Below are 57,473 nucleotides of genomic sequence, written 5' to 3' on the forward strand. Positions count from 1 at the left end.
CCCGTGGTTTCACTGTCACCCACAATCGCCATCGGTGCCTGAGGCACGCCATGTACGTAGGTTTGTTCCCAGATCTTGCCACTGCGGCGAACGGTCAGCACCAGTTCTTCCGACAGGGCGTTTACCACCGAAACGCCTACACCGTGCAAACCGCCGGAGACTTTATAGGAGTTATCGTCGAACTTACCGCCAGCGTGGAGCACGGTCATGATGACCTCTGCCGCCGAAACGCCTTCCTCTTTGTGCACATCAACCGGGATACCGCGACCGTTGTCGCGCACAGTGATGGATTCATCCGGGTGGATGATGATGCTGATGTCGTCGCAGTGACCGGCCAGCGCTTCGTCGATGGAGTTGTCGACCACCTCGAACACCATGTGGTGCAGACCGCTACCATCATCGGTGTCGCCGATGTACATACCAGGACGTTTGCGTACGGCATCCAAACCTTTCAGCACTTTGATGCTGGTCGAGTCGTACGTGTTTTCTTCGCTCATGCCTTCACTCCCGATGGTCGTGGGTCTGGGTGATACGGCCCTGTTCCACGTGGAACAAAGCGACTGGCGTTTCCGTCTGCCAGCCTTCCCTCAATAATTCGTGGTCTACACAGGTGATGAACACCTGGCAGCGTAAGTCTTCCAACAAGCGGCATAACGATCGGCGGTGTTGCTCGTCGAGTTCAGACGGCAAGTCATCCACCAGATAAATACATTGACCGCGCCGGGCTTGGCTAACCAAGTGGCCCTGGGCGATACGCAAAGCGCACACCACCAACTTCTGCTGGCCACGGGACAAGATATCCGCAGCATTGTGTGCGCCCAATCTAAGACGCAAATCAGCACGTTGAGGGCCAGCCTGTGTATGGCCAATTTGCTGATCTCGCTGCAAGGACGTGGCGAGTACTGCACTCAGTTCACGCTCTTTGTCCCAACCACGGTAGTAACTCAGCGTCAGCCCCTCGAGATCCAACAACTCACTCAAGGTCTGCTCAAAGACTGGTTTCAAGGCTTTGATGTAGGCGCGGCGGTATTCATCTATTTCGTCGCTGGCCAGGCACAGTTCACGGTCCCAGGCCGCTTGCGAAGCGGCGTCAAGTGTACCATGCCGCAGCCATGAGTTCCGCTGCCGCAGGGCCTTCTGTAGGCGCTGCCAAGTGGCCATGAACCGCGGTTCCACGTGGAACACTCCCCAATCGAGGAATTGCCTGCGGATTTTGGGCGCGCCTTCCAACAATCGAAAACTGTCGGGGTTGATCAACTGCAGCGGCAGGATTTCCGCCAATTGCGCCGCGCTGCGAGCATTTTGCCCATCAATACGAATCTGAAACTCTCCGCCGCGATCACGCGATATCCCCAGGTTGCTGTGCCCACCTTCAGCCAGTTCGACTTGGCCAAATACCGTGCACGCTAATTGTTCGTACTGGATGACCGGTAACAGGCGAGCACTGCGAAAGGAACGGGCAAGCCCCAGCAAATGAATGGCTTCCAGCACGCTGGTTTTGCCACTGCCGTTGGCGCCGTGGAGGATGTTGATGCGGGGGGAGGGGGAGAAGGTCACCGGGTGCAAATTGCGCACCGCGGTGACCGAGACGCGACTGAGGGACATCTAGCTTCTGCTGAGCATGATTACAGGCGCATCGGCATGACAACGTAAGCCGAGTCGTCGTTATCGGATTCTTGCACCAAGGCGCTGCTGTTGGAGTCCGACAGGATCAGACGAACCTGTTCGGTGGTCATTACACCCAGCACATCCAGCAGGTAGCTCACGTTGAAACCGATTTCCAGCGAGCCACCGTTGTAGTCGACGCCCACTTCTTCTTCCGCTTCTTCCTGCTCCGGGTTGTTGGCCTGGATCTTCAACTGACCGTTGGCCAGTTGCAGACGGATACCGCGGTACTTCTCGTTCGACAGGATCGCCGTACGGCTAAACGCTTCACGCAGGGCCTGACGGTCCCCCAGTACCAGCTTGTCACCACCTTTAGGCAGCACGCGCTCGTAATCCGGGAACTTACCGTCGACCAGCTTGGACGTGAAGGTGAACTCGCCAGTCGTTGCGCGGATGTGGTGCTGGCCCAGGACAATGCTGACATTGCCATCCGGCTCAGTGAGCAGGCGCGCCAGCTCGAGGATACCCTTGCGCGGCACGATGACTTGGTGACGATCAGGCTGGCCAATATCGGCCCGCATCGAGCACATTGCCAGACGGTGACCGTCAGTCGCCACCGCGCGGATAATGCCTTCCGACACTTCCAGCAGCATGCCGTTCAGGTAGTAACGCACGTCCTGCTGGGCCATGGCGAAGCTAGTGCGCTCGATCAAACGGCGCAGCTTGCTCTGTTCCAGGCTGCAAGTCAGCGAGCCAGGGCCCTCTTCCACAGTCGGGAAATCATTGGCTGGCAAGGTGGACAAGGTGAAGCGGCTGCGACCGGCTTTGACCACCAACTTGGCTTCATCGACCTTGATGTCGATCAGCGCGTCGTTCGGCAGGCTTTTGCAGATGTCCATCAGCTTACGCGCCGGTACGGTGATCTCGCCAGGTTCGGCGGGCTCTTCCAGCTGTACACGACCAACCAGCTCGACTTCAAGGTCGGTACCGGTCAGGGACAATTGCTGGCCTTCGACTACCAGCAATACGTTGGAAAGCACCGGCAAGGTCTGTCGGCGCTCGACGACGCCTGCGACCAGTTGCAGGGGTTTCAACAGGGCTTCGCGTTGAATGGTGAAATGCATGGTCTAGTCCCTTGCCTTAATAAGCTGCGCTGGTGTCATCAAGTTGTCAGTGTACGCAGCAGGTTCTTGTAGTCCTCGCGAATATCCGCGTCGGATTCCTTAAGTTCGTTGATCTTGCGGCACGCGTGCAAGACCGTGGTGTGGTCGCGGCCGCCAAACACATCACCGATTTCCGGCAGGCTGTGGTTGGTCAGCTCCTTGGAGAGCGCCATGGCCACCTGACGGGGACGTGCCACCGAGCGCGAGCGGCGCTTGGACAGCAAGTCGGAAATCTTGATCTTGTAGTACTCGGCCACGGTGCGCTGGATGTTATCCACACTCACCAGTTTGTCTTGCAGTGCCAGCAAGTCTTTCAGGGATTCGCGAATCAGCTCGATGGTGATATCGCGGCCCATGAAGTGCGAGTGTGCGATGACCCGCTTGAGCGCACCTTCCAGCTCACGCACGTTGGAGCGGATGCGCTGGGCAATAAAGAACGCAGCGTCGTGAGGCAGATCGACCTTGGCCTGGTCGGCCTTTTTCATCAGGATCGCGACGCGGGTTTCCAGCTCCGGCGGCTCTACCGCAACGGTCAAGCCCCAGCCGAAGCGCGACTTCAGGCGTTCTTCCAGGCCTTCGATTTCTTTCGGGTAACGGTCACTGGTCAAGATGACCTGCTGGCCACCTTCGAGCAGGGCGTTGAAGGTATGGAAAAACTCTTCCTGGGAACGCTCTTTGCGGGCAAAGAATTGAATATCGTCGATCAGCAACGCATCAACCGAGCGGTAGAACCGCTTGAATTCGTTGATGGCGTTGAGCTGCAGGGCCTTGACCATGTCAGCCACGAAGCGCTCCGAGTGCAGGTACACAACCTTGGCATTCGGATTCTTCTTTAATAGGTGATTACCCACAGCGTGCATCAAGTGAGTCTTACCCAAGCCAACGCCACCATAAAGGAAGAGTGGGTTGTAACCATGCTTGGGGTTGTCGGCTACCTGCCAGGCGGCAGCACGAGCCAGCTGGTTGGATTTACCTTCGACGAAGTTCTCAAACGTGAACGTGCGGTTCAGGTAGCTCGTGTGCTTGAGCGCACCTTCGACCTGCACTGTGCGCTGTTCGGCACGGACCGGCGCTTGCTGCGAGCTGGCACCCGCCATTGGGTCGAAGCTGTCGCGAGACGGTTCTTCATGCTCAGGCGCGTTTTTTTGCGCAGAGGATTTGGACGGTACCGGTGCGGGTGTAGCTGCAACCGGTACCGCCGCAGCCTGGGCTTGCGAAGCCGCAGCAGCCAGCGGTGCGTTCGGCGCAGCGCGAGGTGCAGAGCTACGTTTGCTGCCTATTAATAAAGAAAGCGCAGGTGCGAGGCCGTTGCCATGCTCATCGAGTAATTCGAGGACACGGCTCAGGTACTTCTCATTGACCCAGTCGAGAACAAAACGATTCGGCGCGTAGACACGCAACTCGTCGCCTTCGGCTTCGACCTGTAGCGGACGGATCCAGGTGTTGAATTGCTGGGCAGGCAGCTCATCGCGCAAAAGCTCCACGCACTGCTGCCAAAGTTCCACTGACACGGATATCCCCTAAGTTGAAAGCCGGTGAGGCAAAAACAGCCGCCATTGTAGCGGCCAGTCGCTCACTTATCCACATGTAGGTTGCCCACAGGGCACCCAAAATCAATGCGTTAACCGCGAAAAAGTAGACCAATGGTCTGTGCATAAGCTCTGTGGATAAACGCACTTAAGCTCGTTGTACAAGTGGGGTCGAAAGTCTGTGGGTAACTGGCCTGTGGATAACAACCCATTCCACACACAGCTTATCCGACAGCGCAGCACAGGGAGAGCACCGTTTTCCCCCGTAGTTGTCATTCTCTGTACATCAGGCAGAACCTGGGCTCAAGGTAGTTATCCACAGATGAACCGCTACCTAGCTTTTATAAGCTTTACAGAAAAGCTTTAAATACCTTCCTTCTTTATTTTTATATCTATGCCACTCGAGGCGGAAGCCCGATGGGGAGAAAAGCACCCTTTGACCTGTAGAGATCTAAATAAAGGAAAAGCTGGTTGGAAATTGACCTAGAGGCTTGCTTTCTCTAGAATCGCCGGTCTCTTAAAACGGGGGCCATTCCGGCCCGTTGTGGACGAACCAGGTAACAACGCCATGAAACGTACTTTCCAACCAAGCACCATCAAACGCGCCCGCACTCACGGTTTCCGTGCTCGCATGGCTACCAAGAACGGCCGTGCTGTCCTGTCGCGTCGCCGCGCCAAAGGTCGTGCGCGTCTGGCAGTTTGATAATCCGGTACTGGTGGTGAGTCAGGACTTCAGTCGGGAAAAGCGTCTGCTAACACCCCGGCATTTCAAGGCAGTCTTTGACTCCCCCACCGGCAAGGTTCCGGGGAAAAATCTCCTGCTCCTTGCGCGTAACAACGATCTGGATCACCCCCGCCTCGGCTTGGTGATCGGCAAGAAGAGCGTAAAGCTCTCCGTTGAGCGCAATCGCCTCAAGCGTCTGATGCGCGAATCGTTTCGCCTCCACCAGGACACTCTGGTTGGTTGGGATATTGTTATCGTCGCGCGCAAAGGCTTGGGGGATGTAGAAAACCCCGAATTGATTCAGCATTTCGGCAAGCTCTGGAAACGTCTGGCGCGTACCAACAAGCCAACACCAACAGTCAGCACCGAAACTGTAGGGGTAGACAGCACCCATGCGTAAACTGGCCCTCGTTCCGATCCAGTTTTATCGCTATGCCATTAGTCCTCTGATGGCCAACCACTGTCGTTTCTACCCCAGTTGTTCCTGCTACGCGTTAGAGGCCATAGAAAATCATGGTCTTCTGCGCGGTGGCTGGCTGACCTTTCGTCGTTTAGGTCGCTGTCATCCGTGGAATCCCGGTGGTTATGACCCGGTTCCACCTATCCCTACCTCCCGTTCTTCTTCGATGGCCGAGTAATCATGGATATTAAACGCACAATCCTGATCGTCGCCCTGGCAATTGTGTCCTACGTCATGGTCCTCAAGTGGAACCAAGACTACGGCCAGGCTGCCCTGCCGACTCAGAATGTTGCTACCAACCAGGCTGCGCCGGCTATTCCGGACACCCCGTTGGGTAACAATGCGTCCGCGAGTGCCGATGTTCCCAGCGCGAATGGCGAGACAAGCGCCCCTTTAGAAACGCCAGTGGTCACTAACAAAGACCTCATCCACGTAAAAACGGATGTGCTCGACCTGGCTATCGACCCACAAGGTGGTGATATCGCGCAGTTGAAACTGCCGCTGTATCCACGTCGTCAAGACCATCCGGATGTTCCGTTCCAACTGTTCGATAACGGTGGTGAACGTACTTATCTGGCGCAAAGCGGCCTGACCGGCACCAATGGTCCGGATGCGCGTGCTACCGGTCGTCCGATTTACTCGACCGAACAGAAGACTTATCAACTGGCTGATGGCCAGAACCAGTTGAACGTCGACCTGAAATTCAGCCTCGACGGCGTCAATTACATCAAGCGTTTCAGCTTCACCCGTGGTTTGTACGACTTGAAGGTCACTTACCTGATCGACAACGAAAGCGACAAAGCATGGACCGGCAACCTGTTTGCCCAGCTCAAGCGTGACAACAGCGCCGATCCTTCTTCCAGCACCGCCACCGGCACCGCGACTTACTTGGGCGCAGCCCTGTGGACAAGTAGCGAGCCGTACAAAAAAGTGTCGATGAAAGATATCGACAAGGGCGCGCTTAAAGAAACCGTCCAGGGCGGCTGGGTTGCCTGGTTGCAACACTACTTCGTGACCGCTTGGATCCCGAACAAGGGTGAAGCCAACCTGGTTCAAACCCGCAAAGACAGCCAAGGCAACTACATCATTGGTTTCACTGGCCCGGCGTTGACCGTTGCGCCAGGCGCCAAGGCTGAAACCAGTGCCACTCTGTACGCCGGCCCGAAAAGCCAAGCCGTGTTGAAAGAGTTGTCCCCAGGTCTGGAACTGACTGTGGACTACGGCATTCTGTGGTTCATTGCCCAGCCGATCTTCTGGCTGCTGCAACATATCCACAGCATCGTCGGTAACTGGGGCTTCTCGATCATCTTCTTGACCATGCTGATCAAAGGGATCTTCTTCCCTCTGTCGGCAGCTAGCTACAAGTCGATGGCCCGCATGCGTGCCGTTGCACCGAAACTGGCCGCGTTGAAAGAACAGCATGGCGATGACCGTCAGAAAATGTCGCAAGCCATGATGGAGCTGTACAAGAAAGAGAAGATCAACCCACTGGGTGGATGCTTGCCGATTCTCGTGCAGATGCCGGTGTTCCTGTCGCTGTACTGGGTACTCCTGGAAAGCGTGGAAATGCGCCAGGCTCCATTCATGCTGTGGATAACTGACCTGTCGATCAAAGACCCGTTCTTTATCCTGCCGATCATCATGGGCGCGACCATGTTTATCCAGCAGCGTCTGAACCCGACTCCACCGGACCCGATGCAGGCCAAGGTAATGAAAATGATGCCAATCATCTTCACCTTCTTCTTCCTGTGGTTCCCGGCTGGTCTGGTTCTGTACTGGGTAGTCAACAACGTGTTGTCGATTTCCCAACAGTGGTACATCACTCGTAAAATCGAAGCGGCTACCAAAAAAGCTGCGGCGTAACTTACTCTGTGGATAACCACTCAAGACGCCCCCTAGTGGGGCGTTTTGCTTTCCGTCACTTTTGTTCTGGAACCTGCTGATGAGCGCTCCTCGTGAAACCATCGCTGCTGTCGCTACCGCTCAAGGTCGCGGCGGTGTCGGTATCGTTCGAATTTCCGGGCCACTTGCGGGCGTAGCGGCGCGGGCCATCAGCGGTCGAGAGTTGAAACCGCGCTATGCCCATTACGGCCAGTTCCTGGACGCTGACAAAAGTGTGTTGGATGAAGGCCTGGCCATCTACTTTCCGGGGCCGAATTCCTTTACCGGTGAAGATGTCCTGGAATTGCAGGGCCATGGTGGTCCGGTCGTACTGGATATGTTGCTGCAGCGCTGCCTGCAATTGGGTTGCCGACTGGCGCGACCAGGGGAATTCAGTGAGCGGGCATTCCTCAATGACAAGCTCGACCTGGCCCAGGCGGAAGCCATAGCCGACTTGATCGAGGCGAGTTCCGCGCAGGCTGCGCGTAATGCATTGCGCTCGCTCCAAGGTGCATTTTCCCTGCGTGTGCATAACCTGACCGAGCAACTGATCAGCCTGCGCATCTACGTCGAGGCCGCGATTGATTTTCCAGAAGAGGAAATCGACTTTCTCGCCGATGGCCATGTCTTGGCAATGCTCGATAAAGTCCGTGATGAGTTATCCACCGTGCTACGTGAGGCAGGGCAGGGAGCACTATTGCGCGACGGTATGACGGTTGTGATTGCCGGCAGGCCCAATGCGGGCAAATCCAGCCTGCTGAACGCACTGGCTGGCCGTGAAGCCGCGATCGTGACCGAGATTGCCGGCACCACCCGGGATATCTTGCGTGAACATATCCACATCGATGGCATGCCGTTGCATGTGGTCGACACTGCCGGTCTGCGCGATACCGATGACCAGGTTGAAAAAATCGGTGTGGAACGCGCGCTTAAAGCCATCAGTGAAGCAGACCGCGTGTTGTTGGTGGTGGATGCAACCGCACCCGAAGCGGCGGACCCTTTTGCCTTATGGCCAGAGTTTCTCGAGCAGCGACCGAACCCGGCCAAAGTGACCTTGATTCGCAACAAGGCCGACCTGACGGGCGAAGCCATTAACGTGGAAACCTGTGAGGATGGCCACGTCACCATCAGCCTGAGTGCGAAGTCGGCTGGCGAGGGGCTGGAGTTGCTGAGGGACCATCTCAAGGCCTGTATGGGCTATGAGCAGACTTCGGAGAGCAGCTTCAGCGCACGTCGTAGGCACTTAGAGGCGCTGCGGCACGCCAGCGCGGCACTGGAGCACGGCCGGGCTCAATTGACCTTGGCGGGCGCAGGAGAATTGTTGGCCGAAGACTTGCGACAGGCACAGCAGCTTTTAGGTGAAATCACGGGTGCATTCAGCTCCGATGACCTGCTGGGCCGGATCTTTTCCAGCTTCTGTATCGGTAAATAGACTCCCGTTGTTCACAGACAGGCCATCAGTGCCTGTCTGTTCTTCCTGATTCAACCCACTGACTGAGAGATCACCAAGACATTGGAGGCTTTCGCGTGGCCGCAATTTGGCTGGATTCACGAATTTCTGTGGATTAAGCCCTGTGAATAACCGCAGCTGTGCCCAGTTGATAACAGGGCCTGAAACCTGAGTAAAAACCCATCTGTGGATAAGCACCTGTTTAATCCACAGGCTTAAAGCACTTATCCAAGGGACTCATTGGCACATGACCACAGGGTTTTGAATCGCTGTACACAACGTAATTTAAAGCTTACAGAACGTTATCCACAGAAAGGTTGCTCAGTAGAAATAAACATAAAAACAAAGATTTAATAAATATCTCTCTTTTAATTTCTATTGTCTGTGATTCATCCACAGCTGGTTAAATTTTGTGCAAAGGGTTCTTTAGGAAGGGCTAAGTCCCTATACTTGCCGCTATAGCTCTAAAACTCTTTCAACAAACAATTCCTGATTACCTACATAAGCAGGCACGAGGTGCGTGGTGGATTTCCCTTCCCGTTTTGAAGTGATCGTCATCGGCGGCGGTCATGCCGGTACCGAGGCAGCACTGGCGTCAGCACGCATGGGCGTAAAAACCCTGTTGTTGACGCATAACGTGGAAACCCTCGGCGCCATGAGTTGCAACCCTGCCATTGGTGGGATCGGCAAAAGCCATTTGGTCAAAGAAATCGACGCCCTTGGCGGCGTAATGGCCATGGCTACCGATAAGGGTGGTATTCAATTTCGCGTGCTCAACAGCCGCAAAGGCCCGGCCGTACGTGCTACACGGGCTCAAGCCGACCGCATCCTGTACAAGGCAGCGGTACGTGAAACCCTGGAAAACCAGCCGAACCTGTGGATATTTCAACAAGCCGCGGATGACCTGATCGTCGAGCAGGACCAGGTACGTGGTGTTGTCACTCAAATGGGCCTGCGTTTCTTCGCAGAATCCGTGGTGTTGACCACCGGTACGTTCCTCGGCGGACTTATCCACATCGGCATGCAGAACTATTCTGGTGGTCGCGCCGGTGATCCGCCGTCGATTGCCTTGGCAAAACGCCTGCGTGAATTGCCGCTGCGTGTAGGCCGCCTGAAAACCGGGACCCCGCCGCGTATCGACGGGCGTTCTGTGGATTTCTCGGTGATGACCGAACAAGCCGGTGACACGCCAATCCCAGTGATGTCGTTCATGGGGTCCAAAGAACAGCACCCGAAACAGGTCAGTTGCTGGATTACCCACACCAACGCCCGCACCCACGAAATCATTGCCGCGAACCTCGACCGTTCGCCGATGTATTCCGGTGTAATCGAAGGTATCGGCCCACGTTATTGCCCATCGATCGAAGACAAGATCCACCGCTTTGCCGACAAGGAGAGCCACCAGGTCTTCATCGAACCGGAAGGTTTGACCACTCACGAGCTGTACCCGAACGGAATTTCCACTTCGTTGCCGTTCGACGTGCAAATCCAGATCGTGCAATCGATTCGTGGTATGGAAAACGCACACATCGTGCGGCCGGGCTACGCCATCGAATACGACTATTTCGACCCGCGCGACCTGAAGTACAGCCTGGAAACCAAAGTGATCGGCGGTCTGTTCTTCGCTGGCCAAATCAACGGCACCACCGGTTACGAAGAGGCCGGCGCCCAAGGTTTGTTGGCCGGGACCAACGCAGCATTGCGTGCACAGGGCAAAGACAGCTGGTGCCCGCGTCGCGATGAAGCGTATATCGGTGTACTGGTTGACGATCTGATTACCCTGGGTACCCAGGAACCGTACCGGATGTTTACCTCCCGGGCGGAATACCGTCTGATCCTGCGTGAAGACAACGCTGACCTGCGCCTGACCGAAAAAGGCCGCGAGCTGGGCTTGGTCGATGACGTGCGTTGGGCTGCATTCTGCAAAAAGCGCGAAAGCATCGTGCTGGAAGAGCAGCGTCTGAAAAGTACTTGGGTTCGCCCGGGCACCGAGCAGGGCGACGCCATCGCTGAAAAATTTGGCACGCCGCTGACCCATGAATACAACTTGCTGAACCTGCTGTCCCGTCCGGAAATCGACTACGCTGGTCTGGTCGAGGTGACAGGTCAGGGCGCAGAAGACCCACAGGTTGCGGAGCAGGTCGAAATCAAGACCAAATACGCCGGTTACATCGACCGCCAGCAGGACGAGATCGCTCGTCTGCGCGCCAGTGAAGATACTAAGTTGCCTGCGGATATCGATTACACCGGGATTTCCGGCCTGTCGAAAGAAATCCAAAGCAAACTGGGGATAACTCGCCCGGAAACCCTGGGCCAGGCTTCACGTATCCCCGGCGTCACCCCGGCAGCGATTTCGCTGTTGATGATTCATTTGAAAAAACGCGGCGCGGGCCGTCAGTTGGAGCAAAGCGCTTGAGTTCGTTGGTCACCTCGCAACACGCCGAAGAGTTATCCACAGGTGCACGCCAGTTGGGCGTCGACCTGACCCCGGCCCAGCACGAATTGCTGTTGGGCTACCTGGCCCTGTTGATCAAATGGAACAAGGCCTACAACCTGACCGCTGTACGTGATCCGGACGAAATGGTCTCGCGTCATCTGCTCGACAGTTTGAGTGTGATGCCGTTTATCGAAAACGGTCGTTGGCTCGACGTCGGCAGTGGTGGCGGCATGCCTGGCATCCCGCTGGCCATCCTGTTTCCAGAGTCGCAAGTGACCTGCCTGGACAGCAACGGCAAGAAAACCCGCTTCCTGACCCAGGTCAAACTCGAACTCAAGCTGGATAACCTGCAAGTTATCCACAGTCGCGTCGAAGCCTTCACGCCTGAACAGCCTTTCAACGGAATTGTGTCCCGGGCGTTCAGCAGCATGGAGAATTTCAGCAACTGGACTCGCCACCTTGGCGACCGCGACACCCGCTGGCTGGCAATGAAGGGCGTCCATCCAAGCGATGAGCTGTTAGCATTGCCGGCAGACTTCCACCTCGATAGCGAACACGCCTTGGCCGTACCCGGTTGCCAAGGCCAACGCCATCTGCTGATACTGCGCCGCACGGCATGATTGGGAACACAAGCAAGAATGGCTAAGGTATTCGCGATAGCGAACCAGAAAGGTGGCGTGGGCAAAACCACCACCTGCATCAACCTCGCAGCATCGCTGGTTGCCACCAAGCGCCGGGTGCTGTTGATCGATCTCGATCCACAGGGCAACGCCACCATGGGTAGCGGTGTGGATAAACACGGCCTGGAAAACTCGGTTTACGACTTGCTGATCGGCGAGTGCGACCTGGCCCAGGCCATGCACTATTCCGAACACGGTGGTTACCAACTGCTGCCGGCCAACCGCGATTTGACCGCGGCGGAAGTGGTGCTGCTGGAAATGCAGATGAAAGAAAGCCGTCTGCGCAGCGCCTTGGCGCCGATTCGCGAGAACTACGACTACATTTTGATCGACTGCCCACCGTCTCTGTCGATGTTGACGTTGAACGCGCTGGTGGCTGCCGACGGGGTCATTATCCCCATGCAGTGCGAGTACTACGCGCTGGAAGGGTTGAGCGATCTTGTGGATAACATCAAGCGGATCGCCGAATTGTTGAATCCGAACCTGCAGATCGAAGGTCTGTTGCGCACAATGTTCGACCCGCGGCTGAGCCTGATGAACGATGTATCGGCACAGCTCAAGGAACACTTCGGCGATCAGTTGTACGACACCGTGATCCCACGCAACATCCGTTTGGCCGAAGCGCCAAGCTATGGCATGCCCGCGCTGGCGTATGACAAATCCTCGCGTGGCGCGATTGCCTATCTGGCACTGGCTGGCGAGATGGTTCGCCGTCAACGCCGCAACTCACGCACCGCTGCAGCCCAGCCAACTTAAGGAATCCCCATGGCCGTCAAGAAACGAGGTCTCGGACGTGGACTGGATGCACTGTTGAGTGGTCCGACCGTCACAGCGCTTGAAGAACAAGCGGTGCAGGCCGACGAACGCGAGCTGCAGCACTTGCCGCTGGACCTGATCCAGCGCGGCAAATACCAGCCTCGCCGGGACATGGACCCCCAGGCGTTGGAAGAACTGGCCAACTCGATCAAGGCCCAGGGCGTGATGCAGCCGATCGTGGTGCGCCCCATCGGTGGTGGCCGTTTTGAAATCATTGCCGGTGAACGCCGCTGGCGCGCCAGTCAGCAGGCTGGCAAGGACACCATCCCGGCGATGGTGCGCGATGTGCCGGATGAAACCGCCATTGCCATGGCGTTGATCGAAAATATCCAGCGCGAAGATCTCAACCCGATCGAAGAAGCGATCGCCTTGCAGCGTTTGCAGCAGGAATTCCAGCTGACCCAGCAACAGGTGGCCGAGGCGGTGGGTAAATCCCGCGTCACGGTTTCCAACTTGCTGCGCCTGATCGCGCTGCCGGAAGTCATCAAGACCATGTTGTCCCACGGTGACCTGGAGATGGGTCACGCCCGTGCCTTGCTCGGATTGCCGGAAAATCAACAGGTTGAAGGGGCGCGACACGTTGTCGCACGGGGTCTCACCGTTCGTCAGACCGAGGCGCTGGTTCGTCAGTGGCTCAGCGGCAAACCTGCACCGGTCGAAACAGCCAAACCTGATCCGGATATTGCGCGCCTCGAGCAGCGCCTGGCCGAGCGCCTGGGCTCTGCGGTGCAAATTCGCCACGGCAAGAAAGGCAAAGGGCAATTGGTCATCGGATATAACTCACTTGATGAGCTTCAGGGCGTCCTTGCCCACATCCGTTGAAACATTTGCTTATGTAGCGTGCGATCGGAAAACACTACCCGACAGTTGAATAGGGGCAGAACCGCCCCTATACTCTGCGCGCATTTTGTCGGCACAAATTATGCCAAGTTATTGATTCTCGGCAGCCGACCATTGAGGAGCAAGAGTGATGGAAACCCGCACGCCAAACACGTTGCCGTTCCATCGCTTGGCCGTTTTTCCGGTTTTATTGGCTCAATTTGTCATTTTGCTGATCGCCGCATTGGCGCTTTGGTATTGGCATGGAGTCGTTGCCGGATATTCAGGACTCTGCGGAGGCCTGATAGCCTTGCTGCCCAATATGTACTTTGCTCACAGGGCCTTTCGGTTTTCCGGCGCCCGAGCAGCCCAGGCTATCGTCCGGTCATTTTATGCCGGCGAGGCGGGGAAACTGATTTTGACGGCAGTGCTGTTCGCACTGACCTTTGCAGGTGTGAAGCCATTGGCGCCGCTGGCTGTATTCGGCGTCTTCGTGTTGACCCAACTGGTCAGCTGGTTCGCTCCCCTGCTAATGAAAACAAGACTTTCGAAACCTTAGGGCGTTTGAGGCAACCATGGCAGAAACAACCGCTTCGGGCTATATCCAGCACCACTTGCAGAACCTGACCTTCGGTCAGCTTCCCAACGGCGGCTGGGGCTTCGCCCACACCGCAGCAGAAGCCAAAGAGATGGGGTTCTGGGCTTTCCACCTGGATACTCTGGGCTGGTCGGTCGCACTGGGCCTGATCTTTGTCCTGATTTTCCGCATGGCGGCGAAAAAGGCTACTTCCGGTCAGCCAGGTGCTTTGCAGAACTTCGTTGAAGTATTGGTCGAATTCGTCGATGGCAGCGTGAAAGACAGCTTCCATGGCCGTAGCCCGGTGATTGCACCGCTGGCACTGACCATCTTCGTCTGGGTGTTCCTGATGAACGCCGTCGACCTGGTACCGGTCGACTGGATTCCTCAACTGGCCATCCTGATCTCCGGCGATCACCACATCCCATTCCGTGCAGTTTCCACCACGGACCCTAACGCCACCCTGGGCATGGCCCTGTCGGTGTTCGCGTTGATCATTTTCTACAGCATCAAGGTCAAGGGCATCGGCGGCTTCATCGGCGAACTGACCCTGCACCCGTTCGGCAGCAAGAACATCTTCGTTCAAGCCCTGCTGATCCCGGTGAACTTCCTGCTGGAGTTCGTGACCCTGGTTGCCAAGCCGATTTCCCTGGCCCTGCGACTGTTCGGCAACATGTATGCCGGCGAGCTGGTGTTCATTCTGATCGCTGTGATGTTCGGCAGCGGTCTGCTCTGGCTTAGCGGCCTGGGCGTGGTTCTGCAGTGGGCGTGGGCTGTGTTCCACATCCTGATCATCACCCTGCAGGCCTTCATCTTCATGATGCTGACCATCGTCTACCTGTCGATGGCGCACGAAGAGAACCATTAAGACCGGTCTCGACTAGTCTGATGTCCTTCCCGGTAACACGGGAAGGTGGCCCTAGCGGGCTATGAAACGATTTGTTTTACCGCTTTAAAATCTAAAAAACCTAAACCATACGACGTAAAAGTCGGGAGGAAAGATGGAAACTGTAGTTGGTCTAACCGCTATCGCTGTTGCACTGTTGATCGGCCTGGGCGCCCTGGGTACTGCCATTGGTTTCGGCCTGCTGGGCGGCAAATTCCTGGAAGGCGCAGCGCGTCAGCCAGAAATGGTTCCAATGCTGCAAGTTAAAATGTTCATCGTCGCCGGCCTGCTCGACGCCGTGACCATGATCGGCGTTGGTATCGCTCTGTTCTTCACCTTCGCGAACCCTTTCGTTGGTCAACTCGCTGGCTAATCACTCGAATTTTCGAGTGATTAGGGTGATGGACAACGAATGAGCGAGGTGTTGGCGTGAACATTAATGCAACCCTGATTGGCCAATCCGTTGCGTTCTTCATTTTTGTAGTGTTTTGCATGAAGTTCGTGTGGCCTCCGGTCATCGCGGCTTTGCACGAACGTCAGAAGAAGATCGCGGACGGTTTGGACGCTGCCACCCGTGCAGCTCGCGACCTGGAGTTGGCCCAAGAGAAAGCGGGTCATCAACTGCGCGAAGCTAAGGCACAGGCAGCTGAAATCATTGAGCAAGCCAAGAAACGCGGTAACCAGATCGTCGAAGAGGCTGTTGAAAAAGCCCGCGTCGAAGCTGACCGTGTGAAGGCTTCGGCTCATGCCGAGATCGAACAGGAACTGAACGGCGTCAAAGACGCGCTGCGTGCCCAACTGGGTGCTCTGGCGGTCGGCGGTGCTGAGAAGATCCTCGGTGCCACAATCGATCAAAACGCGCACGCGGAGCTGGTTGACAAACTGGCTGCTGAAATTTAAGCGAGGGCGATCATGGCAGAACTGACCACGTTGGCCCGACCTTACGCCAAGGCAGCCTTCGAGCACGCCCAGGCCCACCAGCAACTGGCCTCTTGGTCAGCCATGCTCGGCCTGGCTGCAGCGGTGTCGCAAGACGACACCATGCAGCGCGTGCTCAAGGCCCCGCGCCTGACGAGCGCAGACAAGGCCGCCACTTTTATTGAAGTGTGCGGCGACAAGTTTGATGTGAAGGCACAGAACTTCATCAATGTCGTTGCCGAAAACGACCGTCTCCCGCTTTTGCCGGAGATTTCTGCTCTGTTCGACCTGTACAAGGCCGAGCAAGAGAAGTCGGTAGACGTTGAAGTGACCAGTGCTTTCGCATTGAACCAAGAACAGCAAGACAAACTCGCCAAGGTTCTCAGTGCACGACTCAACCGGGAAGTGCGCCTGCATGCTGCGGAGGATGCATCCCTGATTGGGGGTGTTGTCATTCGCGCCGGCGACCTGGTTATCGATGGCTCGATTCGCGGCAAAATCGCGAAACTTGCCGAAGCATTGAAATCTTGAGTTTGAAGGGGCAGCAGAGCAATGCAGCAACTCAATCCTTCCGAAATAAGTGAAATTATCAAGGGCCGCATCGACAAGCTCGATGTGACCTCCCAAGCCCGTAACGAAGGCACTGTCGTCAGCGTATCTGACGGCATCGTGCGGATTCACGGTCTGGCCGACGTCATGTACGGCGAGATGATCGAGTTTCCGGGCGGCGTCTACGGTATGGCCCTCAACCTGGAGCAAGACTCCGTAGGTGCCGTTGTATTGGGCGCGTACACCAGTCTGGCTGAAGGCATGAGCGCCAAGTGCACAGGCCGCATCCTGGAAGTTCCGGTTGGTAAGGAACTGCTGGGTCGCGTAGTCGACGCACTGGGTAACCCTGTTGACGGTAAAGGTCCACTGGGCAACACCGAGACCGACGCGGTCGAGAAAGTTGCTCCAGGCGTGATCTGGCGTAAGTCGGTAGACCAGCCTGTACAGACTGGCTACAAGGCTGTCGATGCCATGATCCCAGTCGGCCGTGGCCAGCGTGAGCTGATCATCGGTGACCGTCAGATCGGTAAAACCGCTCTGGCGATCGACGCGATCATCAACCAGAAGAACAGCGGCATTTTCTGCGTCTACGTAGCTATCGGTCAGAAACAATCGACCATCGCCAACGTGGTTCGCAAGCTGGAAGAAAACGGCGCCCTGGCCAACACGATCATCGTGGCTGCCAGTGCTTCGGAATCTCCTGCGCTGCAATTCCTGGCACCGTACTCCGGTTGCACCATGGGTGAATTCTTCCGCGACCGCGGTGAAGACGCGCTGATCGTTTATGACGATCTGTCCAAGCAAGCAGTGGCTTACCGCCAGATTTCCCTGCTGCTGCGCCGTCCACCAGGCCGTGAAGCTTACCCAGGCGACGTGTTCTATCTCCACTCCCGTCTGCTGGAGCGCGCATCCCGCGTTTCGGAAGAGTACGTAGAGAAGTTCACCAACGGCGCAGTAACCGGCAAAACCGGTTCCCTGACCGCACTGCCGATCATCGAAACCCAGGCTGGCGACGTTTCCGCGTTCGTTCCGACCAACGTGATTTCCATCACCGACGGTCAGATCTTCCTGGAATCGGCCATGTTCAACTCGGGCATCCGCCCTGCAGTGAACGCCGGTGTTTCGGTATCCCGTGTGGGTGGTGCCGCTCAGACCAAGATCATCAAGAAGCTGTCCGGTGGTATCCGTACCGCCCTGGCTCAGTACCGTGAACTGGCGGCATTCGCCCAGTTCGCTTCTGACCTGGACGAAGCGACCCGTAAGCAACTTGAGCATGGTCAGCGCGTTACCGAGCTGATGAAGCAGAAGCAATACGCCCCAATGTCGATCGCTGACATGGCGTTGTCGCTGTATGCCGCTGAGCGTGGGTTCCTGACCGACGTTGAAATCGCCAAGGTCGGCAGCTTTGAACAAGCGCTGATTGCTTACTTCAACCGCGATCACGCCGAATTGATGGCGAAGATCAACGTGAAGGGTGACTTCAATGACGATATCGACGCTGGCATGAAAGCCGGTATCGAGAAGTTCAAGGCCACCCAAACCTGGTAAGCCGCAGCGGGAGCCGCAAGGCTCCCGCTTGCTAACCTGATAGGTGTTACATGGCAGGCGCAAAAGAGATTCGCAGTAAGATTGCGAGCATCAAAAGCACGCAAAAAATTACCAGCGCCATGGAAAAAGTGGCGGTCAGCAAAATGCGCAAGGCACAAATGCGCATGGCTGCTAGCCGTCCTTATGCGGAGCGTATCCGCCAGGTAATTGGGCATTTGGCCAACGCCAACCCGGAATACCGCCACCCGTTCATGATCGACCGCGAAGTTAAGCGCGTTGGTTATGTGGTTGTGAGCAGTGACCGTGGTTTGTGCGGTGGTTTGAATACCAACCTGTTCAAGGCCCTGGTCAAGGACATGGCGGTAAACCGCGAAAAGGGCGTCGAGATCGATCTGTGTGTTGTTGGTAGCAAGGGTGCGGCCTTTTTCCGTAACTTCGGCGGTAACGTCGTTGCAGCTATCAGCCACCTGGGTGAAGAGCCGTCGATCAATGATTTGATCGGCAGTGTGAAGGTGATGCTGGATGCGTATCTGGAAGGCCGGATTGACCGCCTGTCCGTGGTATCCAACAAGTTCATCAACACCATGACCCAGCAGCCAACCGTGGAGCAATTGATTCCACTGGTGGCGACTCCGGATCAGGAACTCAAGCACCACTGGGACTACCTCTACGAACCAGACGCCAAAGAGCTGCTTGACGGCTTGATGGTGCGCTACGTGGAGTCGCAGGTGTACCAGTCGGTGGTCGAGAACAACGCAGCTGAACAAGCGGCGCGGATGATCGCGATGAAAAACGCTACCGATAACGCCGGTGATCTGATCAGCGATTTGCAGCTGATCTACAACAAGGCGCGTCAGGCTGCGATCACCCAAGAGATCTCGGAAATCGTCGGCGGCGCTGCCGCGGTTTAACGGTTCAAATATTCAGAGGATCCAGCTATGAGTAGCGGACGTATCGTTCAAATCATCGGCGCCGTTATCGACGTGGAATTTCCACGCGACAGCGTACCGAGCATCTACAACGCGCTGAAAGTACAAGGCGCGGAAACCACCCTGGAAGTTCAGCAGCAGCTGGGCGACGGTGTGGTTCGTACCATTGCGATGGGTTCCACCGAAGGCTTGAAGCGCGGTCTGGACGTTGTCGACACTGGCGCTGCCATCTCCGTACCGGTCGGTAAAGCGACCCTGGGCCGGATCATGGACGTACTGGGCAACCCGATCGACGAAGCTGGCCCGATCGACACCGAAGAGCGTTGGGGCATTCACCGCCCAGCACCTTCGTTCGCCGAGCAAGCTGGCGGCAACGACCTGCTGGAAACCGGCATCAAGGTTATCGACCTGGTTTGCCCGTTCGCCAAAGGCGGTAAAGTGGGTCTGTTCGGTGGTGCCGGTGTAGGCAAGACCGTAAACATGATGGAACTGATCCGTAACATCGCCATCGAGCACAGCGGTTATTCCGTGTTCGCCGGTGTGGGTGAGCGTACTCGTGAGGGTAACGACTTCTACCACGAGATGAAGGACTCCAACGTTCTGGACAAAGTGGCACTGGTTTACGGTCAGATGAACGAGCCGCCGGGAAACCGTCTGCGCGTAGCACTGACTGGCTTGACCATGGCCGAGAAGTTCCGTGACGAAGGTAACGACGTTCTGCTGTTCGTCGACAACATCTACCGTTACACCTTGGCCGGTACTGAAGTATCCGCACTGCTGGGCCGTATGCCTTCGGCAGTAGGTTACCAGCCGACCCTGGCTGAAGAGATGGGCGTTCTGCAAGAACGTATCACTTCGACCAAAGAAGGTTCGATCACCTCGATCCAAGCGGTATACGTACCTGCGGATGACTTGACTGACCCGTCGCCTGCGACCACCTTCGCCCACTTGGACGCCACCGTCGTACTGTCCCGTGACATCGCTTCCCTGGGTATCTACCCAGCGGTCGATCCACTCGACTCGACTTCGCGCCAGCTGGACCCGAACGTGATCGGTCAGGAGCACTACGACACCGCTCGCGGCGTTCAGTACGTGCTGCAGCGTTACAAAGAACTGAAGGACATCATTGCGATCCTGGGTATGGACGAGCTGTCGGAAACCGACAAGCAGTTGGTATCCCGCGCTCGTAAGATCCAGCGCTTCTTGTCGCAGCCGTTCTTCGTGGCTGAAGTCTTCACCGGTGCTTCGGGTAAATACGTTTCCCTGAAAGACACCATTGCTGGCTTCAAAGGCATCCTCAACGGTGACTACGACCACCTGCCAGAACAAGCGTTCTACATGGTCGGCGGCATCGAAGAAGCGATCGAGAAAGCCAAGAAACTGTAATCCAGGCGCCCGGCAACGGGCGCTCATCAGGTTGAGGCAATCAGATGGCTATGACAGTCCATTGCGATATCGTCAGCGCGGAAGGGGAAATCTTCTCCGGTCTGGTCGAGATGGTAGTAGCGCACGGCGAACTGGGTGATCTTGGTATCGCTCTGGGTCACGCTCCGCTGATCACCAGCTTGAAGCCAGGTCCGATCACGCTGACCAAGCAAGGCGGGGAACGCGAGGTGTTTTACATCTCCGGTGGTTTCCTGGAAGTTCAGCCGAACATGGTCAAGGTACTTGCCGACACCGTGCAACGCGCTGGCGACCTGGATGAAGCCTCCGCTCAGGAAGCCGTCAAGGCTGCCGAGAAGGCCCTGCACGAAAAAGGCGCGGATTTCGACTACAGCGCTGCTGCTGTACGTCTGGCCGAGGCTGCAGCTCAGCTGCGCACGCTCCAGCAGATCCGCAAGAAGTAAGCGGCCACGCCGCCATGCTTCATGCGTGATTGATTAAAAAGGGTAGCCTCGGCTACCCTTTTTCTTTTTTGCAAAACACTTCTTTGGTCTGAACTCGGACCGCCCAGGATTGGTAGCCATTCATGTCTCTTGAAATCGTCATTCTCGCCGCAGGCCAGGGCACCCGCATGCGTTCGGCGTTGCCAAAGGTGCTGCACCCGGTTGCCGGCAACTCCATGCTGGGTCATGTTATCCACAGCGCCCGGCAACTCGACCCGCAACGCATTCACGTCGTCATTGGCCATGGTGCCGATGTGGTCCGTGAACGCCTTGCCGCGGACGATCTGAATTTCGTATTGCAAGACAAACAACTCGGCACCGGTCACGCCACTGCGCAAGCCGTGCCATTCATCACCGCCGATACCGTATTGATCCTTTACGGTGATGTACCACTGATTGAAGTAGAAACCTTGCAACGCCTGCTCAAGCACGTTGTGCCTGGCCAGATGGGCCTGCTGACGGTTGAACTGGACGACCCCACCGGCTACGGACGCATCGTGCGCAACGCCGACGGCAAGGTCGTAGCCATCGTTGAGCATAAGGATGCCAGTGAAGCCCAGCGCGCCATCACCGAAGGCAACACTGGCATTCTCGCGGTCCCGGCCAATAAGCTCGCCGACTGGATGAGCCGCCTGTCCAACAACAACGCCCAGGGTGAGTACTACCTCACCGACGTGATCGAAATGGCCGTCAGCGATGGCCTGCTGGTCGCCACCGAGCAACCCCACGACCCGATGGAAGTGCAGGGTGCCAACGACCGCAAGCAACTGGCCGAGCTGGAGCGTCACTACCAACTGCGCGAAGGCCTGCGCCTGATGGCCCAGGGTGTGACCCTGCGCGACCCGGCACGCTTCGATGTGCGTGGTGAAGTTACGGTGGGTCGCGACGTGTTGATCGATATCAACGTGATCCTGGAAGGCCGCGTGGTTATTGAAGACGACGTGGTGATTGGTCCGAACTGCGTGATCAAGGACAGCACTTTACGCAAAGGTGTGGTGATCAAAGCCAACAGCCACCTCGATGGCGCCGTGATGGGCGAGGGCAGTGATGCAGGACCGTTTGCGCGTTTGCGCCCTGGCAGCGTGCTGGAGGCCAAGGCCCATGTGGGTAACTTTGTTGAACTGAAAAACGCCCACCTGGGCGAGGGTGCCAAAGCCGGTCATCTGACCTACTTGGGTGATGCGGTCATCGGCGCGCGCACCAACATCGGTGCTGGCACCATTACCTGCAACTACGATGGCGCGAACAAGCACCAAACCGTATTGGGTGAAGACGTGTTTATCGGTTCCAACAATTCGCTGGTTGCGCCAGTAAAGGTAGGCGATGGCGCCACTACGGCGGCGGGTTCCACCATCAATCAGGATGTGGATAACTTGCAGCTCGGTGTAGCTCGCGCCCGCCAGCGCAATATCGACGGTTGGAAACGCCCGGTCAAAATCAAGAAGACCTGAGTTATCCACAATTTATTTGGCTGACGCCTACTCCTGTGGGAGCTGGCTTGCCTGTGATAGCGGTCGACATGCAACAAAGATGTCGCCTGATAACCCGCTATCGCAGGCAAGCCAGCTCCCACATTTAGTGTGTGGTTGCCCAAAAATTTTGCTCGTCCCGCTTGACGATCTTTCGCTAATAGGTTTTGATTGCCTTCGTTATCTTTCGAGACGAAACTTATCATCACCATGTCGAAACGAAATACTCCCCAACGACGCCACAACATCCTGACCTTGCTCAATGAACAGGGCGAAGTCAGCGTGGACGAATTGGCCAAGCATTTCGAAACGTCGGAAGTGACTATCCGCAAGGACCTCGCTGCCCTCGAAAGTAACGGCTTGTTGCTGCGCCGCTACGGGGGCGCAATCACCATGCCCCAGGAACTGGTGGGCGACGCTGCCCAGCCCATTTCGGCCTACAAGCGCGCTATCGCCCGTGCGGCCGTGATGCGCTTGCGTGAACACGCACGCATCATCATCGACAGCGGCAGTACGACGGCCGCGATGATTCCAGAACTGGGCCACCAGCCTGGGTTGGTAGTAATGACCAACTCCCTCAACGTGGCCCGTGCCTTGAGTGAGTTGGAACACGAGCCGGTGCTGTTGATGACCGGTGGCACCTGGGACCCGCATTCGGATTCGTTCCAGGGCCAAGTCGCCGAGCAAGTGCTGCGTTCCTATGATTTTGACCAGTTGTTCATCGGTGCCGACGGCATCGACCTGGAACGTGGCACCACCACCTTCAACGAATTGCTGGGCCTGAGCCGCGTCATGGCCGAGGTCGCCCGTGAAGTGGTGGTAATGGTCGAATCCGACAAGATCGGCCGCAAGATTCCCAACCTGGAACTGCCTTGGAGCAGCGTCCATACCCTCATTACCGATGATCGCCTGCCGCCTGAGGCCCGCGACCAGATCCAAGCCCGCGGCATTACGCTGATATGCGCGGCAGTCATCTAGGAGAAACACCATGTGTGGAATTGTTGGCGCAGTCGCTGAACGCAACGTTACTGCCATCCTGATCGAAGGCCTCAAGCGCCTGGAATACCGCGGCTATGACAGCGCCGGCGTGGCGGTTTTCACCAACGCCGGCAAGCTGGAGCGCATGCGTCGCCCGGGCAAGGTCAGCGAGTTGGACCAAGCATTGGCCGGCGAGCCGCTGGTGGGTCGCCTGGGTATCGCCCACACCCGCTGGGCCACTCACGGTGCGCCGTGCGAACGCAACGCGCACCCGCACTTCTCCGGTGACCTGGCGGTTGTGCACAACGGCATCATCGAAAACCACGAAGTGTTGCGTGAACAGCTCAAGGGCCTGGGTTACGTATTCACCTCGGACACCGACACCGAAGTCATCGCCCACCTGCTGAACCACAAACTCAAGGACCACAGCGACCTGACCACCGCCCTCAAGGCCACGGTCAAGGAACTGCATGGTGCTTATGGCTTGGCCGTGATCAGCGCCAGCCAGCCTGATCGCGTAGTGGCTGCTCGTAGTGGCAGCCCGCTGGTGATCGGCCTGGGCCTGGGTGAAAACTTCCTGGCATCCGACCAACTGGCCCTGCGTCAGGTCACCGACCGCTTCATGTACCTGGAAGAAGGCGATATCGCCGACATTCGCCGTGAAAGCGTGCAGATCTGGGACATCAACGGTCAATCCGTCGAGCGCGAAGCCGTGCAATACCGCGACGGTGCCGAAGCCGCTGATAAGGGCGAGTTCCGCCACTTCATGCTCAAGGAAATTCACGAGCAGCCGTCTGTGGTGCAACGCACCCTGGAAGGTCGCCTGAGCCAGAACCAAGTGCTGGTCAATGCCTTCGGCCCGCAGGCTACCGAGCTGTTCGCCAAAGTGCGCAATGTGCAGATCGTTGCCTGCGGCACCAGCTACCACGCCGGTATGGTTGCCCGTTACTGGCTGGAAGAACTGGCCGGTATCCCGTGCCAAGTCGAAGTCGCCAGTGAGTTCCGCTACCGCAAGGTGGTGGTGCAGCCTGACACTCTGTTTGTGACCATCTCCCAGTCCGGCGAAACTGCCGACACCCTGGCTGCCCTGCGCAATGCCAAGGAACTGGGCTTCCTAGGCAGCCTGGCAATCTGCAACGTCAGCATCAGTTCCCTGGTACGTGAATCCGACCTGACCCTGCTGACCCAAGCCGGTCGCGAAATCGGTGTGGCATCCACCAAAGCCTTCACTACCCAACTGGTTGCCTTGCTGCTGCTGACCCTGTCCCTGGGGCAAGTGCGCGGCACCCTCGCCGAGGGCGTTGAAGCCACCCTGGTGGAAGAACTGCGCCGCCTGCCTACCCGCCTGGGCGAAGCCCTGGCGATGGACGGCACTGTGGAGAAAGTCGCCGAGCTGTTCGCCGATAAGAATCACACCCTGTTCCTCGGCCGTGGTGCGCAGTACCCGGTGGCGATGGAAGGCTCGCTGAAGCTCAAGGAAATCTCCTATATCCACGCCGAAGCCTACCCAGCCGGTGAACTGAAACACGGCCCATTGGCCCTGGTGGATGACGACATGCCCGTCGTTACCGTCGCGCCTAACAACGAACTGTTGGAGAAGCTCAAATCCAACCTGCAGGAAGTGCGCGCCCGTGGCGGCCAGTTGATCGTGTTCGCTGATGAGAAAGCCGGTATGAGCAACGGTGAGGGTACCCACGTCATCAACATGCCGCACATCCACGACACCCTGTCGCCGATCCTCTACACCATCCCGCTGCAGCTGCTGTCGTACTACGTGGCCGTGCTCAAAGGCACCGACGTTGACCAGCCGCGCAACCTGGCGAAGTCGGTGACGGTGGAGTAACCCGCCCAGCGCCTGGAGGTCCAAGACTTCCAGGCGCTTTGCTTGCACTCGACGAAAGGACACGGCATCGATGCAAACTTCTTTTTCCCAGATCAGCGAGCGTTTGAACGATCGCCGGTTTGCAGTCGCAAGTAACTCCCACGGCCTTTCCGGCTCTGGTACGGTCTTTCATTACCTCGTCGAAGGTGATGCCATTTCGAGCACCTACCAAGGTGGCCGAATCTTTATCGGCCAACAAGGCCCCAACACCATTGAACTTCTTTTCCAATGCCTGACCACGGAGAGTGAGCTGCTGTCCGGCTGGTCTCGCGGTACGGTTGGGGTCGATCACGCCGGGCGTACCACGCTCGCCTTTGAGTGGGGATGGTTGTCGGGTGCTACAGGTGGTGGGGAGTCCCGCTACGTCGAGTTGATAGCCGGATAACCACCTCTTGTCGGTTCTGTGGGCCAGTGCCCGACGCGGGCCCACGTTTTACCCCTAGAATGCCTGCCTGTGGATAACTCAGCCAGGGATGCCTTCACCATGAATATAGAACTGCTTATCGCCGGTATCGTCTTGCTGATCATCGTTGTCGGTACGGTGGGCTGGATGGTGGGGGTCTACAACGGGCTGGTGATGCGGCGTAACGATGTGGATAAGGCGTTCGCCAACATCGATGTATTGCTCAAGCAGCGTGCCGATCAGATTCCGGACCTGATGCGTGTAGTGCAAGCCGCCATGAACCATGAGCATGCGCTGTTCACTCGCCTCAGCGACGCGCGCGCGCAATACCTGAACGCCAGCAGCCTGAATGACAAAGTCGACGCCTCCAACCAGCTCAACGCCGCACTCAAGTCGGTGATTGCGGTGGCGGAGAATTATCCGACGCTGATCTCGGGGCCCAATATGGTCGAGCTGCAGCAGGCGATCTCGGCTGTGGAGGAGCGCATTGCCGACCGTCGTGAGTTCTTCAACGAATCGGTCAATCTCTACAACATCGCCATCGCAGTGTTCCCTGATGTGTTCTTCGCGCGGATGCTGAGCTATCAGCGCATTCCACTATTGGCCATCAGCGCCGAAGAAACCCGCTATGAGGGCGTGAAGCTTGAGGTGCCGAGGGTATGAAAACTACCCAGGTGGGCGCCATCGAAAAAAAGCCTCGCTGGAAAACCCTGTTGGTGCTGGTGTTTCTTGTCGGTTTTGTCGGTGCGCTGGCTTACGATCCGGTGTTAGTGGTGCTGTTTTTTCCGGGTTGCCTGCTCATCGGTTTGCTGACCAGTTCCGGCGCCAGTTTCCATAGAGCCGAACAGCGACTGGCCACCAGCCAGATCCGCTCGCTGGCCATGGGGCTGGTGGAAGTGCGCGGCCAGGTGATTGTGGATAAGCCACTGATTTCGCCGGTACATGGCAAGCCTTGCGCCGGTTATGTATGGATCATCGAAGACGGTAAGAAAGACGATGATGGCCACTGGAGTTGGAGCCGCGCCAAGAGCGAGGCGCACTGCAATGACTTTCGTCTGCGGGACGCAACCGGTGAAATCAGCGTGCTTGCCGAAAGCATCGATCTGTTCGGCGACAAGTCGCCTGACGACTATGAATCAATCGGCAGCTCGCAACGCCAGGGTGAAATCCTGCTCAACCAGGACCTTGATGTCATGCTGATCGGCGATGCTTGCGTGCGGGACGGCCAGGCCGTGATCGCCTTGGGCCAATACCCCAAGGCAGTGTTCGGCGTTGCAAAAACCGAGGATGTGGAAAACCGCCGAGTGCTGGCGCCGTTATGGCGAGCTGGCGGTTTCTATGGGGCAGTAGTGGGGATGCTCGGGGTGGGCATCATGACCATGACCCCGGCGCATTTCGCCCAACTGCAATTGCCGGGGCCTGACACTTATCAACAGATGGAGTCCCTGGGGCCGCTGTATCAGCTGTTGGCCTGGTTGTACCGTGAGGGTGGTTTCCCGATTCCCTTCATGGCGGCGTTCGGCTTCATGTTAACGATCTTTATGGTGCTGATATGGGCACGCTTGCTCTTGCCCCAAGGTATGCGCCTGGCGGTGGGACGGGTGCTCGGCGCGTGGGCGGGGTTAGGCATGGTCATCGGCGGCATTGTGACATTGCTGCTGTTTGTCGCTCATGTGGATGTCCTGAAGCAGTTTCTCGTCTGGATGCTGATCCTGCTGGGCACTTTGGTGTTTTCCCTGTTTGAGCAGCGAAAAATGGGTGTCGCCTACCAACATTTTGCCAAGCGCATCAGCAAAGGCAGTCTGGGCGACGAAGACGCATGATCAGGGCACAAACTCCACCCGCAACCCACGGCTGGCACTGCGCCCCTGATCATCACTGACCCGCAACCGATACTCTCCCGATTTGCCCGGCCGCCAGTTCAGCGTGGTTTGCGGCGAGCCTTGGCCAATCAACGTCTGGTTGGCAAACCAATACAGCGTCACCGCATCGCTGGCCGCGTTGGCATTCAATGGGATGCTTTCCTGGGGTTGGGACAGGCGTAGCTGGTAACTCACCTGGGTCAGCGGTGAGCGGATCTGCGGCGCTTCGCTTGAATCGCTGATGCGGTTGGGCTGGCAGTTTTTCATCACATTGGGCGGGGTGCGCCGGGGCAGGCCGGCGGCGCGGTACAGGCGCTGCACGTCGCTGGGCCAGAACTCGAAGACTTCTTCGCGGGTGTACTGCGGATCGAACGGCGGGCACGCGGCCTTGCCGGTGCGGGTGTCGATCAGCACCGGGCGGTGCAGGTTGGAGACGCGAATCGGTGAGACGCCGGGGATGTACCAGGTCTTGCGGGTTTGCGGGCACCAGCGGTTGGGCAACTCGCCGGAGGCCGCACACACGTCGATGCGCACCAACCCGGCGGGCGGTTTGTCGGCTTTTATCACCACGTTGGGTAAGGCCAGCGGCAGGGCGTCGGCGATGCGGAAGAACAGCGGCGCAGCCGTCTTTGCGCCGATAAACGTCGGGTTCGGCCGGCCGTCGAAATTGCCAACCCACACCACCAGCACATACGGGCCGACTAGGCCGGCGCTCCAGGCATCGTGAAAACCCCAGGAGGTGCCGGTTTTCCACGCGGTGCGCCAGTGGCGGCCAGGCAGGCCATCCGGGCGTGGGTTATGGCGCAGCATGTCACGCACCATAAAGGCGGCTTGAGGTGTCAGCAGTGGTTCGCCGGTGGATTGGGGTTGTTCCTGCAGATAGCGCAACGGTCGCAGGTGCCCGTCACCCGCCAGCATGACATACAGGCGTGCCAGCTCTTCGGGCGTCATTTCGCCGCCACCGAGGGCCAGGGCCAGGCCGTAATGGCTTTCGTCGCGTAGCCCTTTGATGCCGGCACGTTGCAGCAGACCGTACAACGAAGGTGATTTGACCTGACTGGCCAGCCAGACCGCCGGGATATTACGGCTACGGATCAACGCATCCCGCGCTGTCAGTGGCCCGACAAAACTGCCGTCGAAGTTTTCCGGCTGGAAGTAGCCGAAGTTACTCGGCAAGTCCTTGAGGATGCTCATGGGATGAATCACACCCTGATCCAGCGCCAGCCCATACAGAAACGGCTTGAGCGTCGATCCCGGCGAACGGCGGGACAACACGCCGTTGACCTGGCCATGGATACTTGTGGATAAGTAATCCGCCGAGCCCACCAGTGCCTTGACGCTCTGGTCACGGCTGTCGATCAGGATAGCCGTGGCATTTTCCACACCGGTGCTGCGCCGCTCGGCGACAAAGCCGGTGATCAGGCGCTCCAGCAGTTGCTGCAAGGGTAGGTTGAGGGTGCTGTTCAGCTCGTTACCGGTTTGGGAGGCCAGCAGTTGTTCGCTCAAGTGCGGTGCCAGAAACGGGATCTGCTGGCGGTTGCGGGCCTCCAGAGGCAAGTCCAGCAAACTGTCGTTGCGTGGGTCTTGTGGATAAGTGTCACGCCAGTCGGCCATCAGCCGAAGCCGCGCGTTTTGCAGTGACGGCCCGAAACGTGCGCGCCGCCCCGGTTGTTGCGGGATCACTGCCAGTGCCAAGGCTTCGGACAACGACAACTGCGCCGCCGATTTGCCGAAATAAATGCGGCTGGCCGCCTCGGCACCTTCGATATTGCCGCCCATGGGCGCCAGATTCAGGTACGCCTCAAGGATGTCGTGCTTGCTGTAACGCGCCTCCAGCCACAGTGCCAAAGCCATTTGCTGCACTTTGCCCGGCACTTGGCGCGTGTTCAGATCCCACAGGCGCCGCGCCAGTTGCATGCTCAAGGTCGAACCGCCCTGGCGCTGCCCGCCGCTGTAGGTGGCCATGGCTGCGCGCAACAACGCCGGGGGGTTGATCCCCGGGTGCCAGTAGAAATTGCGGTCTTCCTTGAGCAGCAAGGCTTCGATCAATGACGGCGACATGCGCTCCAGCGGTAGCCACAGGCGATATTGCCCATCATCCGCCAAGGTCATGCGCAGCAGCGAACCGTCGTCGGCCAATACTACCCGTGACGACGTGACGGCCTGTTCCAGCGAGGTGTGGGGCCACAACCGCAGCCCCACCAGGATCACTGCCGCTGCCAGCAGCGGCGTCAGGCGTTTAAGGCTTGGTAATTTCAAGCTGGCCTACTTTGCCGCGCCCTTGCAGGGTGGTTTCGTACATACCCTCGGCGTAGGCCGGTGGCGTGTTGAAGGTGCCTGCGTTGGTGGCGCGCACACGATAGACGAAGGTACCGACGTCACGCAGGGCAGTGCCGTACAACACCACTCGATCATCCCGCACGTCCACGTATTCCGGCTGCCAGTTGCTCAGCTCGGTCTCGCCGATCGGCGCTTGCCAGGCGTCTGCCTCTTCGTCACCGTCGGCGGTTTCCACATACTCGGAATCATCGCCTTCACTTTCCTCGGTGCTGGCGGCTTCCGGCTCCGGCGGCAAGTTATACACAGGCTCGACACCACCTGGCAGCAGGTCGACCACGGCCACTTGCTGCACCTGGTCACGGTCGGTGGCACGCAGACGCAGACGTACCAGGAACTCATCACCCACGGCGACCTTGCTCACCGGCTCGCCTTTGAGGTCGAGGTATTCGTGGATGATTTCCAGGCCATTGTTGATCGGCTTGAGTTTGGCGCCCTTGTCGAAACCGGCTTCGCTGAGCATGTAGAACGCGGCCGGGCCATCGGTTTTTTCCATCACCAGCTTTTGCGTGGTGCCCGGTACGGCGGCACGCGGTGGCTGGCCGGCCATTTCCAGCAATTGCTGCTGCTTGTCACCCAACCAGGCCGTGGCCTTGAGGGTCATGTCGCTTTGTGCGCGCTGGCCGTAGTTGTCCAGGGCGCGCAGCAGCAGTGCCGCCGACAGTGAGTTGTAGCGCTGCTCGTTCAGGCGTTTGCCGAGTTTATCCAGCAAGGCCGTCGGCACATCGTCCAGCAACTCGGGGAAGTGTCGCGCCAACAGGTGCAGGTGCTCGGCATCGTGCACCAGCGGGTCGTAATACAGGCCGTCGCTGTCCCACTTATCCACCAACGAACGCCATGGGATTTTGCGGAACAGCGTATCGGCCTGGCGATCCTGCTTGAGCAGCTTGTAACTGGCGGCGAGGTAGGCGGCGCCCAGGTCGTTCTGCCAGCTGTCCTTGAAGTAGTTTTCGTAGCGTTCGCGGATATCGCTCAAGGCGCCGCTCACCAGAATCCCCTGACGACTCAGCAGGTAACTGGCGTAGGCCCGGTTGCGCAGTTCCGACAGGCCTTCGCTAGGACCATTGGCCAGCTCTGTCAGGTAAGCGTTAGAGCGCACCAGCAAATCTTCCGGTACAGGCAACCCGCGCTCCTTGGCTTCGATCAGGAAGTCAGTGGCGTATAGGCTGGCATACGGCGCAACGTCCGGGTTGGCGGCCCACAAGCCGAAGCCGCCGGCCGAGTTCTGACGCTGGCGCAGCATGCGCACCGCGCCGCTGAAGGCCTGCTCGGCCTCCGGTGCAGTGCCGCCCCAGATCAACGCCGGCATGGCCTTGGACACCAATTGCTCGGTGCAGGCGTAGCCGTAGTCGTCCAGGTAATGCTTGAGCCCGTTGGCCCACACCAGCGGCGAGGCTGCCACGCCCAGTTGCACATCGCGAAATTGGCTGAACAGCTCACGGGTCGGCTTGAGCTCTTTGCTGGCGCTGTCGAAACGGCCAAGACTCAAGGCGACACGATGCTCGCTCAGTGGCCGGATCGACGTGGTTTCGGCGACTTGGATGCGTTTGCCGTCCGGCAATACCGCCACAAAGCGCAGGTCTGCCGAGCCGAGGGTTTCGCCGACCTTGATCTTGAACTCAGCGGTGCCCTCCTTGCGCGGTTGCAGTGACAACGTACTGCCCTTGTCGCCTTGCACAAGCAGCCCGGCGCTGGTCTGCACTTCAAACTTCACATCCGCTGCGGCGTCGAGGTTGCTGAACACCCCGGCGCTGACATTGAACACATCCCCTGGCGCCACGAAGGCTGGCACGTTCGGCGTAATCACAATCGGGCCGCGTACTTCAGTGTTGGACTCGCTGACGCCGACGCTGTCGCTATCCACGGCCACTGCAAACAGGTGCAACTTGCCGTTGAAGCTGTCTGGGACCTGGTAATGCAGCACGGTTTCACCGGCCGGCAAATCCACCAGCCCGGACCACCACGCCACGGGTGGCTGATGTTTACGCTTGAACGGGTTCAAGTGGTTGGCCAGGGCGCCTTCGGTATCGCCACCGGGCGCTGCCCCACTGAGCAGGCGGCTGAATTCCGGCAGGATCAGGTCAAGAATCTGACTGGTTCCGACCTCCAGCGCACGTTTCTGGAAGAAGAAGCCCAGCGGGTCCGGCGCCTGGTAGCGCGCCACTTGCAGGATGCCTTCGTCCACCGCATACACCACCGCGCGCCCTGGGCGGTCGGCAGTCACTTTGATGTCCAGCGTCTGCCCCGGCTCGATCTTCTCTGGCCCTTCGACCTTCAAGGCCATGCGCCGTGCATCCAGGTTGATGCTGAACGGCACCACACCGTAGGACAGCGGGCTCATGTATACCTCGGCCGACCCCATGTCTCGCACAAACTGCACGTTGACGTAGGCATTGCCTTCAAGCCCTGCTGGTACGCGGATATGTTGCACGCTGTTGGTGCTGTCTGCCTTGAACCACTGCTGGGTGTAGACCTTGTCGCGCTCGATGGTGATCAAGCCGGCACCGGTGTACGGCGCCCGAATGCTGATAGCGATTTCATCACCCGTGGCATAGCTGCGTTTATCCAGGCGCAGTTGCAGTTCGGCGTTGCGCTCCAGGGAGCGCGAGGTGTTGCCACGCCCGGCCACGCTGTAGTCGATCTGGTTGAGCAGGTTACCGTTGGCGTCTTTCAGCTGCAGGGTGAAATCCCCCGGCGTGCCGGTGTTCAAGGCCTGCTTGGCGCCTTCCTTGCTCATCGTCAACGGCGAGGCAGGCTGGCTGATGTTCTTGATGCGCGACTCGTACTTGTAGGTGCCATTGGACTGTTTCACTAGCACCGACACATAGCGGTGCTCGACCACTTCAGTGGTCAGGCCATCCACTGCCAGCGGGGTAAGGTCTGGTGCTACGGCCAGCCATTGCACTTCACGCGGGGCGTCCTTGGCGACGTACGACAGCGAGTCCTGACTTTTCACACCAACCAGGTAAGGCGCAGACGACACCAGCAACGCGTTTTGCGCCGCGACGTTACGCCCACCTTCGGCCTCGAACACCTGGGTCATCACTTGCAGGCGGTAGGTGCTGTTGGCGAAGCGTTGCAGGTTGAGGTCGAGTACAGCCTGGCCGTTGTCGTCGACGGTGGTTTCGGCCAGGTCTTCGGTACTGGCTTCTTCCAGGCCGTTGTTGAGGCGGAAGTGGTAGTCGGGGTAGCGGTCAAACGCCGCGAGCGTCGGGCTCAGGGACATTTTGCCGGTAACACGCCGGCCGGACGCCGGGGCGCCGAACAGGTGCATGGCGGTGACTTTGGCCACCACCTGATCCGGTGGGATCCAGCCCAGCACCGGCGTGTCGTGCAGGCTCAGGCTGACTTTCATTCGGTCCGGCTCGAAGTCGCGGACCTTGAAGTTGACGCTGCCCAGGTCAGTGCGAGTTTGCTTCTGGCCAATCAACTGCAAGGTCGCGGTGTAATCACCGGAGGGGGCGACTTCGCTGCTGGGGAAATCAAAGCTTTCGAATCCGCTGGCTGACAGCTTCAGCGGCTGGCGAATCACTTCCAGGCCACGGGGGTCGGTGATTTGCAGTTCCACCGGCAGGCCCTGCAACGCGCCTTTCCAGTTACTGCTGCGCACAATCATGCCCAGGTGGGCGGTTTCGCCAGGACGATACAGGCCGCGGTCGGTGAACAGATAGGCACTGAGGCGATCAATCGCACCGTCTTCTTGTAAACCACCTACATCGAAGCGCGACAAATCCAACTGTTGGGACTGACGGGCAATCGGCAGGAACGATTGGTCATTGCCGCGAGTGGCCACATACATCAGCGGCGTTTTCTCACGACGCAGTTCATCCAGCTTGGCGAAATGCGCGTGGCCTTCACTGTCGGTATGGCCGCTGGCGACCGGCAATCCGTTGCGACCCATGATGTCGACTTGCACGTCGGATACGGGCGAACCGTTGCTGATGGACTGCACGTACACATCATGGCTGCCGTCGCTGGAGCGCTTGGCGATGATGCCCAGGTCGGTCACCACGATAAAACGCAGGTCGCTGGTACTGTTGCGCTCGTACTCGAAAGTACGCTCGGCCTTGTCATCCTGCGGGCTGAGCTTGAGTACGAAAATACCGCGACGGCCACCGTTGGCGGTGAGGTAGTGGCTCAGGTCGACGTTGTCATAAACGGTTTTCGCCGGGTCATTGGACGACAGCGGAATGTCCAGCGCCTGACGCTCAACCATGCGATCAAAATATTCGTTGCCGAAATTCGGCCGGGCAAAGCTGCCGCTGCTCTGGTCCACCAGGTGTTGCAACTGGTTGGGCAGCAAGCGGGCGATTTCCACGTGGGCGCCGGGCACGCCACGGGCCATGAAGCCCAGGCGTTTTTCGCCATTGAGGCTGAGCAGTGCGCCGTCAGACAGAAACTGCAAGGTGCGTGGGTAGGCCGGCATGCTGATCAACGATGCGGTAGGGTTCTTCGCCAGGTAGCCGCCGATGGCTTCCAGGTTGGCGGGAACCCGCACATACAGCGCGCGACCAGCCGGGGCCTTGAATTTGAAGGCATGCAGCGTGTTCAGCGGTTCGACGCTGGGCACGTGGGTCAGGTTGACCTTGGTGCTGCGGGCGAGCAGGGCGTCGTCGATATCGTTGGCGTAATAAGGGCGTGTATCGTCCTGGGCCTTTTCCGGCAGCAGCCAGGCCTGGACCTTACCGGCGATGGTCTCATCGGCTACGGCGCTGGAGCTGCTGAACATCAATACGGGTTCGGGTTCACCGCGCTCGTTGTCGACGAAACTCACTTCGGCGCCGGTAAAGGTCAGGCGGTAGCGACCCGGTACGGTGACTTCCGACACCAGTGGCGCGGTGCTGGCGTTGCCGCCATCGCGGGCCTTGATGCCTTCTTCGAGCTTCGCGCTAACCGGCGTGCTTTCCAGCGGCGTGGCCAAGGCGGCGGAGCGGACATAGGCGTTGAGCTTTTTCTCGTCGAAGGTGATTTCCGGGCGATTGGGCAACTGTGCGTCGCGGTAGGCCAGGCCTTTGCCGAGGGTGACCGACACACGCTTGCGCAGGCTGTCTTCATCCACCGGGTGGGAAAAATGGAAGGTGGCTACCAGCTGTTTCAGCGTCGGGTTGGACGGGTCCTGGTACAGCTCGTTTTGCGCCAGGGTGGCGCGGAACGGTTGGGTGGAGAACTGAGCACTGTATTGATCCAGTAGCACGCCGCCGGCCAGCAGGTTTTTCTTGCTCATATCGAGCGTGTAACGACCGTCGATGGGCCAATCTTTTTCCGGCACGAACAGCAATGTGTGGTCATCGGACCAGCGCCAGGTCCCGGCTACGTTGGGTTTGAGGGTAATGCCCTCAGTGACCGGCTTGCCAATCGCTGCCAGTGGGGCCACGGATTCGGCGAAGCGCACCTGCAAGTTATCCACAACCGGTTGCGGCTGGGTGTAGTCGGTCAAGTTCGGTTTGTGCAGCGAATAACCCACGGTATGGGGTTTCGGCAGGTGGGAATACCACTGCCAGCCATAGAAACCGGCGCCGGCCAACAACGCCAGGCCCAGCACTCCGGCGCCGGCTTGGCGCGGATAAGCATGAGCCTTACGGCCCAGGTTGGCCAGGCCATGGCCGATGGTGCGCAGCCAGAGCGGCGGATGCCATTGACCGAAAACGGCCCCCACCACAGTCAATAACGCACCGACAATACGGCGGCTGATCGCTTTCAACGAATCGAACATGGTGAGCATCCCTGGCAAAGTGCGGCCTATCTTACACGCGTCCTTGATACAAAAGATGACGTGAATACACCGCAAAACAAGTGTGGGAGCAGGCTCCCGCATTTTTGATCTTCATTGAGTGTTAGAGCGGTGGCATCAGGTCCACCAGAACCGCACCAGATGAAAGAAAATCGGCGCCGCAAAACACACTGAATCCAGCCGATCCAGCATCCCGCCATGCCCCTCGATCATATGTCCCCAGTCCTTGACGCCCCGGTCGCGCTTGATCGCCGACATCACGATGCCGCCGGCAAAGCCGAGCAGGTTGATCAGTAGCGCGATCAAGAACGACTGCCACGGGTTGAACGGCGTGGTCCACCACAGTGCTGCGCCAATCAGGGATGACAGCAGAATCCCACCCACAAACCCTTCCACGGTTTTGGACGGCGACAAATTGGGCGCGATCTTATGTTTGCCGAACAGCTTGCCGCACACGTACTGCAGCACATCCGACAGTTGCACCACGATCACCAGGTAGGCGATCAGCAACAGGTTGCGGCCCTCGTAGCCAGGGATGTCGAGGGTCAGCAACGCCGGCACGAACGACACGCAGAACACCGCGATCATCAGGCCCCATTGCACCTTGGAGGCACGTTCCAGGAAGTGCGTGCTGTCGCCCCCCAGCGAAGCGAGGATCGGCAGCAGCAGGAACACGTACACCGGGATGAAGATCGAGAACAGCCCGTACCAATCCGAGTAAATCAGCAGGTATTGCAGCGGCAACGCCAGGTAGAACGCGGCCACCAGGGCGGGGTAATCGCTGCGACGGGTAGGCGTGAGGGTGAGGAATTCGCGCAGGGCATAGAACGACACCGCGTAAAACAGCAGGATCACCGCGCCGGTGCCGAGCCAGAAGGCGATGCCGATGACCACCACCATCACCCACCAGGCGTTGATGCGTGCGTTGAGGTTGTCGATCACCGCATTGGGTGTGCCACGGGTGCGCAGCTTGAGGATCAGGCCGATCAGCGAGGCGAGCACCAGGATCGCGCCGATGCCGCCGAACAACATCAGGGTTTGGCTATCCATGTCAGACGTGCTCCGGGGCAAGGGCGAGCAAAGCGTCGCGGCTGCGGGCGAGGAAGGCGGCTTTGTCTTCGTCTTGCGCCAATTGCAGCGGCGCGCCGAAGCTGGTGGTGCACAGCAGGGGCAGCGGCAATACGCGGCCTTTGGGCATGACCCGGTTCAGGTTGGCGATCCACACCGGGATCAGTTCGGCCTGTGGGTAACTTTTTGCCAAGTGGTACAGGCCGCTTTTGAACGGCAGCAGGCCGTCCTCCAGATTACGTGTACCTTCGGGGAAGATGATCAGGGAATCACCCCCTTCCAGGGCCGTGAGCATGGGCTGCAGAGGGTTATCCACAGGGTCTTTGCGTTCGCGATCGATCAATACACCGTTGAACACCCGGTTGATGATGTAGCGGCGCAAGGCACTGGCGTTCCAGTAATCGCTGCCGGCCACCGGGCGTGTGAATTTACGCAGGTTCTGCGGTAACGAAGCCCACAGCAGCACGAAATCGCCGTGGCTGCTGTGATTGGCGAAATAGATGCGCTGCACCGGCACTGGCGCACAACCGAGCCACAGGCTACGGGCACCGGTGACGGTGCGGGCCATCGAGGTAATCAGCGTGGCGACCACGGGTTCGAACATGGGAATTCCTTATCCGGCGAAAGGTAGCCAAGGGCTGGCGAGGATCACGGCCAAAGTCAGCAAGGTTTGCGCGCCGAGCAGCCAGGCTTGTTTACGCAGCAATTTAAGGGCGCCGCGACGGCGTTCGGTCCAGGGCCGGCCTACACGCTTGGCCGATTGCAGGCCGAGGCTCAGCAGGGCCTGATCGAGGTCTGGAGTGCGGGTGATGTCGCGGGCCAGCAGGGCGAACAGGTCGGCGTCAAAGGCCACCCGCAGTGCCCAGTACTTTTGCAACAGGCCGAGGATAATCATCCACAGGGCAAGCAACAGGCAGATGGTCGAAATACTGGCCATCAGCAGTTGCGCCAGGCCGAACAAAAAGCCGAGCACAGTCAGGCCTGTGGATAACTGATCCAGCGAGCGACCACGGCGTAGCAGGCTGGCGGTCACTTGGAGTTCCATATCAGCGGGCATGGGGTAAACCCTCCAACGCTTCTCGGTGAGCGGGGTGCAGGACCACGGTGGCCCGTGCTGTACGAATAATAGCCAGTGCCTCATCCACCGTAGCGGCGCGCCCGCTGTACAGCAGCCAGGCGGCAACGGCGGTGGCGCTGCGCGAATAACCGAGGGCGCAGCACACCAGCAACGGGCCGTTAAAGCGCAATTGTTCGATGGCTTGGGCCGCTTGCAGGCATTCAGTGGGTGTAGGGGCGATCAGGTCCAGCACAGGGATGGATTGATAGGCGCGGCCCTGTGGATTAATCGGCAATTCAGCGCAGAGATCGACGATGGCGTTGAAGGAACTCTGTTCGCTGATCGCAGGAATTCGCCCAAGCCAAACGTTATCCACAATCAGGTCGGGTTGTGGGTGCTTGCGTGTCCACAGGCGCGAATTGATCCATGCACCCACCAGGTAGGGCGCATACAGCCAGCGTGCCGCTGGGGTCAACCGACCATCGGCGCGTTTCTGAAAGCCCGATGCGCCGAGCACGAAGTAATTCGCCTTGATCAAACCCAGGGACACCGCCGGCCAAAGCAGCCATAACCACCAGCCGCCCAGCACAAACGCCAGGATCACCAGCCCCACTGCGCCCAGGCCATATCGCACGCCCAGGCGCCAGCGCTGGGTATCGCGGGTCAGTCGTGCATTCAGCAGCGGGCTGGGATGCTCCACCGGCCACAACCACACGCACAGCCAACCGGCGAGGGCGCCTGTGGGTAAGTCGATAAAGTGATGTTGATAAGTGGTCAGCACCGAAAGGCCGATCAAGGCGAACCAGCCATGCACCACCCAACGCCAGAAACCCTGGGTGTGGCGTTGGTACATGACCCACAGGATCACCAGCAGCGCGATATGCAGCGACGGCGCCTGGTTGAACGGCTTGTCGAAGCCGGCGAGCACGGCGAACAGCCAGCCGAACACGCCGTCCAGTTCCGGGCGCTCGAAGGTGAAGCGCAGCGGCCAGATCAGAAAGCAGCTCACCGCGATCACCTGCGCGCTGAGCAGGCGCAGGGCGTGTTGCTTCAGTTCGTGACGACTACTGGGCAACAGCAGCGAGAAGCCGTAGAGCAGGTCGATGGACCAGTAGGGCACGATGGTCCATGCCCAGAACGGTATATGGGTTTCCCAACTGAACACCAGGGTGCCGACGTCGCTGCGCTGGCTGGTGACCCAGGTGGCGAAGCCGTACGTGCTGAAAAACAGCGGTGCCAACAGCAGCAGCCATAGGACCGCTGGTTTTAATAGGCCGGGTTTGCGCATGTTCAGATCTTCTGTGCCAGGGACACGCTGAAAATCCCCCACTCATCCACGCGCTGGGTGATCTTGCGAAAGCCCGCCGCTTCGACCAGTTGATCCATTTCTGCCTGGCTGCGACGGCGCATCACCCAGGCCTGGCCCTGACGATGGCTGGTCAGCGCGCGGGCGATCAGTTCCAGTTGCGGGTGCCACGGTTGGCCGGTGTAGACCAGGTAACCACCGGGTTCCAGCGCTTCGGCCAAGCCCGCCAATGAGCCGCCGACCATGGCGTTATCGGCGAACAACTCATACAACCCGGACACCACCGCCAGGGTCGGCTTAGGTTCCAGGGCAGCCAGATTCGCCCGGTCGAACGCATCGCCTTTGACGAACTGCGCGATATCCCCCAGGCCTTTTTCGCGAATCAGTGCGCCACCGTCGCGCACGTTGATATCGCTGTAGTCGCGCAGCAGGATCGATTCCGGCAGCGGCGACACGCCCTGCAAGGCTTCGAGAATGTAGCGACCGTGACCGGCAGCGATATCCACAATACGCACTTGGCGATCATCCGCACGCAACTTGGCCATGGCCAAACGCAGCAACTCCTCGACGTTGAGCTTGCGCTGGCGGATGCCGCGCCAGCCGATGGAGTTGAGGTAGTTGGTGTCGATCATCCGCCCCAGCCCACCCTTGCCGGTGGGTTTATTGCGGTACACGTAGTCCAGGGTGCTGCCGGAGTCGAAGCCGGTGTCGAAACCCAGTTTCACCCCGTCCGACAGGTTCTTGCCCAGGCCCATGCTGGCACGGGTCATGCGCCAGTACAGGTCGCGCAGGGAGTTGTGCGGCAGTGGCGCGGCGAGGGCTTCGGACTCGGCGCAAGTGGCGCCCAGTTTGTCGGCATCCAGCAATGAGGCGCGGTCCAGCGGGTGCGCAAAGTTCTGCAGGATAAAGCGCTTGGCGCTGCTCACGGCCGTGGCGCGGTCGCGTTCGCCGAGGGTGTCGTGGAAGAAACCGGGCAGGATATGCAGCTCTTTCTTCAAGCTGCCAAGGCGGTCGAAGAATTGCTGCTGGGGTTTGCGGTGTACCACAAAGTCGGAACCGGAGATCAGCAGTTGTGTCGGCACTTGGATCGCCTGGGCATCGGCGACAACCCGGTCGGCGGCTTCGTACAGGCCCAGCAGCACATTCACCGAAATCGCCTTGGTGATCAGTGGGTCGCTGTCGTAGGACGCCACGCGCTCCGGGTCATGGCTGAGGAACTTGGCCTTGACGTAACTGTTGACGAAAAAATTGCCACGGAATCGGCGCATCAACGCCAGGCCCAGCCGTGCGAAGGGGACGTAGAGCTTGACCTTGAACGCCGGGGAGGCGAGCACCAGGGCGCGGATTTTTGGTGCGTAATCGTGTACCCAGGTGGCAGCGATCACTGCGCCGACGCTTTGGGCGATGACGGCGAAGTTTTCTTCTTGAATGTCGTAAGTGGCGCCGATGTGATCGCAAAAGGTTTGCACGTCGCGAGCGCTGGTGGCGAAGCTGGGGCTGTCGCCGCGCTCGCCGGGGGATTGGCCGTGGCCCCGGGCGTCCCAGGCAAAGAAATCGAACTGTGGCAGGTCGAGTTCGTCGACCAGATGGGCAATACGCCCTGAATGCTCGTGGCCGCGATGGAACAACAGGATCGCTTTGCGCGGCTCCCCGTTCGATGGCGTGGTGGCCGGCCAGTGCCGGTAGAAAAGCTCGACGCCATCATGGGTACTGAAGGTGTGCTCTTGCTGTTCGCGCATCGCAAAAATCCTTATGCAATCGGAGGGGTTTGTTCTTCTTTGAGGCCTTGGCGCACGCGGTTGACCAAGGTGTAGGCGAGCAGGGCGGCGACCAGCCACATCACGGTGTCGACCCAAACGGCGTCGAGCCAACCCAGTGCCACGCCGGTGGCCAGCACGCCCAATACAAACGCCCGGTCGCTCTTGCCCATCGGCCCGTCATAACGCCGTGATGCCCCCACCATCGGCCCGAGTACGCCCGCGTATTCACTGAACACCGCCAGCAGCGACACCAGCAATACCGGCGCCAGGCCCACGCCCGGTATCAGCGCAAACGGCAGGATCAGCGCGCTATCGGCAATCACATCGCACAGTTCGTTGAGGTAGGCGCCCAGGCGCGATTGCTGGCCGAACTCGCGGGCGAGCATGCCGTCGATGGCATTGAGGGCCATGCGCAGGATCATCCACAGCGGGATCAGCGCAAACAACCACAGGTGTTGGGCAAAGCTGGCGATCAGCAGGCCGACGAGCAAGGAGACGACCCCGGCCAGCACGGTGATCTGGTTGGCGGTGGTGCCGTTGTCGTAGAGGCGCTGCACGAGGGGACGCAGCAGGTTTTGAAACTGCGGCTTGAGTTGGTAGATGGAAATCATGGGGAGTGGCGCTTCCTTGTCCGTGAACCCGCGAAAAACTGTTTCCGAGTGTGCCGGTTAATCCTGGCCTGCACCAGTGATGGCGCGTGTTTATGGGGGTTTAGTCACGCTCTCGAGTGCAACGCCGCGCACCCGTGGGAGCTGGCTTGCCTGCGATGAGTGCTTGTCAGTCGACTTATCAGCGGCTGAGCTACCGCTAGCGCGGGCAAGTCCACTCCCACGAGGGATTTGCGGTGTGTTCAAAAGCTGCGTTTATCGGACAAAAATTTCACGCCCTGTGTTATATCGTAACTAATTGTATGTAAGCGGGCGTTAAGTGGATGCAAGTGGATCTAGAAGCTGACGGCGCTTCGGTTGAGGGCCTGCCGCGTTTTCAGCAGGGGCTGTTCCATGCCCGTCGATTGAGACAAGCCGGTATCAGCCTGACGGCCCTGGCCGTTACCGGATGGGTGCTGGCGCTGTTTGTCGCCTTGTTTGCACCGCTGTCGATCTGGCCGGTGGTGCTGATCAATTGTTCCTCGGCGTTGTTGGTGCTGGTGGCTGGCTTGCAATCGGCGTGGTGGGTCGCCGACTGGCGGGCCCAGGCGCTGGAAGAACCCGCTGTTGATGTGGAGCCTGTGGCGGACACGGACGGCTACGCACGGCTGATTGGGCGTTTCGGCAGCGGCCTGCTGGCGCAGATCGGCGCCCCGGTATTGTGGTTGTGCGGCTGGTCCCTGCTGGCGCTGGTCAGCATCATCGAGTTCTGGAACCTGGCGTTGCCCGCCGCCGCTGTAGGCCAATCCGCCAGCATCGGCGCTGCGCTGGCGTTGGCGCTGGCCTTCGGCTTGCTGGTGTTCGAGCGCCGTCTGGCCCAGGAAACGCCTGCGCAATGGCCGGAAGCCTCGCAATTGGCGCAGTTGAGCCGGGTGGCGATCATCTGCCTGGTGATCAGTGCGATTTGCCTGCTGTTTGCCAGTGCTGAATCGGTCTGGCCACTGCGCCTGGCGACGCTGGTGGGGCTGCTGCCGGCGCTGGTGGCCTTGGAGTTTCTGCTCCGAGGCGTGTTGTCGCTGTTCAGTCCGCGCCAGCCGCGCCTCGAACCGCGTTTGATGGCTCAGAGCTTTATCGCCGGGTTGCTGCGCTGGCCGCCGCAACCCTTGCTTGCCTTGCAGCACGAACTGCACAACCGCTTCGGCATCGACCTGCGCCAGATCTGGGCGTTTACCTACATGCGCCGGGCATTCCTGCCGGTGTTGTTGGTGGTTCTGGCGGTGGGCTGGTCGCTGACCGGCGTGCATGAAGTGCCCCTGCAAGGTCGTGGGATTTATGAGCGCTTCGGCAAACCGGTAGAGGTCTTCGGCCCTGGCCTGCATGCGGGATTGCCGTGGCCGTTGGGCCGCGTATTGACTGTGGAAAACGGCGTGGTGCACGAACTGGCGACCAGCGTCAGCGAAGCCGCCATCCCTGAACTGGCCTCCGCCGAAGGTCCGGCGCCGACGATCGCCAACCGGTTGTGGGACGCCAGCCATGTGAACGACAAGTCCCAGGTGATCGCCAGCAGCAGCGGCGACAAGCAGAGCTTCCAGATCGTCAATATGGACGTGCGTTTCGTCTACCGCATCGGCCTGACCGACCGGGCCGCGCTCGCTGCCACCTATAACAGCGCGGATGTGCCGACGCTGATCCGCAGCACCGCCAGCCGCATCCTTGTGCATGATTTTGCCTCGCGCACCCTCGACGAATTGCTCGGTGAGCAACGCACCAGCCTCGCCGATGAAGTGGGCCGTGCGGTGCAGGCAGACCTGAACAAGCTCGACAGCGGCGTGGAAATTCTCGCCACGGTGGTGGAAGCCATTCACCCACCGGCCGGTGCTGCCAATGCCTACCACGGCGTGCAAGCGGCACAAATTGGCGCGCAGGCGCTGATCTCCCGTGAGCGCGGTGCCGCCAGCGAACAAACCAACCAAGCGTTGCTGCAAGCCAGTACCGCCCGCGACCAGGCACTGGCTACCGCCCGCGAAGTGAACGCCGGCGCCCAAGCTGCCGACCTGCGTTTTGCCGCTGAACAAAAGGCTTATGCCACCGCAGGCAAGGCATTCGTGCTCGAACAGTACCTCGGCCAACTCAGCCAGGGCCTGGCCAACGCCAAGCTGCTTATTCTGGATCACCGCCTGGGCGCCGAAGGCGCGCCGACGATCGATCTGCGTTCTTTTACGTTGCCGGCCGACCCAGTGGCGCCGCGCAAAGCCGTTCAATAAGGAGTCTGTCTGTTGAGCGCTCATTCTCACGATCACGGTCACGGTCATCATCATGGCCATCACCACCACCATCACCACGGTGATGAACAGGCTGCCGGCCCCTTCCCATGGCGTCGCATGGCCTGGGCCGTTCTGCTCGTGCTGTTTGCGGTGGCAGCGGCCAGCCTGGTGCAGGTACGTTCCGGCGAAGCCACAGTGATTACCCGCTTCGGCAATCCATCGCGGGTGCTGCTGGAGCCGGGCCTCGGCTGGCGTTGGCCGGCACCGTTCGAAGCGGCGATCCCCGTGGACCTGCGCTTGCGCACCACCTCCAGCGGCTTGCAGGACGTGGGCACCCGCGATGGCCTACGTATCATCGTGCAAGCCTACGTGGCGTGGCAGGTGCAGGGCGATGCCGACAATGTGCAGCGCTTTATGCGTGCTGTGCAGAACCAGCCGGATGAAGCGGCGCGACAGATTCGCACCTTCGTTGGCTCGGCACTGGAAACCACGGCGGCGAGCTTCGACCTGTCGAGCCTGATCAACACCGACGCCAGCCAGGTGCGCATCGCCGATTTCGAGGCGCAGTTGCGCCAGCAGATTGATCAGCAATTGCTCACCACCTATGGCGTGCGCGTGGCGCAAGTGGGCGTCGAACGCCTGACCTTGCCGTCGGTGACCCTCACCGCCACTGTCGACCGCATGCGCGCAGAACGTGAAACCATCGCCACCGAGCGCACGGCTGTGGGCAAGCGTGAAGCCGCGCAGATTCGCTCCGCCGCCGAGCGCGATGCACGGATCGTGCAGGCCGATGCCACGGTGAAAGCCGCCGATATCGAAGCGCAATCGCGGGTCGAAGCCGCACAGATTTATGGTCGCGCTTATGCGGGTAATCCGCAGTTGTACAACTTGCTGCGCTCGCTGGACACCTTGGGTACGGTAGTCACGCCAGGCACCAAGATTATCCTGCGCACCGATGCCGCGCCGTTCCGCGCGCTGGTGGATGGGCCGAAGGACATTCAGCCATGATCGAGCGTGACAGCCCGGACAGCCCGTGGATTCAGGCCGGGCGTCTGACTTTCCTGGCGCTGTACGCGGTGACCGTGTTGGCGGCGTTGGCCTGGGCATTTTCCAATGTGCGCCAGATCGACCCGCAGAACCGTGCCGTGGTGCTGCATTTCGGCGCACTGGACCGCATTCAGAATGCCGGGTTGTTGCTGGCGTGGCCGCAGCCGTTCGAACAGGTGGTGCTGCTGCCGGCCGCGGATCGTGTGATCGAGCGACGGGTCGAAAACCTGTTGCGTTCGGACGCGGCGACCCAGGCTGATCGCGTGGCCAGTTTCGCCACGCCTTTAAGTGATGCACTGGCCGGCTCCGGTTACTTGCTGACCGGCGATGCCGGGGTAGTGCAACTGGATGTGCGGGTGTTCTACAAGGTCACCGAGCCTTACGCGTTTGTGCTACAGGGCGAGCATGTGCTGCCGGCGTTGGATCGGCTGGTCACTCGCAGCGCCGTGGCCCTGACGGCCGCCCGGGATTTGGACACCATTCTTGTGGCACGCCCGGAGCTGATCGGCACCGACAACGGCGCCGCCGAGCGCCGCGAGCGGCTGCGCGGTGATTTGGTGCAAGGCATCAACAAGCGTTTGGCCGAGTTGGCCTCCACCGGTTTAGGCTTGGGTATCGAAGTCACCCGTGTCGACGTGCAATCGAGCCTGCCGGGCCCAGCGGTGAATGCGTTCAACGCGGTGCTGACGGCCAGTCAGCAAGCGGATAAAGCCGTGGCCAATGCGCGTACCGAGGCGGAAAAACTCACCCAGACCGCCAATCAGGCCGCTGATCGTCTGGTGCAGGTCGCCCACGCCCAGGCCAGTGAGCGCCTGGCCAATGCCCAGGCGCAAACCGCCACCGTCGCGAGCCTGGCCCAAGTGAAAGACCCTGGGTTGTTGCTGCGGCTGTACCGCGAACGCCTGCCGAAAATTCTCGGCCAGGCCGGTTCCGTGACCACGGTCGATCCTAAAGACGACTCCCGCTTGATCATTCAGGGAGCCGAACAATGAGCGCACCCATGCTGACCTCCGCCGAGCAGCGCAGCGCTGCCCGGCAATTGACCCTGGCCATGCTGGCCTTGGGGTTGTTGATATTGGGCCTGGCGTGGCGCTGGCTGGCGCCGGATCAGACGGGCGTGAGCCAGTTGCTGCTGGGCGTGGCGTCCTTGCTGGTGGCCGTACCGGTGATGCGTTCGGCCTGGTACAGCCTGCGTTTTCCAAGCCTGCATGGCATCACTGACCAACTGATCGCCCTGGCCATGCTCGGCGCCTGGGCCACGGGTGATTTGCTGACCGCCGCGTTGCTGCCGATCATCATGATCTTCGGTCACGTACTGGAAGAGCGCAGTGTGATTGGCTCCCAGGAGGCGATTCATGCCCTGGGCAAACTGACCCGCAGCCATGCGCGGTTGGTGCAGGCCGACGGCAGCATCGTGGAAGTGGATAACGGCACGCTGAACACCGGCGATATCGTCGAAGTACGCGCGGGTGACCGGGTACCGGCCGATGGCGTGGTGCTGTCGGGCCAGGCGAGCCTGGACACGGCGCCGATCACCGGTGAGTCGGTGCCGCTGGAAGCCAGCGTGGGCGTGCAGGTGTTTGGTGGGGCGATCAACCTCGACGGCTTGTTGCGCCTTGAAGTGACCCGCACCGGCAACGAGTCGACCTTGGGCAAGGTCATCGCGCTGATGCAGAACGCCGAGCGCTCCAAACCGCCGATCACACGGCTGCTGGAGCGCTATGCCGGCAGTTATATGGTGCTGGTGCTGTTGCTGGCGGCGGTGACCTGGTTTGTGACCAACGACGCCCAGGCGATGCTGGCGGTGCTGGTGGCGGCGTGCCCGTGTGCCTTGGTGCTCTCGGCGCCGGCCACGGCGATTGCCGGGATCGCGGTGGCGGCACGGCATGGGATTCTGATTCGCAGCTCGGCGTTCCTGGAGGAGTTGGCGGACCTGACCTCGTTGGTGGTCGACAAGACTGGCACGCTGACCTTTGGCACGCTGCGCCTGCAATCCATTGAAACTTCGGCACCGGATCGGCAGGTGTTGCTCAACCTGGCGGCCAGCCTTGGGTCGGCCAGCAGCCATCCGGTGAGCCGCGCGTTGGCGGGCCTGGCGACTCAGGAGCAGATGTTGGTATTGACCGACATCCGCGAACGTCAGGGCCTGGGCGTGGTGGCGCAGACCGAGCAGGGCGAAGCCGCGCTGGGGCGGCCGGAGTTGTTCGAGCAATTGGGTATTGCGACCACAGCGGTCCCGAACCACGATGGCCCGATTGCCGGGTTGGCGTTGAACGGGCAGTTCCTCGCCTGGCTGTTGCTGGCCGACAGCGTCAAGCCGGAAGCACGCCAAGCGTTGCAGGAACTGCGTGACCTGGGCCTTGGCCGCCAACTGCTGCTGACCGGCGACCGTCAAAGTGTCGCCGACAGCCTGGCGCTGGACGTGGGCATCAGTGATGTCGAAGCCCAAGCCTTGCCGGAGGACAAGCTCAACCGTGTACTCGGGGAAATCGGCAGCGGCTTTCGCCCGATGGTGGTGGGCGACGGCATCAATGACTCCCTGGCACTCAAGGCCGGAGTGGTCGGCGTGGCGATGGGGGCGGGCGGGGCGGATATCGCCTTGGCGTCGGCGGATGTGGTGTTGATCGGCAGTGATCTGCGCCGTCTGGGCACTTGCGTGCGCTTGAGTCGCCAGTGCCGGCAGACGTTGCAGGTGAACGTGATCATCGGCTTGGGCTGGACGTTGGCTATTGTGGTGTTCGCGGCGTTTGGCTGGCTGGGGGCGGCGGGCGCGATGATTGCGGCGGTGCTGCATAACCTCAGTACCTTGCTGGTACTGGGTAACGCTGGGCGTTTGTTGCGCTTTCAGGAGCCGCTATTGAAGCTCGACGACTAATTTTCAGAAATATTTGCACACGGCTGTAACACCGATGGGGGGCCTCACTCTAGTGGTGTGTCGAGACTGCGCAATCCGTTCAGACCGACTCCACTACCGATCTATGAGGACTACACAATGAACATCAAACAAGCCGTTTCCGGTGCTGCCCTGGCTATCGCTGCTGCCTCCATGTTTGCCGGTGTCGCCACCCAGGTACAGGCTGCCGACGCTCCGGTTCATTGCTACGGCGTCACCTCCTGCAAAGGCATGAACGATTGCAAGACCGCTGAAAACGCCTGCAAAGGCCAGGCTGTCTGCAAAGGCCACGGCTTCAAAGCCATGAGCAAGGCTGAGTGCACCAAGGCTGGCGGCAAAGTCGGCGAATAACCGACAGATAAGTGCATCCGCAGCGGTCGCCACCACCGCTGCGGACACTTTCCCAGGAGTGAATCATGTCCGCTTCCCTTCCGAGTCTGGGTTACGGCCTGGGCTTACGCAGTGAGTACTACCAGCAGATTCTCGAACAATCGCCACCCGTGGATTGGTTCGAAGTGATCTCCGAAAATTACCTGGTCCAGGGCGGTAAAGCCCTGTATTACCTGGACGCGATAGCCGAGCGCTATCCCCTGGTGATGCATGGTGTGTCCTTGTCCATCGGTGGGCCACATGCCCTCGATATCGATTACCTGAAGCAAATCAAACAGCTCGCCGAGCGCATCCAGCCGGCATGGATTTCCGATCATCTGTGCTGGAGCCGCGGCAACGCGCATCAGTTGCACGACTTGCTGCCTTTGCCTTACACCGAGGAAAGCCTCTATCACGTGGCCGCTCGCGTTCGCCAAGTGCAGGACGTACTGCAGCGTCCGCTGGTGTTGGAAAATGTCTCGAGCTATGTGCGCTCCAAGGCGGATGAATTCACTGAGTGGGAGTTCCTCAAGGCCCTGGCCCACCTGACAGGCTGCCAGTTGTTGCTGGACGTCAATAACGTCTATGTCAGTTCCCGCAACCATGGCTTCGATGCCTGGACCTTTATCCGCAACCTGCCGCCCGAGAGCATTCGCCAGCTGCATCTGGCCGGGCATATGGACTACGGCGACTATGTGGTCGACACCCATGACCATCCGGTGTGCGATCCGGTGTGGGCGCTTTATCAACAAACCCTGGAGCACCTGGGGCCGGTCTCGACGCTGTTGGAGCGCGACGATCATTTCCCCCCGTTCGAAGAGTTGCTCACCGAACTGAACAAGGCCCGTGAGCTGGGCGCTACTGCCTTGGCCAGGAGATCGTTATGCGCCTGACCGATTGGCAGTTGGCCTTTGAGCAACACCTGCTGTCCGAGACTCCGGTGGCCAACAGTGGTTTTGCCGCCACTTTGCTGGGCGGGCCGACCCTGGACGTCGACACGGGCCTGGCGATCTATCACAACGCGTACCTGTCGCGGCTGCTGGAAGTGTTGCGGCATGACTTCGGTGCCGTCTGGTATTGGCTGGGGGATGATGAGTTCGCGTCTCTGGCCGAAGCCTATGTGCGACGCTATCCGTCCGCCCATTACAGCCTGCGCTGGCTGGGTGAGCGGTTCCCTTCGTTTATCGTTGAGCACCTGGTGGCTGAACAGAGCGCGCCGCTGGCTGAACTGGCGCAGCTGGAATGGACCTTTACCCTGGCATTCGATGCGCCGCAAGGTGAGCTGCTTGGCTTGAATGATATGGCGCAACTGCCGCCTGAGGACTGGCCGGGTTTGCAGGTTACCTTGGCACCCTCGGTGCAACAGCACCTGTGCCAGTTCAATAGCGTGTCGATCTGGCGTGCGAGCAAAGATGAGTCGGACTTCCCTGGCAGCCACATGCTGACGCCGGCACAAACCTGCCTGGTATGGCGCCATGAGAACGTGTGTCACTACCGCAGCCTGGAACCTGAGGAAGCCTTTGCCCTGGCGGGAATGGTGACCACCGGTTGGAGTTTTTCAGAACTGTGCACCGAATTGGCAGTCACCTATGCAGAGGGTGCGCCACTGCAGGCGGTGACGTGGCTGAAGCAGTGGGTCCAGGACGGCTTGCTCGAACGTCGAGCGTCATAGGCGAGCGCTATCAATTCGATAGCCTCCTACTTTGTCTTCGGATGGTCTACCCTGACTCCAGACGTCTGAAACAAGGGGGGACTACTCATGCTCGCGCAACTTCCACCGGCCTTACAGAATCTTCAGCTACCGCTGCGTCTTCGACTCTGGGACGGCCATGAATTCAACTTGGGCCCCGAGCCCAGTGTGACCATCGTGGTGAAGGACCCCACGGTAGTGACCAAGCTGACCCATCCAACGCTCGATTCACTGGGCGAGGCCTTCGTCGAGGGCAAATTGGAGCTGGAAGGCTCCATTTCCGAGGTTATTCGGGTTTGTGACGAATTAAGTCACGCCCTGATCGAAGACGACGACGGGAGTCGTCCGGTGCGCTCGATCCACGACAAGGCCACTGACGCAGCGGCCATTTCCTATCATTACGACCTGTCCAACGAGTTCTACCAGCTATGGCTGGACCAGGACATGGCGTACTCCTGTGGTTATTTCGAAACCGGCAGCGAGTCCATCGACCAGGCCCAACAAGACAAATTTCGCCACCTGTGCCGCAAACTGCGGTTGCAGCCGGGCGAGTATTTGCTCGACGTAGGTTGTGGCTGGGGTGGGCTGGCACGGTTTGCCGCGCGGGAGTTCGGGGTCAAGGTGTTTGGTATTACCCTGAGCAAGGAGCAGTTGGCGCTGGCCCGGGAACGGGTGAAAGCCGAGGGCCTGCAAGACCAGGTGGACCTGCAGCTGCTCGACTACCGCGACCTGCCCCAAGACGGTCGTTTCGACAAAGTGGTCAGCGTGGGCATGTTCGAACACGTCGGCCACGCCAACCTGGCGGAATACTGCAAGACTCTGTTTGGCGCCGTGCGCGAAGGCGGCTTGGTGATGAACCACGGCATTACTGCCAAGCACACTGACGGTCGCCCCGTGGGTCGTGGCGCCGGGGAGTTCATCGAGCGTTATGTGTTCCCCAACGGCGAGCTGCCGCACCTGGCGATGATGACCGCTGAAATCAGCGAAGTCGGGCTGGAAGTGGTCGACGTTGAAAGCCTGCGCCTGCACTACGCTCGCACCTTGGATCATTGGAGCGAGCGCCTGGAAGACAACCTGGAAGCAGCGGCGAAGATGGTGCCGGAGCAAGCGTTGCGTATCTGGCGGCTGTACCTGGCTGGCTGCGCCTATGCGTTTGCACGGGGCTGGATCAACCTGCACCAGATCTTGGCGGTGAAACCCCACGCCGATGGCAGCCATGAGTTGCCGTGGACGCGGGAAGATCTCTATCGCTGACCCGATTTTCCAGAGCAATGGAGATCCAAATGTGGGAGGGGGCTTGCCCCCTCCCACATTTTTACCGCATTGTTTGTTAGAGAATCGGTGAAATAAGCCGCGCCACCCGCATGCCCAGTTGTTGCAGGCGACGGGTCTCGCGGCTTTCTTCCTGGCTGACTTCATGGGCCAGGGCGAAGTCGTCCAACAGCATGTGTTCAACCTCGCCGGCAAACACCTCATCCACTGTCAGCAACATCACTTCAAAATTCAGCCGGAACGAACGGTTATCCATGTTTGCACTGCCGATGGCGCTGATTTCGCTGTCCACCAACACCACTTTCTGATGCAAAAAGCCCGGCGTGTAGCGGAACACGCGGACACCGGCGCGCACGGCCTCGATCGCATACAGACTGGACGCGGCGTAGACGATACGGTGGTCGGGGCGCGAGGGCAGCAACAGGCGTACATCGACGCCACGCAGCACGGCCAGGCGCAGCGCGGAGAACACGGCCTCATCGGGGATGAAATACGGGCTGGTGATCCACACCCGCTCAGTCGCCGCGTGGATGGCCTCGACGAAAAACAGCGAGCAGGTTTCATAGGGATCGGCCGGACCGCTGGCGAGCAATTGGCAGAGCACGCCGTCTTCGGGGTAGGCGTCCGGCAGGATCAGCGGCGGCAACTCGCGCGCGGCCCAGAACCAGTCTTCGGCAAACGATTCCTGCAGGCAGGCTACCACCGGGCCGGTGACTTGCACGTGAGTATCGCGCCACGGTGCCAGGGGCGGTTTTTTACCCAGGTATTCGTCACCGACGTTATGCCCACCGACGAACCCGGTGATGCCATCCACCACCACAATCTTGCGATGGTTGCGGAAGTTGACCTGGAAACGATTGAGCCAGCCGCTGCGGGTGGCGAACGCCTTGACCTGCACACCCGCGTCGCGTAGCGATTGCACGTAGTGATGGGGCAGGGCGTGGCTGCCGATGCGGTCATACAACACGTACAGGGCTACGCCTTGGGCTGCCTTTTCCTTCAGCAGGGCATGCAACTGCCTGCCAAGCTCGTCGTCATGAATGATGAAAAACTGGAACAGCACGGCGGTTTTGGCGTTGCGGATCGCCTCGAAGATTGCACTGAAGGTGGCATCACCATTGATCAGCAAACGCACTTGGTTGTTGGCCAGGCACGGCATGCGCCCCAGCTTGGGCATGGCCCGCAGCGAAGAGTAGGCGCTGGAGTTACGCGCGGCGAGGGCTTCGTCGACCCAAGGGCGCCAGTTCAGTTCGGTGATGGCGGTGTGCATTTCCTGGTTGGCCTGGCGACGCGCCTGGATGTATGCGTCGAAGGTGCTGCGGCCGAAGATCAGGTAAGGGATCAACGTGAGGTAGGGCATGAACATCAGCGACAAGGCCCAGGCGATCGAGCCTTGGGCGGTCCTGACGGTCAGCACCGCGTGGATCGCGGCGAGGGTCCCGAGAAAATGCAGCGTGGCAATGAAGTAGGCGAGCAGGTGCGGGCCAAAAAAATCCATGAACGACATCTCTCCAGGCAATCGAGTGCCTAACAGACCATGTCTGGCGGCGAATGTCGCTATTTTATTTGCCATGCAACACTGGCGCCTTTATGGCGTCTAACGCCCACAATTACCCAGGAGTTACTCGATGAATGCTCGTTTGCTTGGTTTGGCCATGGTTGTTGGGTTGTCGCTGCCTGTGGCGGCCCAGGCGCAGATGCTGGCGCCGGGGTTGTGGGAATTGACCACCAGCAATATGAAAGTTGATAACCAGGACTTGCCGGACCTTTCGCTGATTCTCGGTCAGCTCAAGCAACAGATGACGCCTGAGCAGCGTGCGATGCTGGAAAAGCAGGGCATCACCATGGCTGGCAAAGGCGTGCAGGTGTGTCTCACTCCCGCGCAGGTCGCCTCTGATTCGATCCCCTTGACCGACCCGCAATCGGGCTGCAAGCAGGAAGTCACCGACAAGGCCGGTAACCAGTGGAAGTTCCGTTTCAGCTGCCCGAAAGCCCAAGGCAGTGGCGTCGCTACCTTCCAGAGCCAGAAGGAATTCACCACCGCCGTCAATGGCACCTTCAATGCCACCGGCATCCAGCAGAAGGGCAGCCTGGACACCCACGCCCAGTGGCTGGGCAACGATTGCGGTACGGTCAAACCCCGCGCCTAACGCAGGAAATGCAGGGGCAAGCCCTGGCAACTGTCGACCACCTGGCCGTTGTGCCACGCCAGGTGGCCGGAGACCAATGTCGTGCTGACACTGTGGCGAAAGCTGCGCTCGGCGAACGGCGTCCAGCCGCAGCGGGCCAGGATCGGTTGGCTGTTGACCGGTTTGCCTTCAGGCTCGGGCTGGATCAGTACCAGATCGGCCCAATAGCCTTCACGTAGGTAGCCACGCTCGGGAATGGCGAACAGGTCGGCCACGCGGTGGCTGGTCTTCGCCACCACGGTGGTGAGCGGCAGGTGCCCGTCAGCCACCAGCTCCAGCAACGCCGGCAACGCGTGCTGCACCAGCGGCAGCCCGGACGGCGCTTCGCGATAACCCAGTTGTTTCTGCGCCCAGGTGTGCGGCGCATGGTCGGTGCCGATCACATCCAGACGATCACCCAACAAGGCTTGGCGCAAGGCGTCTCGGTCAGCGCGGGTCTTGATCGCCGGGTTGCATTTGATCTGGTGGCCGAGGCGGTGATAGTCGCGGTCATCGAACAACAGGTGGTGCACACAGACTTCGGCGGTGATGCGTTTTTCAGCCAGGGGTTTGTCTTCGAACAAGGCCAGCTCGCGGGCGCTGGTCAGGTGCAGCACGTGCAACCGTGTACCGTGACGTCGAGCCAATTCCACGGCAAGAGAAGATGAGCGATAGCAGGCTTCAGCATCCCGGATCAGCGGGTGGGCGACGGCGGGAATCTGCTCGCCGAAGCGTTCACGCAAACGTTGTTCGTTGGCCAGGATGCTCGGCGTGTGCTCGCAGTGGGCCAGCAGGATCGTCGGCACTTCGGCAAACAAGCGCTCTAGAATGCGTGGGTCGTCTACCAGCATATTGCCGGTGGAGGCACCCATGAACACTTTGACTCCGGCGACTTCCCGCGGGTCGAGGGCGGCGACGATGTCGAGATTGTCGTTGCTCACGCCAAAGTGAAAGCCGTAGTTGGCCACCGAATGCAAAGCGGCGCGGCGCTTTTTATCGGCCAGGGCTTCCGGGGTCAGTGTGGCGGGATTGGTGTTGGGCATGTCCATGAAACTGGTGATGCCACCGGCTACCGCCGCGCGGGACTCACTGTAGAAACTGCCTTTATCCGGTGCGCCGGGTTCGCGAAAGTGCACTTGGTCATCGATCATGCCCGGCAGCAGCCATTGGCCCTGGGCGTCGATTTCTACCGGTTCGTTGCAGCCTTCGATACTGCTGGCGATCTTGTCGATGCGGCCATTGGCGACCAGCACATCGGCGTCGAATTCCTGGCCTTCATTGACCAGGCGGGCGTTGCGAATCAGCAGGCGGCTCATGGTTCAGAACTCGTTTTGCAGGGCTTTGTAACCGAGTACCAGGTCGACATTCGTGCGAGCCACGTCTTCGGAAAACTCCGAGGCGCTGACGCTGACCGGCGGGAATTGCGACAGGTCGGTGTTAGGCCCGATGCGGGTGGTGGAGGGTACGTAGAAGGCAGCGGGCAAATCGCGGCCGTCGACCACCGAGTTGTGGCGCACCACACAGCCGTCGCCCACAGCGCAGTTGAACAACACGCTGTTGAAGCCGATGAACACCCGGTCGCCGACGGTGCAGGGGCCGTGAACGATGGAGCGATGCGCAATGGATGTGAATTCTCCAATAGTCACCGCTGCACCGGATTTGGAGTGAATGACCACGCCGTCCTGGATGTTGGAGTTGGCGCCGATGGTGATGGGGTCCATGTCTCCAGTGGCGTCGACTTCGTCGGCACGGATCACGGCATAGGGGCCGACAAACACATTTTCACCAATGATGACTTTGCCGCAGATGATCGCGGTCTTGTCGACGTAGGCCGATTCGGCAATCACTGGCAGATCGCCGGAAGGGTTTTTGCGGATCATGCTTCAGGCTCCGTAATGATGTGGACGTAGTTGCCGTCGATGGCGTTGTAGAAGCAGGTCGGCCGGCCGGTGTGGCAGGCCGGGCCTTGCTGGTCGACGATCAGTAGCACCGCGTCGCCGTCGCAATCCAGGCGCGCTTCGATCAACTGTTGCCAGTGGCCGGAGCTTTCGCCCTTGCGCCATAGCTGCTGGCGCGAACGCGACCAATAGCAAACGTGCCCGGTGGCCAGGGTTTCGGTGAGGGCCTGGCGGTTCATCCAGGCGAGCATCAACACCTCGCCCGTGCCGTGTTGCTGGGCGATGGCGGCAATCAGGCCATCGCTGTTCCACGGCAGGGCGTTCAGCACGGATTCGAGTGGAAAGCGGCTGCCGAGGGCTGCCTTTTCCAGATCGAGCATGCTCAGCGTCATGGTTTGCTCAGGGCGGCGCACAGGGTGTTGAGGTTGTATTCGAACAGCCCGGTGAAGGTGCTGGCCGGGCCTTCGGCGGCGAGGGCGTCGGAGTACAGCGTGCCGCCGATCTGCGCGCCGCTTTCGTCGGCGATCTGCTTGAGCAGGCGCGAGTCCTTGATGTTTTCCATGAACACGGCCTTGACCTTGTCTTTGCGGATCTGGGTGATCAGCGCAGCGACTTCGGCAGCCGATGGCTCACGTTCAGTCGACAGACCTTGAGGTGCCAGGAACTGGATGCCATAGGCCTGGCCCAGGTAACCGAAGGCGTCATGTGAGGTGACGATGCGACGGTTGCCCGCTGGCAGCGCGCCGAACTTGGTCTTGGCTTCGGCCAGCAGGCGGTAGATATCTTTCAGGTAGGCCTGGCTGTTGCGCAGGTAGTCGGTCTTGTTGGCCGGGTCGGCCGCCACCAGCGCCTTGGTGACGTTGTTCACATAGATTTCGGCGTTGGCCAGGTTGTGCCAGGCGTGCGGGTCGGGGATGGTTTCACCGTCTTCCTCCATGGTGTGGGAGATCACCCCTTTGCTGGCGGTCACAACGGTGGCCTTGGTTTCGGTGCTGGTTACCAGGCGGTCCAGCCAAGGCTCGAAGCCCAGCCCGTTCTTGATGATGACCTTGGCCTTGAGCAGCGCCTTGGCATCGTCCGGTGTGGGCTCATAGGTATGGGCGTCGGCGTCGGGGCCGACCATGTTGCTGATCTGGATGTGATCGCCACCGATCTGGTGGGTGATGTCATCGAGAATACTGAAGCTGGTAACCACCTGGAGTTTGTCGGCGGCCTGGGCCATCGACAACGGCAGCAGCAGACTGAACAGCACGAGTAAAGCGCGCATCGGGAAACACCTCATTGGGATGTAAGAGCGGGCGGACGGCGCAGCAAGCCGTGCACCGGACCGAAGACCACGGACAGCAGATACCCACCGCCAGCCACCAGCACGATGGCCGGGCCGCTGGGCAGCGAGTAGTAGAACGACAGCAACAGACCCAACCACACCGACAGGCATCCCAGCACCGCCGATACTGCGATCAACACCGGTAGACGCCGGCTCCAGAAGCGTGAAGCAATGGCCGGCAACATCATCAAACCCACCACCATCAACGCGCCGATAGCTTGGAAACCGATCACCAGGTTCAACACCACCAGGGTCAGGAACAACCCGTGAGCGAGTGGGCCGAGGCGGCTGACGGTTTGCAGGAACAGCGGGTCGAGGGTGTCTAGCAGCAGCGGCTTATAGATCAGCGCCATGGCGATCAGGCTGAAGCCGGAGACCCAGAGCATGCCGGTCAGGGTGGTTTCATCCACGGCCAGGGCCGAGCCGAACAGCAGGTGCAGGAGGTCCAGGCGCTTGCCGGCGATGCCGAGGATCAACACGCCGGCGGCGAGGGAGATGGGGTAGATGGCGGCGAGGCTGGCGTCTTCACGCAGGCCGGTGCGGCGGGTGATCCAGGCGGACAACCCGGCCATGCTCAGGCCGGCGCCGAGGCCGCCGATGGTCAAGGCGGGCAGGCTGAGGCCAGCGAACCAGAAACCCAGCGCGGCACCGGGCAGAATGCCGTGAGCCACGGCGTCACCGATCAGGCTCATACGTCGCAGGATCAGAAACACGCCCAGCGGCGCGGTGCTGCAGGCGAGCACCAGCCCGCCGATCAGTGCGCGGCGCATGAAAACGAAATCGTGGAAGGGCATCCACAGGTGGGCAGTGAAGTGCATCAGGCCACCTGCATGTGCGGTTGCGGGCGGATCAGCTCTTTACTGGGACCGAATACGCAGCCTGTGCTTTTGATCTGCACGACCTGCTGGGTGTGGTGGCGTACGGAGGCAAGGTCGTGACAAACGATGATCACCGTGCGGCCTTCATCGTGCCAGGTGTGTACGTGTTTCCAGCACAAGGCCTGGCCTTCTTCGTCGAGGGCGGCGTGAGGTTCGTCGAGCAGCAGCACCGGCGCTTGCGCCAGGCTCATGCGGGCGAGCAGCGCACGTTGCAGTTCGCCGCCGGACAATGCCATTAGCGGGCGATGTTCCAGGCCCGTGAGGCACCAGTCTTCCAGCACTGCTTGCAGGCGTTGGGTGCGTTGTTCCGGGGTTAGTTTGGTTCCCCAGAAGCCCGCGGCGACCAGCTCTTGCAGGCTGATGGGGAACT

General features: G+C 59.7%; 52 protein-coding genes (2 of these 52 running past the window's edge). 33 read left to right on the top strand and 19 right to left on the bottom strand.

Annotation, left to right across the window (positions count from 1 at the left end):
* The 4 genes in view from gyrB to dnaA are tightly spaced (at most 38 nt apart) and all read right to left on the bottom strand, a layout consistent with a single transcriptional unit that may run on beyond the window.
* Positions 1-497, bottom strand: partial view of a DNA topoisomerase (ATP-hydrolyzing) subunit B gene (gene gyrB / locus AC07V4_RS00550; RefSeq protein WP_492635207.1) — the start only. It extends 1,921 nt beyond the left edge of the window; 497 of the gene's 2,418 nt are visible here — the first part of the coding sequence; it begins with the start codon at positions 495-497; its stop codon lies beyond the left edge, outside the window.
* A gap of 4 nt (positions 498-501) precedes the next feature.
* Positions 502-1,605: a DNA replication/repair protein RecF gene (gene recF / locus AC07V4_RS00555; protein ID WP_458293221.1), complete on the bottom strand. Its 1,104-nt coding sequence runs from the start codon at positions 1,603-1,605 to the stop codon at positions 502-504.
* 20 nt (positions 1,606-1,625) lie between these two features.
* Positions 1,626-2,729, bottom strand: a complete 1,104-nt coding sequence (dnaN, locus tag AC07V4_RS00560; protein ID WP_431749717.1) for a DNA polymerase III subunit beta — start codon at positions 2,727-2,729, stop codon at positions 1,626-1,628.
* Positions 2,730-2,767: 38 nt separating this feature from the next.
* Positions 2,768-4,279: a chromosomal replication initiator protein DnaA gene (gene dnaA / locus AC07V4_RS00565; protein WP_492635206.1), complete on the bottom strand. Its 1,512-nt coding sequence runs from the start codon at positions 4,277-4,279 to the stop codon at positions 2,768-2,770.
* A 586-nt stretch (positions 4,280-4,865) separates the two neighbouring features.
* On the opposite strand from dnaA, the gene rpmH reads away from it, so the two are divergent.
* From rpmH to AC07V4_RS00685, 24 genes are all read left to right on the top strand, one after another.
* A complete protein-coding gene (rpmH, locus tag AC07V4_RS00570) occupies positions 4,866-5,000 on the top strand; it encodes a 50S ribosomal protein L34 (RefSeq protein WP_003213577.1) in 135 nt (44 codons plus the stop codon).
* Between the two features lie 16 nt (positions 5,001-5,016).
* Positions 5,017-5,421, top strand: a complete 405-nt coding sequence (rnpA, locus tag AC07V4_RS00575) for a ribonuclease P protein component (RefSeq protein ID WP_492635296.1) — start codon at positions 5,017-5,019, stop codon at positions 5,419-5,421.
* A complete protein-coding gene (yidD, locus tag AC07V4_RS00580; RefSeq protein WP_003213574.1) occupies positions 5,414-5,659 on the top strand; it encodes a membrane protein insertion efficiency factor YidD in 246 nt (81 codons plus the stop codon). The genes rnpA and yidD overlap by 8 nt, the downstream gene beginning before the upstream one ends.
* A 2-nt stretch (positions 5,660-5,661) precedes the next feature.
* On the top strand, positions 5,662-7,344 hold the full coding sequence (gene yidC / locus AC07V4_RS00585) for a membrane protein insertase YidC (RefSeq protein WP_492635205.1): 1,683 nt from the start codon (positions 5,662-5,664) through the stop codon (positions 7,342-7,344).
* A 79-nt stretch (positions 7,345-7,423) separates the two neighbouring features.
* Positions 7,424-8,794, top strand: coding sequence for a tRNA uridine-5-carboxymethylaminomethyl(34) synthesis GTPase MnmE (gene mnmE, locus AC07V4_RS00590; RefSeq protein WP_492635204.1), 1,371 nt, complete (start codon positions 7,424-7,426; stop codon positions 8,792-8,794).
* Positions 8,795-9,335: 541 nt separating this feature from the next.
* A complete protein-coding gene (gene mnmG / locus AC07V4_RS00595) occupies positions 9,336-11,228 on the top strand; it encodes a tRNA uridine-5-carboxymethylaminomethyl(34) synthesis enzyme MnmG (protein WP_492635203.1) in 1,893 nt (630 codons plus the stop codon).
* A complete protein-coding gene (gene rsmG, locus AC07V4_RS00600) occupies positions 11,225-11,869 on the top strand; it encodes a 16S rRNA (guanine(527)-N(7))-methyltransferase RsmG (protein ID WP_071494728.1) in 645 nt (214 codons plus the stop codon). Before mnmG ends, rsmG begins: the two co-directional genes overlap by 4 nt.
* An 18-nt stretch (positions 11,870-11,887) precedes the next feature.
* Positions 11,888-12,685: a ParA family protein gene (locus tag AC07V4_RS00605; protein WP_016978715.1), complete on the top strand. Its 798-nt coding sequence runs from the start codon at positions 11,888-11,890 to the stop codon at positions 12,683-12,685.
* A gap of 9 nt (positions 12,686-12,694) precedes the next feature.
* On the top strand, positions 12,695-13,567 hold the full coding sequence (locus AC07V4_RS00610) for a ParB/RepB/Spo0J family partition protein (protein ID WP_431749216.1): 873 nt from the start codon (positions 12,695-12,697) through the stop codon (positions 13,565-13,567).
* Positions 13,568-13,715: 148 nt separating this feature from the next.
* On the top strand, positions 13,716-14,123 hold the full coding sequence (locus tag AC07V4_RS00615; RefSeq protein WP_010565865.1) for a F0F1 ATP synthase subunit I: 408 nt from the start codon (positions 13,716-13,718) through the stop codon (positions 14,121-14,123).
* 16 nt (positions 14,124-14,139) lie between these two features.
* Positions 14,140-15,009: a F0F1 ATP synthase subunit A gene (gene atpB / locus AC07V4_RS00620; protein WP_024078254.1), complete on the top strand. Its 870-nt coding sequence runs from the start codon at positions 14,140-14,142 to the stop codon at positions 15,007-15,009.
* A gap of 133 nt (positions 15,010-15,142) precedes the next feature.
* Positions 15,143-15,400: a F0F1 ATP synthase subunit C gene (gene atpE, locus AC07V4_RS00625; protein WP_002555987.1), complete on the top strand. Its 258-nt coding sequence runs from the start codon at positions 15,143-15,145 to the stop codon at positions 15,398-15,400.
* A gap of 56 nt (positions 15,401-15,456) precedes the next feature.
* Positions 15,457-15,927, top strand: coding sequence for a F0F1 ATP synthase subunit B (locus AC07V4_RS00630; RefSeq protein ID WP_492635202.1), 471 nt, complete (start codon positions 15,457-15,459; stop codon positions 15,925-15,927).
* A gap of 12 nt (positions 15,928-15,939) precedes the next feature.
* Positions 15,940-16,476 carry a F0F1 ATP synthase subunit delta gene (locus tag AC07V4_RS00635; RefSeq protein WP_492635201.1) on the top strand — a complete coding sequence of 179 codons (537 nt, stop codon included), beginning with the start codon at positions 15,940-15,942 and terminating at the stop codon, positions 16,474-16,476.
* Between the two features lie 21 nt (positions 16,477-16,497).
* Positions 16,498-18,042 (top strand): F0F1 ATP synthase subunit alpha, encoded by a 1,545-nt coding sequence (gene atpA / locus AC07V4_RS00640; RefSeq protein WP_003177064.1) that lies wholly within the window; start codon positions 16,498-16,500, stop codon positions 18,040-18,042.
* A gap of 50 nt (positions 18,043-18,092) precedes the next feature.
* On the top strand, positions 18,093-18,953 hold the full coding sequence (atpG, locus tag AC07V4_RS00645; protein ID WP_492635200.1) for a F0F1 ATP synthase subunit gamma: 861 nt from the start codon (positions 18,093-18,095) through the stop codon (positions 18,951-18,953).
* A gap of 27 nt (positions 18,954-18,980) precedes the next feature.
* Positions 18,981-20,357 carry a F0F1 ATP synthase subunit beta gene (atpD, locus tag AC07V4_RS00650; RefSeq protein ID WP_015886645.1) on the top strand — a complete coding sequence of 459 codons (1,377 nt, stop codon included), beginning with the start codon at positions 18,981-18,983 and terminating at the stop codon, positions 20,355-20,357.
* Positions 20,358-20,401: 44 nt separating this feature from the next.
* Complete coding sequence (locus tag AC07V4_RS00655; RefSeq protein WP_431752986.1) at positions 20,402-20,818, top strand: F0F1 ATP synthase subunit epsilon; 417 nt, start codon at positions 20,402-20,404, stop codon at positions 20,816-20,818.
* 122 nt (positions 20,819-20,940) lie between these two features.
* A complete protein-coding gene (gene glmU, locus AC07V4_RS00660) occupies positions 20,941-22,308 on the top strand; it encodes a bifunctional UDP-N-acetylglucosamine diphosphorylase/glucosamine-1-phosphate N-acetyltransferase GlmU (RefSeq protein ID WP_492635199.1) in 1,368 nt (455 codons plus the stop codon).
* A gap of 228 nt (positions 22,309-22,536) precedes the next feature.
* Positions 22,537-23,304: a DeoR/GlpR family DNA-binding transcription regulator gene (locus AC07V4_RS00665; RefSeq protein ID WP_492635198.1), complete on the top strand. Its 768-nt coding sequence runs from the start codon at positions 22,537-22,539 to the stop codon at positions 23,302-23,304.
* Positions 23,305-23,314: 10 nt separating this feature from the next.
* Positions 23,315-25,147 carry a glutamine--fructose-6-phosphate transaminase (isomerizing) gene (glmS, locus tag AC07V4_RS00670; protein WP_492635197.1) on the top strand — a complete coding sequence of 611 codons (1,833 nt, stop codon included), beginning with the start codon at positions 23,315-23,317 and terminating at the stop codon, positions 25,145-25,147.
* Positions 25,148-25,217: 70 nt separating this feature from the next.
* Positions 25,218-25,571, top strand: coding sequence for an avidin-fold protein (locus AC07V4_RS00675; protein ID WP_492635196.1), 354 nt, complete (start codon positions 25,218-25,220; stop codon positions 25,569-25,571).
* 99 nt (positions 25,572-25,670) lie between these two features.
* A complete protein-coding gene (locus AC07V4_RS00680; RefSeq protein ID WP_492635195.1) occupies positions 25,671-26,252 on the top strand; it encodes a LemA family protein in 582 nt (193 codons plus the stop codon).
* A complete protein-coding gene (locus AC07V4_RS00685) occupies positions 26,249-27,412 on the top strand; it encodes a hypothetical protein (protein ID WP_492635194.1) in 1,164 nt (387 codons plus the stop codon). The genes AC07V4_RS00680 and AC07V4_RS00685 overlap by 4 nt, the downstream gene beginning before the upstream one ends.
* Here the strand turns inward: AC07V4_RS00685 and pbpC are convergent, their stop codons facing one another.
* The 8 genes from pbpC to AC07V4_RS00725 all read right to left on the bottom strand — a co-directional run bounded on the left by pbpC (position 27,413) and on the right by AC07V4_RS00725 (position 41,321).
* Positions 27,413-29,710 carry a penicillin-binding protein 1C gene (gene pbpC / locus AC07V4_RS00690; protein WP_492635193.1) on the bottom strand — a complete coding sequence of 766 codons (2,298 nt, stop codon included), beginning with the start codon at positions 29,708-29,710 and terminating at the stop codon, positions 27,413-27,415.
* Positions 29,691-35,501, bottom strand: a complete 5,811-nt coding sequence (locus tag AC07V4_RS00695; RefSeq protein ID WP_492635192.1) for an alpha-2-macroglobulin — start codon at positions 35,499-35,501, stop codon at positions 29,691-29,693. The genes pbpC and AC07V4_RS00695 overlap by 20 nt, the downstream gene beginning before the upstream one ends.
* 135 nt (positions 35,502-35,636) lie before the next feature.
* Positions 35,637-36,569 (bottom strand): phosphatidate cytidylyltransferase, encoded by a 933-nt coding sequence (locus AC07V4_RS00700; protein ID WP_431752791.1) that lies wholly within the window; start codon positions 36,567-36,569, stop codon positions 35,637-35,639.
* 1 nt (position 36,570) lies between these two features.
* Positions 36,571-37,191 (bottom strand): lysophospholipid acyltransferase family protein, encoded by a 621-nt coding sequence (locus tag AC07V4_RS00705; protein WP_492635191.1) that lies wholly within the window; start codon positions 37,189-37,191, stop codon positions 36,571-36,573.
* Positions 37,192-37,200: 9 nt separating this feature from the next.
* A complete protein-coding gene (locus AC07V4_RS00710; RefSeq protein ID WP_492635190.1) occupies positions 37,201-37,644 on the bottom strand; it encodes a hypothetical protein in 444 nt (147 codons plus the stop codon).
* Positions 37,634-38,932, bottom strand: a complete 1,299-nt coding sequence (locus AC07V4_RS00715; protein WP_492635189.1) for a phosphatase PAP2/dual specificity phosphatase family protein — start codon at positions 38,930-38,932, stop codon at positions 37,634-37,636. Before AC07V4_RS00715 ends, AC07V4_RS00710 begins: the two co-directional genes overlap by 11 nt.
* A 2-nt stretch (positions 38,933-38,934) precedes the next feature.
* Positions 38,935-40,689: a bifunctional alpha/beta hydrolase/class I SAM-dependent methyltransferase gene (locus AC07V4_RS00720; RefSeq protein WP_492635188.1), complete on the bottom strand. Its 1,755-nt coding sequence runs from the start codon at positions 40,687-40,689 to the stop codon at positions 38,935-38,937.
* A gap of 11 nt (positions 40,690-40,700) precedes the next feature.
* A complete protein-coding gene (locus AC07V4_RS00725; RefSeq protein WP_492635187.1) occupies positions 40,701-41,321 on the bottom strand; it encodes a CDP-alcohol phosphatidyltransferase family protein in 621 nt (206 codons plus the stop codon).
* A 320-nt stretch (positions 41,322-41,641) separates the two neighbouring features.
* On the opposite strand from AC07V4_RS00725, the gene hflK (AC07V4_RS00730) reads away from it, so the two are divergent.
* The 8 genes from hflK (AC07V4_RS00730) (at position 41,642) to cfaB (ending at position 50,814) form a co-directional block, all read left to right on the top strand.
* Complete coding sequence (gene hflK, locus AC07V4_RS00730; protein ID WP_492635186.1) at positions 41,642-43,561, top strand: protease modulator HflK; 1,920 nt, start codon at positions 41,642-41,644, stop codon at positions 43,559-43,561.
* 12 nt (positions 43,562-43,573) lie between these two features.
* Positions 43,574-44,569, top strand: a complete 996-nt coding sequence (gene hflC, locus AC07V4_RS00735; protein ID WP_492635185.1) for a protease modulator HflC — start codon at positions 43,574-43,576, stop codon at positions 44,567-44,569.
* Complete coding sequence (gene hflK, locus AC07V4_RS00740) at positions 44,566-45,600, top strand: protease modulator HflK (protein WP_492635184.1); 1,035 nt, start codon at positions 44,566-44,568, stop codon at positions 45,598-45,600. The genes hflC and hflK (AC07V4_RS00740) overlap by 4 nt, the downstream gene beginning before the upstream one ends.
* Positions 45,597-47,483, top strand: coding sequence for a cation-translocating P-type ATPase (locus tag AC07V4_RS00745; protein ID WP_492635183.1), 1,887 nt, complete (start codon positions 45,597-45,599; stop codon positions 47,481-47,483). Before hflK (AC07V4_RS00740) ends, AC07V4_RS00745 begins: the two co-directional genes overlap by 4 nt.
* A 117-nt stretch (positions 47,484-47,600) precedes the next feature.
* A complete protein-coding gene (bufA2, locus tag AC07V4_RS00750) occupies positions 47,601-47,852 on the top strand; it encodes a BufA2 family periplasmic bufferin-type metallophore (protein ID WP_492635182.1) in 252 nt (83 codons plus the stop codon).
* Positions 47,853-47,917: 65 nt separating this feature from the next.
* A complete protein-coding gene (bufB, locus tag AC07V4_RS00755) occupies positions 47,918-48,763 on the top strand; it encodes an MNIO family bufferin maturase (protein WP_492635181.1) in 846 nt (281 codons plus the stop codon).
* Entirely contained in the window at positions 48,754-49,542 is a 789-nt protein-coding gene (locus AC07V4_RS00760) for an HvfC/BufC family peptide modification chaperone (RefSeq protein WP_492635180.1), read from the top strand. The genes bufB and AC07V4_RS00760 overlap by 10 nt, the downstream gene beginning before the upstream one ends.
* Before the next feature lie 87 nt (positions 49,543-49,629).
* Positions 49,630-50,814, top strand: coding sequence for a C17 cyclopropane fatty acid synthase CfaB (cfaB, locus tag AC07V4_RS00765; protein WP_492635179.1), 1,185 nt, complete (start codon positions 49,630-49,632; stop codon positions 50,812-50,814).
* A 76-nt stretch (positions 50,815-50,890) separates the two neighbouring features.
* Here the strand turns inward: cfaB and cls are convergent, their stop codons facing one another.
* Positions 50,891-52,330 carry a cardiolipin synthase gene (cls, locus tag AC07V4_RS00770; protein ID WP_431750516.1) on the bottom strand — a complete coding sequence of 480 codons (1,440 nt, stop codon included), beginning with the start codon at positions 52,328-52,330 and terminating at the stop codon, positions 50,891-50,893.
* 130 nt (positions 52,331-52,460) lie between these two features.
* On the opposite strand from cls, the gene AC07V4_RS00775 reads away from it, so the two are divergent.
* On the top strand, positions 52,461-52,982 hold the full coding sequence (locus AC07V4_RS00775; RefSeq protein WP_431750517.1) for a DUF3617 domain-containing protein: 522 nt from the start codon (positions 52,461-52,463) through the stop codon (positions 52,980-52,982).
* Here the strand turns inward: AC07V4_RS00775 and AC07V4_RS00780 are convergent.
* The 6 genes in view from AC07V4_RS00780 to AC07V4_RS00805 are tightly spaced (at most 11 nt apart) and all read right to left on the bottom strand, a layout consistent with a single transcriptional unit that may run on beyond the window.
* Positions 52,979-54,316, bottom strand: a complete 1,338-nt coding sequence (locus AC07V4_RS00780; RefSeq protein ID WP_492635178.1) for a dihydroorotase — start codon at positions 54,314-54,316, stop codon at positions 52,979-52,981. The two genes, AC07V4_RS00775 and AC07V4_RS00780, sit on opposite strands and share 4 nt — an antisense overlap.
* A gap of 3 nt (positions 54,317-54,319) precedes the next feature.
* Complete coding sequence (locus tag AC07V4_RS00785) at positions 54,320-54,880, bottom strand: gamma carbonic anhydrase family protein (RefSeq protein ID WP_431752999.1); 561 nt, start codon at positions 54,878-54,880, stop codon at positions 54,320-54,322.
* Complete coding sequence (hisI, locus tag AC07V4_RS00790; RefSeq protein WP_492635177.1) at positions 54,877-55,290, bottom strand: phosphoribosyl-AMP cyclohydrolase; 414 nt, start codon at positions 55,288-55,290, stop codon at positions 54,877-54,879. The genes AC07V4_RS00785 and hisI overlap by 4 nt, the downstream gene beginning before the upstream one ends.
* Positions 55,287-56,165 (bottom strand): metal ABC transporter substrate-binding protein, encoded by an 879-nt coding sequence (locus AC07V4_RS00795; protein WP_492635176.1) that lies wholly within the window; start codon positions 56,163-56,165, stop codon positions 55,287-55,289. Before AC07V4_RS00795 ends, hisI begins: the two co-directional genes overlap by 4 nt.
* Before the next feature lie 11 nt (positions 56,166-56,176).
* Positions 56,177-57,043, bottom strand: a complete 867-nt coding sequence (locus tag AC07V4_RS00800) for a metal ABC transporter permease (RefSeq protein WP_431751596.1) — start codon at positions 57,041-57,043, stop codon at positions 56,177-56,179.
* Positions 57,043-57,473, bottom strand: the 3' portion of a protein-coding gene (locus AC07V4_RS00805; protein ID WP_492635175.1) for a metal ABC transporter ATP-binding protein. Its footprint extends 238 nt past the window's final position; the window shows 431 of its 669 coding nt (coding positions 239-669); its start codon lies off the right edge, out of view; the stop codon is at positions 57,043-57,045. Before AC07V4_RS00805 ends, AC07V4_RS00800 begins: the two co-directional genes overlap by 1 nt.

The organism is Pseudomonas sp. GW821-FHT03A09 (assembly GCF_059421065.1).

What these genes read in the sequence shown, in the direction of transcription:
- AC07V4_RS00615 (WP_010565865.1), top strand. Translation starts at nt 13,716, where the DNA reads ATGGAAACCCGCACGCCAAACACGTTGCCGTTCCATCGCTTGGCCGTT.
- hisI (WP_492635177.1), bottom strand. Translation starts at nt 55,290, where the DNA reads ATGACGCTGAGCATGCTCGATCTGGAAAAGGCAGCCCTCGGCAGCCGC.
- AC07V4_RS00680 (WP_492635195.1), top strand. Translation starts at nt 25,671, where the DNA reads ATGAATATAGAACTGCTTATCGCCGGTATCGTCTTGCTGATCATCGTT.
- AC07V4_RS00745 (WP_492635183.1), top strand. Translation starts at nt 45,597, where the DNA reads ATGAGCGCACCCATGCTGACCTCCGCCGAGCAGCGCAGCGCTGCCCGG.
- AC07V4_RS00705 (WP_492635191.1), bottom strand. Translation starts at nt 37,191, where the DNA reads ATGTTCGAACCCGTGGTCGCCACGCTGATTACCTCGATGGCCCGCACC.
- bufA2 (WP_492635182.1), top strand. Translation starts at nt 47,601, where the DNA reads ATGAACATCAAACAAGCCGTTTCCGGTGCTGCCCTGGCTATCGCTGCT.
- AC07V4_RS00795 (WP_492635176.1), bottom strand. Translation starts at nt 56,165, where the DNA reads ATGCGCGCTTTACTCGTGCTGTTCAGTCTGCTGCTGCCGTTGTCGATG.
- AC07V4_RS00775 (WP_431750517.1), top strand. Translation starts at nt 52,461, where the DNA reads ATGAATGCTCGTTTGCTTGGTTTGGCCATGGTTGTTGGGTTGTCGCTG.
- atpG (WP_492635200.1), top strand. Translation starts at nt 18,093, where the DNA reads ATGGCAGGCGCAAAAGAGATTCGCAGTAAGATTGCGAGCATCAAAAGC.
- AC07V4_RS00665 (WP_492635198.1), top strand. Translation starts at nt 22,537, where the DNA reads ATGTCGAAACGAAATACTCCCCAACGACGCCACAACATCCTGACCTTG.
- glmS (WP_492635197.1), top strand. Translation starts at nt 23,315, where the DNA reads ATGTGTGGAATTGTTGGCGCAGTCGCTGAACGCAACGTTACTGCCATC.
- AC07V4_RS00685 (WP_492635194.1), top strand. Translation starts at nt 26,249, where the DNA reads ATGAAAACTACCCAGGTGGGCGCCATCGAAAAAAAGCCTCGCTGGAAA.
- AC07V4_RS00635 (WP_492635201.1), top strand. Translation starts at nt 15,940, where the DNA reads ATGGCAGAACTGACCACGTTGGCCCGACCTTACGCCAAGGCAGCCTTC.
- AC07V4_RS00700 (WP_431752791.1), bottom strand. Translation starts at nt 36,569, where the DNA reads ATGGATAGCCAAACCCTGATGTTGTTCGGCGGCATCGGCGCGATCCTG.
- bufB (WP_492635181.1), top strand. Translation starts at nt 47,918, where the DNA reads ATGTCCGCTTCCCTTCCGAGTCTGGGTTACGGCCTGGGCTTACGCAGT.
- AC07V4_RS00760 (WP_492635180.1), top strand. Translation starts at nt 48,754, where the DNA reads ATGCGCCTGACCGATTGGCAGTTGGCCTTTGAGCAACACCTGCTGTCC.
- glmU (WP_492635199.1), top strand. Translation starts at nt 20,941, where the DNA reads ATGTCTCTTGAAATCGTCATTCTCGCCGCAGGCCAGGGCACCCGCATG.
- mnmE (WP_492635204.1), top strand. Translation starts at nt 7,424, where the DNA reads ATGAGCGCTCCTCGTGAAACCATCGCTGCTGTCGCTACCGCTCAAGGT.
- atpE (WP_002555987.1), top strand. Translation starts at nt 15,143, where the DNA reads ATGGAAACTGTAGTTGGTCTAACCGCTATCGCTGTTGCACTGTTGATC.
- recF (WP_458293221.1), bottom strand. Translation starts at nt 1,605, where the DNA reads ATGTCCCTCAGTCGCGTCTCGGTCACCGCGGTGCGCAATTTGCACCCG.
- AC07V4_RS00610 (WP_431749216.1), top strand. Translation starts at nt 12,695, where the DNA reads ATGGCCGTCAAGAAACGAGGTCTCGGACGTGGACTGGATGCACTGTTG.
- rpmH (WP_003213577.1), top strand. Translation starts at nt 4,866, where the DNA reads ATGAAACGTACTTTCCAACCAAGCACCATCAAACGCGCCCGCACTCAC.
- yidC (WP_492635205.1), top strand. Translation starts at nt 5,662, where the DNA reads ATGGATATTAAACGCACAATCCTGATCGTCGCCCTGGCAATTGTGTCC.
- AC07V4_RS00605 (WP_016978715.1), top strand. Translation starts at nt 11,888, where the DNA reads ATGGCTAAGGTATTCGCGATAGCGAACCAGAAAGGTGGCGTGGGCAAA.
- AC07V4_RS00780 (WP_492635178.1), bottom strand. Translation starts at nt 54,316, where the DNA reads ATGAGCCGCCTGCTGATTCGCAACGCCCGCCTGGTCAATGAAGGCCAG.
- AC07V4_RS00725 (WP_492635187.1), bottom strand. Translation starts at nt 41,321, where the DNA reads ATGATTTCCATCTACCAACTCAAGCCGCAGTTTCAAAACCTGCTGCGT.
- hflK (WP_492635184.1), top strand. Translation starts at nt 44,566, where the DNA reads ATGATCGAGCGTGACAGCCCGGACAGCCCGTGGATTCAGGCCGGGCGT.
- AC07V4_RS00710 (WP_492635190.1), bottom strand. Translation starts at nt 37,644, where the DNA reads ATGCCCGCTGATATGGAACTCCAAGTGACCGCCAGCCTGCTACGCCGT.
- AC07V4_RS00695 (WP_492635192.1), bottom strand. Translation starts at nt 35,501, where the DNA reads ATGTTCGATTCGTTGAAAGCGATCAGCCGCCGTATTGTCGGTGCGTTA.
- AC07V4_RS00800 (WP_431751596.1), bottom strand. Translation starts at nt 57,043, where the DNA reads ATGCACTTCACTGCCCACCTGTGGATGCCCTTCCACGATTTCGTTTTC.
- AC07V4_RS00655 (WP_431752986.1), top strand. Translation starts at nt 20,402, where the DNA reads ATGGCTATGACAGTCCATTGCGATATCGTCAGCGCGGAAGGGGAAATC.
- AC07V4_RS00675 (WP_492635196.1), top strand. Translation starts at nt 25,218, where the DNA reads ATGCAAACTTCTTTTTCCCAGATCAGCGAGCGTTTGAACGATCGCCGG.
- hflK (WP_492635186.1), top strand. Translation starts at nt 41,642, where the DNA reads ATGCAAGTGGATCTAGAAGCTGACGGCGCTTCGGTTGAGGGCCTGCCG.
- AC07V4_RS00715 (WP_492635189.1), bottom strand. Translation starts at nt 38,932, where the DNA reads ATGCGCAAACCCGGCCTATTAAAACCAGCGGTCCTATGGCTGCTGCTG.
- atpD (WP_015886645.1), top strand. Translation starts at nt 18,981, where the DNA reads ATGAGTAGCGGACGTATCGTTCAAATCATCGGCGCCGTTATCGACGTG.
- cfaB (WP_492635179.1), top strand. Translation starts at nt 49,630, where the DNA reads ATGCTCGCGCAACTTCCACCGGCCTTACAGAATCTTCAGCTACCGCTG.
- AC07V4_RS00720 (WP_492635188.1), bottom strand. Translation starts at nt 40,689, where the DNA reads ATGCGCGAACAGCAAGAGCACACCTTCAGTACCCATGATGGCGTCGAG.
- dnaN (WP_431749717.1), bottom strand. Translation starts at nt 2,729, where the DNA reads ATGCATTTCACCATTCAACGCGAAGCCCTGTTGAAACCCCTGCAACTG.
- AC07V4_RS00785 (WP_431752999.1), bottom strand. Translation starts at nt 54,880, where the DNA reads ATGATCCGCAAAAACCCTTCCGGCGATCTGCCAGTGATTGCCGAATCG.
- atpB (WP_024078254.1), top strand. Translation starts at nt 14,140, where the DNA reads ATGGCAGAAACAACCGCTTCGGGCTATATCCAGCACCACTTGCAGAAC.
- yidD (WP_003213574.1), top strand. Translation starts at nt 5,414, where the DNA reads ATGCGTAAACTGGCCCTCGTTCCGATCCAGTTTTATCGCTATGCCATT.
- cls (WP_431750516.1), bottom strand. Translation starts at nt 52,330, where the DNA reads ATGGATTTTTTTGGCCCGCACCTGCTCGCCTACTTCATTGCCACGCTG.
- atpA (WP_003177064.1), top strand. Translation starts at nt 16,498, where the DNA reads ATGCAGCAACTCAATCCTTCCGAAATAAGTGAAATTATCAAGGGCCGC.